Raw genomic sequence first — 42,519 nt, forward strand, 5'->3', positions numbered from 1 at the left:
ATTTATGGTTGCAAAATGCATGATGTTTACATTGAATTTACTCCAAAAAAACCAAGAGTAAATTATGGAATTTAATACTCCATATGCAATCAGTGATGCCCACAATGTTATTCTTACTTTACCATTTACATAGTTGACTGCATTTTCCATAAATACGATCCCTGCTTGTCGTGTAATGAAACAAACTTAGCCCCTGATGAAACTTAAGCGCAAAATAACAAATCTTAATACGTAATCGTATCATCAGTTTACTTCAAAATTCCGAAAGAAAAATAGATGGAATTTTAAAGAAAAGCAATGGAAATTAATGAAATTGTCTATCTGAGTTATTAAACCTTATCAATCTCAATTTTTCAAGAAATAATCAGCGCTGTGCAGAGCGCTCTTTTAAAAGGAGAAACTAACAATGACTGCCACACAGAACGGTACCAAGTTACAACCACGCATGACCAGAGAGCAGCTTATTGATGCAGCTCGCAAAGCCGTCCCTCTTCTTCCTGCCGCTTACGGCTGGATGGTTAACGAACTGGCTACACGCCTTGATGTTACCAGCGTCGCGCTTTGTGAAGCGATGGCGCAGCGGAAGGAACTGGCCGAGCAGAATGCCACCCTTCGACAGGATGTAGCGAGTTGGGCCAAAGAGTGCGACCGCATTGTGGAGCGCCACACTAAGACCCGAACCAATATGCATCTTCTGGAAGCACAGCGTGAACTGCCTCCTGTGGTGATTTCCATGAAGAACGAGGTTGCTCTCTGATGGCTAACTCATTCAAGCAAATGACCCGGGCCGGTGTAATTAAGCGCACCGATACCGGGATGTTTATCGCCCTTTCCGATATCCATGTTCGTGAAGGTTTCAACAAGCGTGAAGACGATGAACGCACCCGCCAGGCTGATGATGATCTGTTCAACTATCTGATGAACGGCGGATCAGTTCCACCACTGGAAGTTATCGCCCGTGATGAAGGTGGCGTATGGGTTGTCGAAGGTCACCGCCGTCGCCGCTGCTATGCGCGCTGTGCTGAAGCTGGAAAGCCCGTAGACCGCATCCACATCATGCCGTTCAACGGCAGCGATGTTCAGCGTCTGGCGCGGATCATGACCAGTAACAACCAGCTCCCGCTCTCCGATATGGAACAGGCTGCAGTTATTCAGGAGCTGCATAACGCCTTCAATCAGACCACCAGCGAGATCGCAAAACTGGTCAACAAGTCTGTTCCTACTGTCGAGAAGCTCCTGCTACTCAGCACAGCTAACCACGACGTTCAGAAAGAAGTTAAATCCGGGACCGTGTCCGTAGATGTTGCCGTTGATCGCGTAAAAGAGTTCGGCGAGAAGGCCGGTGAGGTTCTTCAGAAGGATAAAGCTTCTGCTGCAGCAAAGGGTAAGAAGAAAGTTACCCGCAGCGTTATAGCGCCGGAAATTAGCGTGAAGAAAGCGCGTCGCCTTGTTGAACTGATTAGCCTGGCTGGGATAAGTGACACTGGCGTTATCTCTCTCGAAGGTTTGGCTCATGCAGAAGCATCGCAAATTATTGATGAGCACAAAGCCATAGCCGCCCAGCTTCGCAAAGGAGATCACTCATGAGCAACAAAATCGTAGCGTTCCTAAAGCGTATGGAAGAGCAAGGGCGCACTCTGGAAGTGAATGGAAACTTTGTTGTGGTTACTCCAGCAGCAGGTATGTCTATCACAGACATGATGGATATGCAGAGTCTCAATAAGAAAGGTGAGTTGGCGGATTACATCACAAAATCTCACAAAGGGGCCGCCCAATGAGCAACATCGACAAACAGGCGCTGCGTGATAGCGCAGAAAGCACAATCAACATTCTGGAAAACATCGCGGGGTTCGAACCATCTGATATCGACGGCGACACCGTAGAGCTCCGCTTTGAAACTGAGGACGGCTTCGATACCGGTTGTGACGTTAGCATTGTTGACCAGTGCCAGAAAGCCGCCGATGTAGTTCTGGCGCTGCTGGATGAGCTGGAAGCCAAAGACATGATGATTGCTGAGCTAGAGGCAATGTTGGCGCGGCTCTATGCCGAGTGTGACACCGGAGAGCGTCGGGGCAACGGCAGTCAATCAGGGGTTGCGATGCCGTCGTGGGTAACAGTTGAGGCGGCGCGTTTGCTGCTGGGAGTTAAGTAATGGAATTCACCAAAGGGCGGTTACGCGCATGTGCACGCGAAAAGGTTAAGAGTCTGGAATTTTCCATCACGCAGACCGCTTTCGCTGATTCACGCGCAGAGCTTGAAGAAGAACTGGAGCTGGCGCGTATCGCGCTGGCATCGCTCGAAGCGGAGGCTGTGGCAGTCAGGGCTCGATGGAAGGATGAGGTATCTGGTCACGGCAATTGGAAGTATTACGATATTGCGCACCGATATTCTTTGATGGCTGACGAGAGTCGTGATTGTGAGCTTATCTACACCGCCCCGCCAGAGACGGTGTCTGTGCCTGATGATATCCCCGACAGCGTTTACGAGGTCCTCTGTCAGGCATGTGGTGGCGGAGAAAAGGCTTGCGATTTTGCGGATGAACTTTGGAACGCCTGCCGCGCCGCCATGCTTCAGGGTTCCGAACCTGTAACGACGGCTTACAAGTTGCCTGATGATTTCGACCTCGACCGCTTTAACGATGTCGTGTGGCTGGAGGCTGTGGCAAGCAATCCGCACATGCATTCACTCACGACATCGACCATCGCTATGGTGGCGCTGGAGCTGAACAGGAAATTAGCCGATCGTAACTCTACTGTAATTCAGGATGGTTGGGTAATGGTGCCGGTCGAGCCGACGGCAGAAATGCTCCAGTCTGGAATCTCAGCTCATTACGAGCGCAGTCAAATACAGATTCACGACAGACCTGCGCCAGGTCCAATGGAGTGCGCTTACGCGGCCATGCTAGCAGCAGCACCGCAGCAGGAGGTGAAGGCGTGAGTAAATCAGAATTCCTCCAAAAGTTAGCCTCGCTTGCTACAGAGTGTCACACACTGGCCTGTCAGTTGGAAATTGGCGATGAACGCACTGAGATGTTTGAGATGTACAACGTCCTGAGAGGTCTTGGGCGCAGCGGATATGCAAGCCAGATAAGCAAAGCTACCAACCCGCTTTTGTGGGCGGTTGACGATAACGATGATGATTGGGATGAGGATGATGAGTGATGCCTAACCCATTCGATGCAGTAATGTTCGTGCTGCTTGTCATCTGCTCACTTCAGGGTATTGGGTGGCTGCCATGGTGAGCAAACTCAAACGGCGGCGAATACGCCGCCTTAAAGCCGATATCGCATGGTGGCGCGAGGAAGCAGAGGATTGCCGCTCACGCCTGCTGGAACTGGCTTGCGAAATAGACAGGCTCAAAAAGCTGGTTATCCGCGTGCCGATGCCTATTCTCATGCCGGAGGAGATGGTCCACCAGCTTTATTACACCGAAACAAAAAGATGTCGTACCTGCAATGATGGGCTTCGTGGTGGTTGTTCATCATGCATTTTCTATAAGAGATAGCCGGGTGCAGCCGGTTGAGTGGAGAGCTATACGATGAGCGGACAAAGCCAACGTTTTCTTACCCCTGATGACCTCTATCAGCTTACTGGTTATCGTCGCCCTTCCCTTCAGTGCCGAGCACTGAAAGAAAGCGGTGTGTTTTTCGTGCCACGAAAAGACGGCAGGCCAGGCACTACATGGGATCATGTAACTAACCCTGCAGGCCTCAAGCTGGTAGTGAACAATCCAGAGGAAGAAGAACCAAACTTTAAGGACATGTAATGCCCAGAATCCGCAAAAACCCAGAAGATAACTGGATGCCGCCCCGCGTTCGTCGGGGCAAGTCAGCCTATGAATTCAGAACGCCAGACGGCAGAACGGTGAGATTGTGCAATCACGATCTTACTAAGTCTCAGGTCTGGGCAGCCTATGAAAACTTCATTAACGATATCAAGGTAGGTTCCAACTTCAACGCACTTTGCGAAGAGTTTTTTAACTCTGGTGACTTCCATGAACTGGCCACCGAAACCAGAAAGGACTACAGAAAATATGGCGCAAAAGTAAATGTTGTTTTTGGGAAGATGAAGCCAGACAACATCAAGCCTGAGCATATCAGGAAGTATATGGATAAGAGAGGTGTTAAAAGCAGGGTTCAGGCGAACCGAGAGAAAGCGTTTATATCGAGGGTTTTCAGGTGGGCATATGAGCGCGGAAAAGTGAAGATTAACCCTTGCCAGGGGGTTAAGCAATTTAAGGAAAAAGCGAGAACTCGCTATGTCACCGATAAGGAATACGAGGCTTTATTAAGCGTTGCTGGTACCCCAGTGAAAGTTGCTATGGAACTTGCTTATTTATGTTGTGCAAGGCAGGGAGATATCCTAGACCTGAAGAAAAGCCAAATCCTCAATGAAGGGATAATGATCCAGCAGAGTAAAACAGCCGTTCCTCAAATTAAGGCATGGACGGAGCGATTGGATAATGCAGTCAGACTTGCTGAATCTCTTCCTCTAAATTCAGGAATGGTGAGTATTTATCTGATCCACCAGCCATCTGGTTTGAGATATACAAGAGATGCGTTTAACGCACAGTGGATGAAGGCGAAAAAGTTAGCCGCTGAAAAATTTACTGAGCTCGAATTTAACTTCACGTTCCACGATTTAAAAGCAAAAGGGATATCAGATCTGGAAGGCACTCTTAACGAAAAGCAGGGAATCGCTGGTCACAAAAATGCGTCACAGACAGCGCGTTATGATAGAAAAATTCCTATAGTTCCGGTAGTTGGGGGGCAGTAATGCCCTCTTTTTGTGGCGAAGCTGAATGGCGAAACAATGGCGAATGGCGAAAAAAAGACAATAAAAAACCACCTTTCGGTGGTTTATACGACACTGCTTATCATTGATTTTATTCTATTTTTCCCATGGTACCCGGAGTGGGACTTGAACCCACACAGCGCGAACGCCGAGGGATTTTAAATCCCTTGTGTCTACCGATTCCACCATCCGGGCTCGGGAAGAAAGTGGAGGCGCGTTCCGGAGTCGAACCGGACTAGACGGATTTGCAATCCGCTACATAACCGCTTTGCTAACGCGCCGTAAAACTTTTCTAACTGACACCCGCTATTGCGCATGTCTTTAATCTGGAGCGGGAAACGAGACTCGAACTCGCGACCCCGACCTTGGCAAGGTCGTGCTCTACCAACTGAGCTATTCCCGCATGTTATCAAGTTAACTGCTAACCACTTGATTTCATTATCGTCCGGCTTGCTGTGCCGCCGTTCGATGCGTTGCATTCTACTGATATGACGTGATGAGTCAACGTTATTTTTTGCTTGTCTGGATTGTTTGCTGAAAATTACGGCGAAACGATCACTGATCAAGCAAATCCCCGCGCGCAGCGTTCAAATATTGCAGCATTGACCACAGCGTCAGCACTGCCGCCACCCACAGGAGGCCAATCCCCGCCCACTCAACCCAGGCGTTTGGACGCCAGAGCATCCACACCAGCGAGGCCATCTGCGCGGTGGTTTTCACTTTACCAATCCAGGATACCGCCACGCTGCTGCGTTTCCCCAGCTCCGCCATCCACTCACGCAGCGCAGAGATGATGATCTCACGGCCAATCATAGTTGCGGCGGGCAGCGTCACCCACCAGGTATGATAGTGCTCAGCCACCAGCACCATCGCGATCGCGACCATCACTTTATCCGCTACCGGATCGAGAAAGGCGCCGAAACGGGTGCTCTGGTTCCAGCGGCGCGCCAGATAGCCATCAAACCAGTCAGTTACCGCTGCGATAAGGAAGATCAATGCGCAGGCGAACGGTGCCCAGACGACCGGCAGGTAAAACGCCAGCACAAAGAACGGAATGAGTACAACACGAAAGAGAGTGAGCAACGTAGGGATATTATATTGCATAGTGACGGTAACTATTTGTTGTCAGTAAAATTTAGCTCTATGTTGCTACAGAGCCCTCAATGTTTCAACGAGTAGTAGATCTTTTCTGCCAGCCCTTGCGAAATACCCGGCACTTTTGCAATTTCCTCCATACTGGCGTTGAGTAATCCTTGCAATCCGCCCATATACTTCAGCAGCATCTGGCGGCGTTTTGGCCCAACGCCCTCAATAGTCTCAAGCGTGCTCGTGTTTTTGACCTTCGCCCGTTTTTTACGGTGACCGCTGATGGCGTGATCGTGTGATTCATCGCGAATATGCTGAATGACGTGCAGCGCCGGGGAGTCCGGCGGCAGGCTGAAGCCCTCACCTTCCGGCTCAAAAAACAGCGTTTCCAGACCGGCCTTACGATCGGCCCCTTTTGCCACGCCTAACAGCAGCGGATGGTTTTTGTCCCACTCAACGTCGAGCGACTCGAATACCGCTTTCGCCTGACCTAGCTGCCCTTTCCCACCGTCGATAAGAATCACGTCCGGGATCTTGCTCTCTTCAATCGCTTTACCGTAGCGACGGCGCAGCACCTGATTCATGGCAGCATAGTCGTCACCCGGCGTGATGCCGGTGATGTTATAGCGGCGATACTCGGCGCGCAGCGGGCCGTTGGCGTCAAATACCACGCAGGACGCCACCGTCTGCTCACCCATCGTATGGCTGATATCGAAACATTCCATTCGCTTCACTTCCGGCAACTTCAGGAGCGTCGCCAGCGCGGTTAGACGCTGGCTAACCGTCGATTGCTGGGACAGTTTAGTGGTGAGCGCCGTCGCCGCGTTGGTCCGCGCCAGCTTCAGATAGCGTGCACGGTCGCCGCGCGGTTTGGTTTGAACATTGACCCGACGCCCGGCCAGTTCGGAAAGCGAATCGGCCAGCAGGGTTTTGTCATCAAGGCTAAAATCGAGCAGGATCTCCGAGGGCAGCGTACGCATCTGGCTGCCCTGAAGATAAAACTGGCCAACAAAGGTTTCCACCACTTCACCCAGCTCAGTGCCGCCAGGCACCTTCGGGAAATAGCTGCGGCTGCCGAGCACTTTGCCCTGGCGAATAAACAGCACATGCACGCAGGCCATGCCGGCGTCGAAGGCCACGCCGATAACGTCGAGATCGTCGCCGGTATTAGAGACAAACTGTTTCTCAGTGACTCTGCGCACCGCCTGGATCTGGTCGCGGATCCGCGCAGCCTCTTCAAACTCAAGTGCGGCGCTGGCTTTTTCCATTCTGGCGATCAGCTGGGTTAAAACCTGATCGTCTTTGCCAGCTAAGAACAGGCGTACGTATTCCACCTGCTGCGCATACTCGTCTTCACTGACCAGCCCGGCAACACAGGGGCCAAGGCAACGCCCAATCTGGTACTGTAAACACGGGCGCGAGCGGTTGCGGTAGACGCTGTTTTCACACTGGCGGATCGGGAAGATTTTTTGCAGCAGCGCCAGCGTCTCTCGCACGGCATAGCCATTCGGGAAGGGGCCGAAATATTCCCCTTTCGCGTGTTTTGCGCCGCGGTGCATCGCCAGGCGCGGATGGGTGTCACCACTCAGAAAGATAAACGGATAGGATTTGTCGTCCCGCAGCAGCACGTTATAGCGCGGCTGGTAGAGCTTAATATAGTTGTGCTCAAGCAGCAGCGCTTCCGTCTCGGTATGCGTCACGGTGACATCAATATTCTGAATGAGTGAGACCAGCGCTTCGGTCTTACGGGAGGCAAGGTTGCTGCGGAAATAGCTGGAAAGACGCTTTTTAAGATCTTTGGCCTTCCCCACATAGATAACCGTACCGCCAGCGTCATACATCCGATAGACGCCTGGCTGGCTGGTTACGGTTTTCAGAAATGCTTTTGAATCGAATACATCACTCACTGACTTAACAACGTCTCCGCGTTACATAAACCGTGCCGGATGGCCAGATGAGTCAGTTCAACATCACCATGAATGTTCAGTTTACTGAACATACGATAACGATAGCTGTTGACCGTTTTCGGGCTGAGATTCAGCTGCTCTGAGATCTCATTCACTTTCTGACCCTTGGTGATCATCAGCATAATCTGCAATTCACGCTCAGACAAACTGGCAAACGGTGATTCCGTTTTCTCGGGTTCGATCTGGCTCAGCGCCATCTGCTGCGCAATGTCGGAGGCAATGTAACGCTGCCCGGCAAATACAGAACGGATAGCATTGACGACTTCCTGCGGTGCGGCGCCTTTGCTCAGGTAACCGGCTGCCCCCGCCTGCATCACCTTCGCGGGAAGCGGATTTTCAGTATGCACGGTCAGCATGATGACTTTTGTATCAACAAAGGTACGCGCGATTTTGCGTGTTGCCTCAAGGCCACCGATACCGGGCATATTCATATCCATCAGCACCACATCGGCCGAGTTTGTGCGGCACCATTTTACGGCATCTTCCCCACAGCACGCCTCACCGGCAACTTTAATACCTTTAATATCTTCAAGAATGCGTCGTATCCCTGCGCGCACCAGTTCGTGGTCATCAACAAGAAGGACGTTGATCAAAGGAAATGTCTCCAGAATAGGGATAACGCTACTGAGTGATAATTTGGCTTATATTAACGGTTTTCATCACAAGATTAAAACGTTAAAAAATCGGCTATTCGATTTTGCTCTCGTTTTTGGAAATTAGCCTGTACAGTCCATGGAAAGAGAGCCCTTGCCATCAGAGCTTTTGCGGCTATTTTTAAGCATCTGTATTCAAAAAGTTACAAAAAGCTTGCACGCTTTCCTCGCGGAAAAACTGTTCTCAATTTTTGTAACAATAATTAACGGCAAGTAAACCAGGCGCAAACAATTAATAGCCGTACCAGAGCATCAGTTTACCGGCTGGCTCTGTTTACGCAAATAAACACTGGCGTAAAAGTACGAAAAACAACCGCTGCATTTTTTGCTGCAGCTTGTGGTATACTCCGCCGCCTTGACTTTCGTCGTCGCGCTTTAGCGCCGTTTAATAATGAGGAAAATAAATGAGCACACCTGAATTTGCCACTGCGGAGAATAACCAGGAACTGGCACAGGAAGTAAACTGCCTGAAAGCGCTGCTAACGCTGATGCTGCAGGCGATGGGCCAGGCTGATGCTGGTCGTGTGATCATTAAAATGGAAAAACAAATCGCGCAGATGGAAGACCAGGCGGAATCGGCCGTATTTGCTAACACCGTTAAGCAAATCAAACAAGCGTACCGCCAGTAACAAAAAACGGCTGGATGCAGTGCATTCAGCCGTCCACTCGTCTGTCACGCAGAACGTACTCTCTAATCAGATCAGTCCCGTAGCCGCCGCATAACAGGCAATCTGCGTCTTGTTTGGCGCATTAAATTTTTTCTGCATATTCTTCTGATGGAAGTTAACCGTATTCTCTGAAATAGAGAGAATGATCGCTATTTCCGCCGACGTCTTCCCTTCCGCGGTCCATTTCAGAATTTCTCGTTCGCGTTTACTGAATTTCATCTCAGGCGGCATAACCATCTTATCTTCAAAACGCAGCAGCGCGGTTAATGCCATTTGCACCAGCATCTGCAGCCGCAGCTCTATTTCCTCGCCGGCAAACGGTCCTTCCTGCGCGCGAGTACGGGAAACTGAGAGGAAGCCGAGCGCATGATTAGGCAGCATCAGACACTGAGTTATTCCCGAACGTAGACCGAAGTCCTGCGCCCTATGCCATAATTCCTGAGCATCCGCAAATAATTCGTCCGTCCAGGGTAAATGCCCCTGAATGAAATTCTCCGGCTTTAGCACCGGATCGATGGTGAAATAGTTCTCTGATTGATATTGCGCCAGCCACTGTTGCGGATAAGTGGCATGCACAGCAATTTTAGGCCGCGTAAACGGCACCGGATGGCGCACACAGAGTGAGTAATAATCGAATTCCAGCGCCTGAGTTTGTCGCTGAAGTTCATGATATACCTCGGCAGCACAGGTCAATTCCTGAAACCGCAGGGAGCAATCCCGTCGCCAGGTGAAAAAGTCTGAATCCTTCATACTTACTAAAAGAAGCCTCTGAAAAGATAATCATTATTATGGTGAATATAACCTAACACATAAAACTTATTTCTAACTACAAAATATCGGCACTAGCACAATTAACTGTGCTATGGATAAGGATTATTCTGTGCGGGTAGAATAAAAGAACACCGTTTAAGGCGATGAGCGAGAATAATTTGCTCCAGAAGAACTTTCTGGAGCAAATGAGTACATAAATGCTACTGCATAAGGAATTTTTCCAGGAACTGACGGGTTCGCGGCTGCTGGGGGTTAGCAAATAAGCTTTTCGCCGGTCCCTGCTCCACAATCCGCCCCTGGTCCATAAAGATGGCTCTGTCCGCCACGTCGCGCGCAAAGCTCATTTCATGGGTCACGATAACCATCGTGCGTTTTTCCTGCGCCAGCTGGCGGATGGTGTTCAGCACCTCACCCACCAGTTCTGGATCGAGCGCGGAGGTCGGTTCATCAAACAGGATCACGTCAGGGCGCATCGCCAGCGCGCGCGCGATGGCCACGCGCTGCTGCTGCCCGCCCGACAGGCGGCGCGGATAGCTGGTCTCTTTCCCTGCCAACCCGACTTTGGCGAGCAACTCGCGGGCGCGTACCGTCGCTTCCTCTTTGGGCTCACCTTTTACAATGACCGGTCCTTCAATAATATTTTCCAGCACCGTGCGGTGCGGGAATAGATTGAAGCTCTGGAACACAAAGCCAACATGCTGACGCAGGCGGCGAATCAACCCTTTCTGCTGGCTGATGGATTTACCGGCATCAATCGTTATCTCCCCAACCCGAATGGTGCCCCCTTCCGGCTGCTCAAGCAGGTTGATACTACGCAGCAGCGTGGTTTTCCCCGACCCGCTCGGGCCAATAATCGCCACGACTTCGCCCTGCTCAACTTCCAGGTCGATGCCGTGGAGCACCGTTTGCCCGTGGAATTTTTTCACCAGGTTTTTGACGTCAATTGCACTCATTTTGGATCACGCTCCTGGCGGTTAAGCTGGTTTTCAAAGTAGTTTTGCAGAGCAGACAACACCGTCGCCATCACCCAGTAGATCAGCGAGGCGGCCAGATACATGGTGAAAACTTCAAGGGTGCGCGAGGTAATGAGCTGCGCCTGACGGAACAGCTCCGGCACCTGGATGGTTGCCGCCAGAGAGGTATCTTTCACCAGGCTGATGAAGCTGTTGCTCAGCGGCGGAAGCGCTACCCGCGCCGCCTGCGGCAGAATGGCGCGACGCAGCGTCTGCCACGGCGTCATCCCGATACTGGCCGCCGCTTCCCACTGGCCTTTATCAATCGACGAGATCGCCGCGCGCAGGGTTTCGGAGGTATAGGCCGCCGTGTTAAGCGACAGGCCAATCATCGCCGCCGGGATGGGATCCAGCTCGATGCCGAACTGCGGTAAACCGTAGTAGATCATAAAGAGCTGAGCGATAAGCGGCGTACCGCGAAACACGGAAATATAAAAGCGCGCCAGCCAGCGTACCGGCAGGATGGGCGACATGCGCATTAAGGCCAGTACAAAGCCCAGCACAAGACCGAAGAACATCCCGCCGATACTGAGCTGTAGCGTGAATACCGCACCTTTCAGCAGGAATGGCAGGGAATCAATAACCAGTTGAATACTTTCTTGCATTATTATTTTTCGACCTGATTTTTAGACATGAGGATGATAAGCAAACAGCGCGGGCGCCCCGCCGGTGTGCACAAATAAAATCGGCCCTTCATCCTTAAAGCGTTTCTGCGAAATACCATCGATAAGCCCGGCCATCGCTTTACCCGTATAGACCGGATCGAGCAGTATACCTTCAAGGCGCGCCAGCAGCTTAACGGCTTCCATCCCCTCTTCATTAGGCGTGCCGTAGCCCGGCGCAAAATAGTCATCCCAGAGCAAGATCTCGGCCCTGGCCTTCAGCTCCAGCTGCTCTGCCACCGCCTGTTGCAGCGCTACTACTTTTGGCTTCTGGTCCGCGACGCTGCGGGAAACCGTCACGCCAATCAGCTCGACATCCGGCAGAAGCTGTTCCAGCCCCACCGCCAGCCCGGCATGCGTGCCCGCGCTTCCGGAGGCGACAACGACCGACGAGAGGCTAACGGCACCCTCGCATTGCTGGGCGATTTCCAGCGCACTTTCCACATAGCCCAGCGCGCCCAGCGCGTTCGAACCGCCGACGGGAATAACGTAGGGGCGGAACCCCTGCGCTTCCAGACGCGTCGCCAGATCGTCGAGCTGCGCGGTCGGGTCGGTCAACGCATCCACCATCTCCACCTGCACGTTGAACAGGTCTAAAAGCAGACGGTTACCGTTGGACAGATAGTTTTCCGCCCGCGTGCCAATCGGGTTTTCCAGCAACGCCACGCAGTGAAGACCGAGTTTTGCCGCCACGGCGGCCGTCTGACGAACATGGTTGGACTGAATGGCCCCGGCAGTAATAAGCGTATCCGCGCCTTCGCGCAGCGCGTCGGCCGCCAGAAACTCCAGCTTGCGCAGCTTATTGCCCCCCATCGCCATCGGCGTCACGTCATCGCGCTTAATAAAAATATCGCGTCCCAGATAATCAGAAAATCGCGGCAGGTACTCCAGCGGCGTCGGCGCACCGATAAATTCCAGACGGGGAAAGCGCGTTAAATTCTGTAGTGACATGGACTCTCCGGTAACTCAGACAAAATGTGATATTTTTCATTATGCACGCAGACGCGTAAGAAATAAAAAAGGCGCTTTTAAAAGCGCCTTTTTTCCAGGTCAGCGACTTATTTGGTGACGTCGGCCCCGAACCACTTCTCAGACAGCGCCTTCAGGCTGCCGTCTTTCTGCATGTCAGCAATCGCGGAATCAATGGCTTTCACCAGATCCTCGTTGCCTTTACGGACGGCCACGCCGGATTCCTGACGAGAGAACGCATCACCCGCTACTGCCAGGGTATTGTTGGTTTTCTTCACCAGATCCAAAGCGGCCAGACGGTCAACCAGAATGGCGTCGATACGGCCTACGCGCAGGTCCTGATATTTCGTCGGGTCATCATCATAGGTGCGGATGTCCACGCCCTGAACGTTCTGGCGCAGCCACTCTTCGTAGTTAGTTCCCAGACCGACGCCGACTTTTTTGCCTTTCAGATCGGCAGCGGATTTAATGGAGCCTTCGTTACCTTTCTTCACCAGCGCCTGAATACCGGACACGGTGTACGGCGTGGAGAAGTCATACTTCTTCTTACGCTCGTCAGAAATGGTCACCTGGTTAATCACCACGTCAATACGTTTTGAATCCAGCGAGGCCAGCATACCGTCCCATTTGGTCGGTTTCAGGGAGGCTTTAACGCCGAGGTGCTTCGCCAGTTCTTCTGCAAATTCCACTTCAAAACCGGTCAGCTTGCCGTCATCGCCCTGGAAGCTGAAGGGAGGATAGGTTCCTTCCAGCCCGACCAGCAGCGTACCGCGCTCTTTTACTTTATTCAGCAGGTTTTCTGCGGCGAACGTTTTCACGCTCATGCCCGCAACCAGCGCGACGGCCATAACACCCATCAGCGCCTGACGACCCAGAAGTGCAAATTTCATAAATACCCCGATATAGTGGAATTTTTACGTAGTGTAGAGAAATCGCCTGCAACGTCAAAGGCGACTGCGCTACATCTTATTCTTTTTTAATATATATCAGAAGTTGTTCCGGCGAGCGCTTTCTGCTTCACGGAACCCGGCATTTGCACCTTATATTGCGCATACTTGCGCAGCGCAATACGGTAGTTGTTGGTGCTGGTTGCAGGCAGCCACGGCTCCAGATTTTCATCCAGATAACCGGTCTTCAGCAGATCGCGAGAGATATTGTTAACGCTCAGATGCTGCCCAAGACGGCGCAGGCGAACCACATATTCGCGCACGGTGCCGTGGCTCATCTCCGTTTGTTCAAACAGGAATTGTTTGAAGCCGATGATATCGAAGAAGTCGCTTTGCTCTTTGCAGTGGAGATCGCCACAGAAACGGCAAAGCGCCACCCACTCTTTTTGCTCTTCGAGCCACGCGGCTTCATCCATTAACGTGTCGAGGCGAGAGATAGCGATTTTATTCACGATCTCGCCGCGGCGAACCAGCGTGATACGATCGAGTAATTTGTTACAGTGGGCGCAATGCGTCTGGCTGTGTTTAAAGTCTTTCAGGTAGCGGCTTAAAGGCCGTCTTTTAGATTGCTGCACCGTCATGATAACTCCTGGTTGTCAATACGTTGTGCGGCATTTTTCGGGTGATTGGATCACCTATAACTTACCCAGTTTGGTTCGTAAGCGTTTAATGGCCTGGCTGTGCAGCTGGCTAACCCGCGACTCCCCCACCTCCAGAACCGCGCCAATCTCTTTGAGATTAAGCTCTTCCTGGTAATAAAGGGTCAACACCAGCTGTTCGCGCTCGGGCAGAGCTTCAATCGCTTCCATTACGCGCTGGCGTAAATTCCCTTCCATTAAATGGTGTAACGGGTTTTCCTGCTGGTGCTCGTCCGTCACCAGCTCGATGCTATCGCCATGCTCTTCGCGCCACTCGTCATAGGAGAAGAGTTGGCTATTATTGGTATCGAGCAACATCTGACGATACTCTTCAACAGCAATGCCAAGACGTTCCGCCACTTCGGTTTCCGTTGCGTTGCGTCCCAGTTCCTGTTCCAGCTGTCCCATTGCATGCGCCACTTCGCGCGCGTTGCGGCGAACGCTGCGCGGCACCCAGTCGCGGCTGCGCAGCTCGTCCAGCATCGCACCACGAATACGCTGAACTGCGTAAGTCGTAAATGCCGTTCCTTGCAGAGCGTCGTATCGGTCAACTGCATTCAATAACCCGATACCGCCCGCCTGTAGCAGATCGTCAAGTTCCACGCTCGCCGGCAAACGCACCTGGAGGCGCAATGCTTCGTGACGCACCAGCGGGACATAACGCTGCCACAGCGAGTGTTTATCCATTACACCTTCAGCGGTATAGAGTGAATTCACGATAAACAGCCCTGCGTTAGTTGAGTTATCGGCATGATTATCCGATTCTGCAGGGCGTTCAATTGGATGAAAAAGGGGGATAAAGTGAGGTTATTCTGAGGTTGCCCGCAGCAGGGGCAACTTTTCTGGCTAAATTAACAGTTGTAACAATGAAAGATCGTCGCCCAATTTGACGCTATCTATATGTTGATGAAAGAGCTTTCCTGCTTCCTGATTATGCTGGCTCAGTGAGTGGAAGCTGTAAATAACGTCAATAATATTGTCTTGTTCAATTTTCCCCGCCACGATGGCCTGACCGGCAAGCAGCGATTTGAGAAAATAGAACTCCGCAACGATTAAATAAAGATTATTCAACATGCTGCGGCCATTGCTCTGCGGGAAGCCCTGCTCCCAGAGCTTGTATTTAAAAAAGTTCTTAAAGAGGTGATCGTTTGCCGCGATGTAACCGCCCGCCACATCGCGCCAGACGGACTCGATGTTTTCCATGACCTTTTCTGCCGAAACGGTATCATCGACAGATTCAAACTGTTTATAAAGCTGATCAAAATAACGGTTTAATACGGCGCCACCGCGGGCCGTCGCTTTCTTCGTAAAGTAGCTTTGGATGAGCGAGATTAACGCGAATTTCAGGCTGTAGTTCTGATTAAACCCGCCTAACTCCGTCTTGATTTTACCGCTCACCAGCTCGTTCACCAGCGAATAATAAACCGTTTCGAGCGTACTGATATTCTCTTCCAGGTTTTCGAGCTTTTCAGCCACCATGAGGAATTTCACCACGGCATAAACTTGTTCTTCAACGCTCACCGCCTCAACGCTGAAGAGGTTCTGGCAGAAGAGATTGATGACCTTAATCTTCAAATCCATCGCTGGCGCATTATTCACGTCCTGCTGAACGCTGATGGATTCCATCATCGACATCGATGCCCGATCGTTCAACAGCAGTCGAGTGACTTCCGGACACGAGAGATTAAGTGATTTTTCAATTTCATTTTTATAGACCCGGTTTGTCCGCGGGAACGTCGAACAGGTCGGGCTTAACGCCTGAGCGCCCATGGCGCTATGAATAGAACAGAGCTTTTCCGTATCCATAAACGGGCAGTTTTTACTCTCCGTATGGAAAATCACTTCGCCCCAGTTGCCATACTGTTTTTTTGTGACTTTTATAGCCTTCTTTGCCGTGTGACGAATGGCGGCATTTTTACTGTTCAGATAGCGGTTAACGGAGGATTTATCAAACGCGATGGTCCAGCCCTGACAACAATGTTCACGGCATTCCCCACCGACACAGGAAAAATCTGCGACCAGTTTAGGCTGGGTAATAACGATCTGTTTCACGGGCGGATCCTCAAAATTCAGAGACAAAAAAACCCCGCCGAAGCGGGGTTTGATGCGTAAAATTAACGCAGCAGAGACAGAACGGTCTGTGGAACCTGGTTTGCCTGGGACAGAACAGAAGTACCAGCCTGCTGCAGGATCTGCGCGCGGGACATGTTGGAAACTTCAGTTGCGTAGTCAGCGTCCTGGATACGGGACTGAGCAGCAGACAGGTTGTTAGAGGTGTTGTTCAGGTTGTTGATTGCAGAAGTGAAGCGGTTCTGCACAGCACCCAGACCGGAACGAGCGGTATCAACTTTAGCGATAGCTTTGTCAATGGTGTCCAGATCGGTCGCAGTCATTGCTTTCAGGTCGATAGCGTTCACGCCCAGAGTCGTGGTGTCAGCTTTAGCACCGCTCAGGTCCAGATCGATGGTGTCGCCGTCGTTCACGCCAACCTGAATTTTAACCACGCCAGCAGTACCTGCAGAACCGTCCAGCAGTTTGATGCCGTTGAAGTCAGTTTTGCTGGCAACACGGTTGATTTCAGCCAGACGAGCGGTAACTTCATCCTGCAGAGAAGCCAGGTCAGACGTGCTGTTGGTGCCGTTGCTTGCCTGAACAGCCAGTTCACGAACGCGCTGCAGGTTGTTGTTGATTTCGTTCAGGGAACCTTCAGCAGTCTGCGCCATGGAGATACCGTCGTTGGCGTTACGTGCTGCCTGAGTCATGCCTTTGATCTGAGCGGTCATGCGGTTTGCAATCGCCTGGCCAGCGGCATCATCTTTCGCGCTGTTGATACGCAGACCTGAAGACAGACGCTCAATAGCAGTGCCCAGAGAAGACTGAGATTTGTTCAGGTTGTTCTGAGTAGTCAGGGACAACAGGTTAGTATTGATAACTGCCATAATTTTCTTTCCTTCAAAAATTGGGTTTTAGGTCCGGTGCCTAACACTCACAGCGTCTCTCACCGTCAACAAGGTTATCGACGGGTCCCGAAAAGACTTTAGAATCAATTTCGAAAAAATTATAACTCAATGATTATTAATGGTTTTATTTTTAAAAAATCAATTAAGGTTCATCATAAGGTTATTATTTACGGCTTTTTATTACGCGGAATATGCCAAAAAAGGCACACACTTATCTGTGTTATTGACGCACTAAAAATCGTCCCAAAGTGCAATCGTTTCATTTAACGCGCCAGGACATGCCTATTCTTTGGATTATTTTTTTCTCACCATCGTAAACTTTTACTATTCGAGGCCGATAAGAGTCCTGAACTACTTTCGTATTTAAGGAAAATATGCATGGCTACTATCAGTAACCTCGGGATAGGTTCTGCAGGACTCGGGGAATTATATAATCAGTTGGATGCAGCAGAACGAACCAAGCTGACGACGATTACTACCCAGCAATCAACGTATAACGCACAGTTAAGCGCGTACGGCAAGCTGCAGAGTGCCATGACCTCGCTGCAGACTGCGACCGCTGCGCTGGGTAAAGCGACCACATGGAACTCAACCGCCGTAAGCAGTACCAACACGGCCTTTACGGCAACCACGACCGCAGACGCATCCGTCGGCTCTTATGTGGTTAATGTCAACCAGGTGGCAAAAGCACAGGCGCTCACGACGGGCTCCTATGCCACCAACACGGAGCTGCTGGGCGATACGAGCGGCACGACGCGTAAAATTACGATTACCCAGCCGGGGACAAAAACGCCTTTAGAGGTGAACCTGGCCGATGGCGATACGTCGCTTGCCGGGATCGCGAGCGCGATTAATAAAGCGAACGGCAACGTCACCGCCAGCGTAATCAAGGCGAAAGACGGCGATTACCGCCTGATGCTCTCCTCGAAAACCACCGGTACGGATGGCGAGATGACCATCAGCGTCACCGGGGACGACAAGCTGCAAAGCGTAATCGGCTACGACTCAACCGCTAAAACCGGCACGCTGGCGGTAAATACCGCGGCCCAGAACGCGATTGTCGTTGTGAACGACATCAAGATTGAGCGTCAATCGAACACCATCTCCGATGCGCTGCCGGGGATGACCTTCACCGTGAAGGCAGAAAGTAAAGCGGATGAAATGCTGGAAGTAACGCGCGCCACGGATGCGAACCAGAAAGCCGTAACCGACTGGGTCACCGCGTATAACTCGCTGCAGTCCACTATTAATAGCCTGACCAAATATGTGCCGGTCGACGCAGGTTCTGGCAGCCAGTCCACCAGCAACGGCGCGCTGGTGGGTGATGCAAACGTGCGCGGGATCCAGTCTCAGCTGCGCGGTCTGCTGACCGAAGTTCAGGCCGGCTCCGTTCAGATCATGGCTCAGCTGGGGATTACCCAGGATCCGGTGAAAGGTGCAGACGGTACGGTCGGTAACCTCAAAGTGGATACCGATAAGCTGAAAAAAGCGCTGACCGACAATCCAACCGCCGTACAGCAGTACTTTATCGGTGACGGAAAGAAAACCGGTCTGGCGACCCAGATGAACAACACGCTGACCACCATGCTCAGCACCAGCACCGGCAGCGCGGGCGTGATCCAGAACGCGAAAGACGGTATTAACAAAACGCTGAAAACTCTGGGCGAACGTTACGATTCTATGGAAGCTACTATTGATGCCACCATGGCGCGTTACAAAGCGCAGTTCACCAGCCTGGACGTATTAGTCACCAAAATGACCAGTACGGCCAACTATCTGACCCAACAGTTCTCACAAAAATAGTCGTAGCCTTCAGGAGTGGATATGTATAAGACCTCTGGTGTTCAATCCTATCAGCAGATAGGAGTAGAAAGCGCAGTTATGAATGCCAGTCCACACCAGCTGATTGTCATGTTGTTCGACGGGGCGCATAGCGCCCTCGTCCGCGCGCGTTTGTTCATGGAAGCCGGACAAATTCGTGAAAAAGGCGAAGCTTTATCCAAAGCCATTAACATCATCGACAACGGTTTAAAAGCAGGACTGAACATGGAGGTTGAGAGCGAGCTGTCCAGTAATCTTGCCTCCTTGTACGAATATATGGTTCGACGTTTATTACTGGCGAACGTCAGTAATGACGTAGACGCAATTGTTGAAGTCGAGGGTTTATTAAACAACATTGCGGATGCGTGGAAGCAAATCGGCCCCAATGCGTCCTCTATTTCAGGATAATTTTGATGAATAATCCCAGCGCAGCGCTTAGCCACTGGCAGGCGTTACATGCTCAGAGCATTGCTATGCTAAATCTCGCACATTCTGGTCAATGGGATGCGCTTATTGAGCAGGAAATGCATTACGTTCAACTGGTGGAAAGGATTTCGCAAACGCCCATCATGTCATGCCCCCCGGCTCAGGTTGAGCAAGCGCGTGCGCTGCTGGAGATGATCCTCGACAATGAGAATACGTTAAAGGCGCTGCTGAAAGTGCGGATGGACGAACTGCGTAATCTCATCGATCAGACCGGCAAACAGCAATCCATCACATCTACCTATGGAAAGCTGTCAGGGAATATTCTTTATCCAGAAAGTGTTACCCGCGACACACAATTATGATTTCTTCATCCATACTCCAGAAGTCTGCCATATGGCTTCTGGAGCACGGACGATGAAAAACCCCACCCTGTTACAATGCTTTCACTGGTATTACCCCGCTGGCGGTGAATTGTGGCGAGAAGTCACAGCGTTAGCCCCCAATCTTAATGAAATCGGCATCAATATGATCTGGCTGCCGCCCGCGTATAAAGGGGCTTCCGGCGGGTATTCGGTTGGCTATGACTCTTACGATCTGTTTGACCTCGGCGAGTTCGATCAGAAAGGCAGCATCGCCACGAAATATGGCGATAAAGCGCAGCTGCTGGAGGCCATCGACGCCCTCAAAAGCAACGACATTGCCGTACTGCTGGACGTAGTGGTTAACCACAAAATGGGGGCGGATGAGAAAGAGCCTGTCCGCGTTCAGCGCGTGAATGAACAGGACCGCACGCAAATCGATGGCGAGATCATCGAGTGCGAAGCCTGGACACGCTATACCTTCCCCGTCCGGGCCGGGCAGTATTCGCAGTTCATCTGGGATTACAAATGCTTCAGCGGCGTCGACCATATTGAAAACCCGGATGAAGACGGGATCTTTAAAATCCTCAACGACTATACCGGCGAAGGCTGGAATGACCAGGTCGATGATGAGATGGGTAACTTCGATTACCTGATGGGCGAAAACATCGACTTTCGCAATCACGCCGTCACCGAGGAGATCAAATACTGGGCCCGCTGGGTCATGGAACAGACGCGCTGCGACGGTTTTCGTCTGGACGCCGTCAAGCATATTCCCGCCTGGTTTTACAAAGAGTGGATTGAGCACGTTCAGGAGGTCGCCGAACAGCCGTTGTTTATCGTGGCGGAATACTGGTCCCACGAGGTTGACAAACTGCAGGCCTATATTGACCAGGTCGAGGGGAAAACCATGCTGTTTGATGCCCCGCTGCAGATGAAATTCCACGAGGCGTCACGTCAGGGCCGGGATTACGACATGAGCCAGATCTTCACCGGCACGCTGGTGGAGGCCGACCCGTTCCATGCGGTCACCCTCGTCGCGAACCATGACACGCAGCCTCTGCAGGCGCTGGAAGCGCCGGTCGAAGCCTGGTTTAAACCGCTGGCGTACGCGCTGATCCTGCTGCGGGAAAACGGCGTGCCGAGCGTCTTCTATCCGGATCTGTTCGGCGCAAGCTATGACGATACGGGAGGTGACGGTGAGACCTATCACATCGACATGCCGGTGATTGAGCAGCTTCACGAGCTTATCCTCGCCCGCCAGCGCTTTGCCCACGGCGTGCAGACGCTGTTTTTTGACCATCCAAACTGCATCGCCTTCAGCCGCAGCGGCACCGAGGACGATCCCGGCTGCGTGGTGGTGATGTCGAACGGCGATGACGGCGAGAAGGTGATTTGCCTGGGGGAAAACTACGGCAACAAAACGTGGCGTGATTTCCTCGGCAATCGTGAAGAAACGGTCACCACCGCGGCGGATGGCGAAGGCACCTTTACCTGTAAAGGGGGAAGTGTCAGCGTGTGGGTGATTGAGGATGCGTTGTAGAACGGGAAACGTGCGGCCTGATGCCCTCACCCCGTCCCTCTCCCACAGGGAGAGGGCGCAAACACCAAAAACGGCAACGAGGTTGCCGTTTTGCTTTTACCCTTAGGGCAGTTTACTCTCCAGCGGATTCTTGCTCAGGTAATCCGCACATTCCACCGTTGGGCGGTCAACCTTCTGCAACTCCATCCCATCATACTCAAGCGTAGCGCCGTCGCGATCCAGCGGATAGATATCCAGCTTGCGTGTGACGTTATAATAGCTGTCTGAACGCAGCATGATCTTACCCGGTACGGCAATCACGCGCTGCCACTGGCGGCAGTCCAGCGTATCGCCCTCTTCCGTCACCACCAGTGTGGCAATCGCTTCAGGGCTGACCAGACTGCTCTGCGGCCCTTTCGACTGCCAGTATCCCGCCAGGTTCGCCGGGACGGGATGCTTGATCACGTCATTATAGTTATCGACCTGAACGCACCCGGTCAGTGCCAGCAGCGCGCCAGCAATTGCTATTTTTTTCATCATCTTTCCTGCATTCGAAGAAAAAAATATTGTGGCATTAAAGCGCTGAGGCTGCCAGCGAAGATCGAGGGGGGCTTAAACCTGCATCCCCATCACTTCCTGATACGCCGACACCAGCTTGTTACGCACCTGGATCCCCATCTGCAGGGAAACCGAGGCTTTTTGCAAATCGGTCATCACATCATTGAGCGCCACGCCCGGCTCGCCGAGGGTGAACTTCTCCGCCTGCGTACGCGCAGCGGTCTGGGTATCGCTGATACGGTCAAGAGCGGCATGCAGTTGCCCCGCAAAGCTGATGGTCGGCTGCTGTTCTGCCACATTCTGATTACGGGCCGTCATCGCCGTTGCCTGCAACTGACTGATGACCCCTTCAATGCCCTGTATAGCCATGACTCTCCCCTGGATGGTTTTTTACGCGGTCAAGACTAACAGCTTGTCAATAAGATAATGGCGGTAAATAGCGTGAAAAAACCAGGTTATTTGACGCATAGAAAATCCGGAATCGTCAAATAATGGCAGGGCCATCAATATGGAACTTTTGTCGTGTTTGCCGACCCGGGAGTCAGTTTTGTTTCTCTACACGAATAACGTAAACCACCAGGATTTAAGAGGTGCGCAATGAGTGCAACAGCATCGACAGCGCCACAAAATAAATCACTCGAGTGGATGAACCGCCTTCGCGCGAATCCTAAAATCCCGTTGATCGTGGCAGGCGCTGCCGCAATTGCGATCCTTGTAGCGATGGTTTTATGGGCGAAAAGCCCTGATTACCGCACGCTCTACAGCAACCTTTCCGATCAGGATGGCGGCGCCATCGTCACCCAGCTTACCCAGATGAACATCCCGTATCGCTTTGCCGATAATGGCGGTGCGCTTGAGGTACCGGCGGATAAAGTGCACGAGCTTCGTCTGCGCCTGGCACAGCAGGGCCTGCCAAAGGGCGGCGCGGTCGGCTTTGAGCTGCTGGACCAGGAAAAATTCGGCATCAGCCAGTTCAGCGAGCAAGTGAACTACCAGCGTGCGCTGGAAGGCGAGCTGGCCCGCACCATTGAAACGTTAGGCCCGGTAAAGAGTGCCCGCGTGCACCTGGCAATGCCTAAACCCTCTTTATTTGTTCGTGAACAGAAATCCCCTTCAGCCTCCGTTACCGTGAACCTCGAACCCGGCCGCGCGCTGGACGAAGGGCAAATCAGCGCGGTAACGCATCTCGTCTCCAGCGCCGTCGCCGGCCTGCCGCCGGGTAACGTGACGCTGGTGGATCAAAGCGGACACCTGCTGACGCAATCCAATACCGCCGGGCGTGACCTGAACGACGCGCAGCTGAAATACGCCGCCGACGTTGAAAGCCGTCTCCAGCGCCGTATCGAAGCGATCCTCGGCCCGGTGGTGGGCAACAGCAACGTGCACGCCCAGGTGACCGCGCAGATTGACTTCTCTAATAAAGAACAAACCGAAGAGCAATACAGCCCGAACGGCGATGCGGCTCAGGCGGTCATGCGTTCGCGCCAGATCAACTCCAGCGAACAGATCGGCGGGGCCTACCCTGGCGGCGTGCCGGGCGCGCTCTCTAACCAGCCAGCACCGGCAAACGCGGCGCCGATTTCCACGCCGCCTGCCAACCAGCAGAACGGTCAGCAAAATAATCAGCAGACCACCTCAACGACCAATAACGCCGGTCCGCGCTCCAGCAGCCGTAACGAAACCACGAACTATGAAGTGGACCGAACGATCCGCCACACTAAGCTGAACGTGGGCGATATTCAGCGTCTTTCCGTTGCGGTGGTGGTGAACTACAAAACCCTGCCGGACGGCAAACCGTTGCCGTTAACCGCCGAGCAGATGAAGCAGATTGAGAACCTGACCCGCGAAGCGATGGGCTACTCCGAGAAGCGCGGCGATACCCTCAACGTGGTGAACTCTCCGTTTAACTCGGTTGAAGAGACCGGCGGTGAACTGCCGTTCTGGCAACAGCAGGCGTTTATCGACCAGCTGATGTCCGCAGGCCGCTGGCTGCTGGTGCTGATTGTCGCGTGGCTGCTGTGGCGTAAGGGCGTTCGTCCTCAGATCCAGCGTCGTGCGGAAGCCGAAAAAGCGGCGCGCGAGCAGATGAATACGCGTCAGGAAACGGAAGAAGCGGTTGAAGTTCGCCTCAGCAAAGATGAACAGATGCAGCAGCGTCGTGCTAACCAGCGCATGGGCGCTGAGGTGATGAGCCAGCGCATTCGCGAAATGTCAGATAACGATCCGCGCGTCGTGGCGCTGGTCATCCGCCAGTGGATGGGTAACGAACATGAGTAATACGCTTACGGGCACCGATAAAAGCGTCATCCTGCTGATGACCATTGGCGAAGATCGCGCGGCAGAGGTGTTTAAACACCTCTCCCAGCGAGAAGTGCAAATTCTCAGTGCGGCGATGGCCAACGTGCGTCAAATCTCCAACAAACAGCTGACCGAAGTGCTGTCAGAGTTTGAACAGGAAGCCGAACAGTTTGCCGCGCTGAACGTCAACGCCAACGACTACCTGCGCTCCGTGCTGGTCAAGGCGCTGGGCGAAGAGCGTGCCGCCAGCCTGCTGGAAGACATTCTGGAAACCCGCGATACCGCCAGCGGTATCGAAACGCTCAACTTTATGGAGCCGCAGAGTGCCGCCGACCTGATTCGCGACGAGCACCCGCAGATTATCGCCACCATCCTGGTTCACCTCAAACGTGGTCAGGCGGCGGATATTCTGGCCCTGTTCGAAGAGCGCCTGCGTCACGATGTGATGCTGCGTATCGCCACCTTCGGCGGCGTTCAGCCGGCCGCGCTGGCGGAGCTGACCGAAGTGCTAAACAACCTGCTCGACGGCCAGAACCTCAAGCGCAGCAAAATGGGCGGCGTGAGAACGGCGGCGGAAATTATCAACCTGATGAAAACGCAGCAGGAAGAAGCCGTTATTTCGGCGGTTCGCGAATTCGACGGCGAGCTGGCGCAGAAAATCATCGACGAGATGTTCCTGTTCGAAAACCTCGTCGAAGTGGACGACCGCAGCATCCAGCGCCTGCTCCAGGAAGTGGATTCCGAGTCGCTGCTTATCGCCCTCAAAGGCGCCGAACAGCCGCTGCGCGAGAAGTTCCTGCGCAACATGTCCCAGCGTGCGGCCGATATCCTGCGCGACGACCTTGCCAACCGCGGCCCGGTGCGTCTGTCTCAGGTGGAAAACGAACAGAAAGCCATCCTGCTTATCGTTCGTCGTCTGGCGGAAACCGGCGAGATGGTGATTGGCAGCGGAGACGACACCTATGTCTAATGAGCTGTCGTGGAAGCGCTGGACGCCGGACGATCTGGCCCCTCCCCTTGCCGAATTCACGCCCGCGGTGGTCTCGCCCGCAGAGCCCGACGCGGACGTTGAACAGCCCGAGCTGAGCGAAGAGGAGCAGCAAGCGCAGATGCTGGCGCAGCTACAAATGCAGGCGCACGAGCAGGGCTATAACGCCGGTCTGAACGAAGGCCGCCAGAAGGGGCACGATCTGGGGTACCAGGAAGGCCTGGCGAAAGGGTTAGAGCACGGCATCGATCAGGCACGCCAGCAGCAGGCGCCGATCCATGCCCGCATGCAGCAGCTGGTCAGCGAGTTCCAGCACACGCTGGACGCGCTCGACAGCGTGATTGCCTCGCGTCTGATGCAGATGGCGCTGGAGGCGGCGCGTCAGGTTATCGGCCAGACGCCCGTGGTGGATAACACCGCGCTGATTAAACAAATTCAGGGTCTGCTTCAGCAGGAGCCGCTGTTCAGCGGCAAACCGCAGCTGCGCGTCCACCCGGACGATCTGCAGCGCGTTGAAGAGAGCCTGGGCGCAACGCTTAGCCTGCACGGCTGGCGTCTGCGCGGCGACCCATCCTTACACCACGGCGGATGCAAAGTCTCTGCCGATGAAGGCGACCTGGATGCCAGCGTCGCCACCCGCTGGCAGGAACTGTGTCGCCTGGCGGCACCGGGAGTCGTCTGATGACCGCACGCCTTACCCGCTGGCTCACCACGCTCGACAACTTTGAGACGAAGATGGCGCAACTGCCATCTGTTCGTCGTTATGGGCGACTGACGCGCGCCACCGGTCTGGTACTGGAGGCCACCGGCCTGCAGCTTCCCCTGGGTGCGACCTGCGTCATTGAGCGTCAGGATGGGCAGGAAACGCGTGAAGTGGAAAGCGAAGTGGTCGGGTTTAACGGCCAGCGCCTGTTCCTGATGCCGCTTGAAGAGGTGGAAGGCATACTGCCCGGCGCGCGCGTTTACGCGAAAAACATCAGCGGCGACGGGCTGCAAAGCGGGAAACAGCTGCCGCTTGGCCCTGCCCTGCTCGGCCGCGTGCTGGACGGCAGCGGGAAGCCGCTGGATGGCCTGCCCGCGCCGGACACCACCGAAACCGGCGCGCTGATTACCCAGCCGTTCAACCCCCTGCAGCGTACCCCTATTGAGCACGTGCTGGATACCGGCGTGCGTCCGATTAACGCCCTCCTCACCGTAGGGCGCGGACAGCGCATGGGCCTGTTCGCCGGTTCCGGCGTCGGGAAATCCGTCCTGCTCGGCATGATGGCGCGCTATACCCAGGCCGACGTGATTGTCGTGGGCCTGATCGGCGAGCGTGGTCGCGAAGTAAAAGACTTTATTGAAAACATTCTGGGTGCGGAAGGCCGCGCCCGCTCGGTGGTGATAGCCGCGCCGGCGGACGTGTCGCCGCTGCTGCGTATGCAGGGTGCCGCCTACGCAACCCGTATCGCCGAAGATTTTCGTGACCGCGGCAAGCACGTGCTTCTGATCATGGACTCCCTCACCCGCTACGCGATGGCGCAGCGTGAAATTGCGCTGGCCATCGGCGAGCCGCCGGCCACCAAAGGCTATCCGCCTTCGGTCTTCGCCAAACTTCCGGCGCTGGTAGAGCGTGCGGGTAATGGCATCAGCGGCGGCGGCTCCATCACCGCGTTCTATACGGTGCTGACCGAGGGCGACGACCAGCAGGACCCGATTGCCGACTCCGCGCGCGCGATCCTGGACGGCCATATCGTGCTGTCGCGCCGCCTGGCCGAAGCCGGGCACTACCCGGCGATTGATATTGAAGCGTCCATCAGCCGTGCGATGACGGCATTGATTACCGAGAAGCACTACGCCCGCGTGCGTAACTTCAAACAACTGCTTTCCAGCTTCCAGCGCAACCGCGATCTGGTCAGCGTGGGGGCGTATGCCAAAGGCAGCGACCCGATGCTCGACAAGGCGATTAGCCTGTGGCCGCAGCTGGAGGCGTTTTTACAACAGGGCATTTTTGAGCGTGCCGACTGGGAAGATTCAATCCAGGCGCTGGAGCTGATTTTCCCGCAGGTGTAACACAGGTGGAGGGCGAAGGTCATGGCGCAAAACAGCGCGTTATCAACGCTGAAAGATCTGGCTGAAAAAGAAGTTGATGATGCCGCATTGCAGCTTGGCGCAATGCGACGCGGGTGCCAGCAGGCTGAAGAACAGTTGAAGATGTTAATCGACTATCAGCATGAATATCGCACCAACCTCAATACCGATATGACGCAGGGCATTGGCAGCCAGCGCTGGATTAACTATCAGCAGTTTATCCAGACGCTCGAGAAGGCGATAGAGCAGCACCGCCAGCAGCTAAACCAGTGGACCCAAAAAGTCGATACCGCGCTGAATTTCTGGCGCGAGAAAAAACAGCGGCTGCAGGCCTGGCAGACCTTACAGGACCGGCAGATTGCAGCCTCGACCCTGGCGGAAAACCGCCTGGACCAGAAGAAAATGGATGAGTTTGCCCAGCGCGCATCAATGAGGAAACCGGAATGATCACACTGCAACAACTGCTGATGAGCGACAGCGACCTGTCAGGCGGGATGCAAACAGGGAAAGGCACTGAGGGTGCACAGGACTTTCTCTCCCTGCTGGCGGGCGCCCTGACGGATGCAACGGGCAAGGGCAACGATGCGCCGCTCACCCTGGCGGATCTGAAAGCCGCCGGCAGCAAGCTGTCGAAGGTCGCGCAGGAGGCCAAAGGCGATACCGCTCTGCAGGCCAAAATTGCCGACCTGCTCTCGCGTCAGCCTGCGTTGAATGGCGTTGAAACGACGGAGTCCGCGCCACTTGAAACGTTGGTCTCCGGGCTGGTACCGCTGTCAAAGGGCGACGCGCTTAAGACGCTCACTGCGGCCAACGGTAAAGATGACGCTAAAACCGAGCTGAGCGAAGAAGAGCTGGCGGGGCTAAGCGCGCTGATGGCGATGCTGCCGCACCAGCAGACGATCGCCTCTCGTGCGGCAGTCAGCGACGGCGTTCAAGCCACCTCGGCGCTGAGTTCAGCAACGCTTTCGCAAAACGGTGCGGGACAGCCGCCGTCCCTGAACGCGCCTGCGGGAAGCCATGATGAAGCGCAGCTTTCTGCGTCCTATCAGAGCCAGGCGAAGAACAACGGTCCGGATCTCGCCGCCAACGCGCCAGCCACACCGGTCGTGGCCGCAGCCGCTGAGAAACAGGACTTCGCCAGCGCCTCTTCGTCATCTTCGCCGACCGCTACCCTGGCGCCGATTATCTCCAGCCATGCGGCCAGCCAGCCTGCCGCTACCGTTGCCACCGCCCCGGTGCTAAGCCAGCCTCTGGGCACACATGAATGGCAGCAGTCCCTGAGCCAGCACATCACCCTGTTCACTAAGCAGGGCCAGCAGACGGCGGAACTGCGCCTGCACCCGGAAGATCTGGGCCAGGTGCAAATCTCGCTCAAGCTGGACGATAACCAGGCACAGCTGCAGATGGTCTCTGCGCACAGCCACGTACGCGCGGCGCTGGAAGCCGCGCTGCCGGTCCTGCGGACCTCGCTGGCGGAAAACGGCATTCAGCTTTCTCAAAGCAGCGTCAGCAGCGAGAGCTTTGCCGGGCAACAGCAGTCTTCATCCCAGCAGCACCATGCTTCACGCCCGGGCCAGCACGGCGGTTTTAATGAAGAGAGCGATGAGCTCCTGCCGACCCCTGCCGCCCTGCAATCCGCGGCGCGGGGTAACGGTGCCGTAGACATCTTCGCCTAAACGCCAGAGGTAGCGTGATTATCCTCGTCTTTTCCACGCTTTGACGACGGCAGGACACGGGATAATCACCTTATTAAGCTGTACCGAAACAGGAAGCTCGTATCAGATGACAGACTCCGCTATCACCAAAAAAAGCAAGCGTTCCATCTGGATCCCGCTGCTGGTGTTGATCACGCTCGCCGCCTGCGCTACCGCGGGCTATAGTTACTGGCGTATGCAGCAGGAACCTTCAACCGCTGCGGCCAAAGCCGAACCTGCCCCACCGCCGGCGCCGGTCTTTTTCCCTCTGGACACCTTCACCGTTAACCTCGGTGATGCGGATCGCGTGCTGTATGTCGGTATTACGCTGCGCCTGAAGGACGAAGCAACCCGCGCGCGCCTGAACGATTATCTGCCGGAAGTGCGTAGCCGCCTTCTCCTGCTGTTTTCTCGTCAGGACGCCTCCGCGCTGGCTACCGACGTGGGTAAGCAAAAGCTGGTCGACGCCATCAAGCAGACGCTGGCCACCCCGCTGGTAAACGGTCAACCTAAGCAGGAAGTCACTGACGTTCTGTACACAGCCTTTATTCTGCGGTAACGACATGGGCGACAGTATTCTTTCTCAGGCAGAAATCGACGCGTTGCTTAACGGCGACAGCGATAAGAGTGACGACCCGCAACCGGGTCTCACCGGCGACGATAATATTCGTCCTTACGATCCCAATACCCAGCGTCGCGTGGTACGTGAACGTCTGCAGGCGCTGGAGATCATTAACGAACGTTTTGCACGTCAGTTCCGTATGGGGCTGTTTAACCTGCTGCGTCGTAGCCCGGATATCACGGTCGGTGCGATCCGCATCCAGCCGTATCATGAGTTTGCCCGCAACCTGCCGGTGCCAACCAACCTTAACCTGATTCATCTGAAGCCGCTGCGCGGCACCGGTCTGGTGGTGTTTTCCCCAAGTCTGGTGTTCATTGCGGTGGATAACCTGTTCGGCGGCGACGGGCGTTTTCCGACCAAAGTGGAAGGTCGTGAATTTACCCACACCGAGCAGCGCGTCATTAACCGCATGCTGAAGCTGGCGCTGGAATCCTACAGCGACGCGTGGAAAGCGATTAACCCGCTGGAAGTGGAGTACGTCCGTTCTGAGATGCAGGTGAAATTTACCAATATCACCACCTCCCCGAACGATATCGTCGTCAATACGCCGTTCCACGTGGAGATCGGTAACCTGACCGGTGAGTTCAACATCTGCCTGCCGTTCAGCATGATTGAACCGCTGCGCGAGCTGCTGGTTAACCCGCCGCTGGAGAACTCACGCAACGAAGATCAGAACTGGCGTGAAAACCTGGTACGCCAGGTGCAGCACTCGCAGCTGGAGCTGGTGGCGAACTTTGCCGACATTTCGATGCGGTTATCCCAGATCCTGAAATTACAACCCGGCGACGTTTTGCCGATAGACAAACCCGACCGCATTATTGCCCACGTAGATGGTGTCCCCGTACTTACAAGCCAGTACGGCACGATTAACGGTCAGTATGCGTTACGCGTTGAGCACTTGATCAACCCGATTTTGAATTCGCTGAATGAGGAACAGCCCAAATGAGTGACATGAACAATCCGTCCGATGAAAACAGCGGAGCACTGGACGATCTGTGGGCTGACGCGTTAAACGAGCAAAAAACGACTCCGACAAAAAGCGCGGCGGACGCGGTATTCCAGCAGTTAGGCGGCGGCGATGTCAGCGGCACGCTGCAGGACATCGACCTGATTATGGACATCCCGGTTAAGCTGACCGTTGAACTGGGACGCACCCGGATGACCATTAAAGAGCTGCTGCGCCTCACGCAGGGTTCAGTTGTGGCCCTTGACGGCCTGGCCGGCGAGCCGCTGGATATTCTGATCAACGGTTATCTGATTGCCCAGGGTGAAGTGGTGGTGGTTGCCGATAAATACGGCGTGCGCATCACCGACATCATCACCCCGTCTGAACGCATGCGTCGTCTGAGCCGTTAAGCATGAAAACCCAGGCAACAATATCACAGCCTTCCGCCGTTCCCGGCTCCCCGCTGCTCCAGGTGAGCGGGGCGCTGTTCGGTATTATTGCCTTTATTCTTATCGCCGCCTGGCTGGCAAAGCGTTTTGGCCTGGCGGGTAAAACTGCCGGCACCCGCGGCCTGAAGGTCAGCGCCAGCACGACGCTTGGGCCGCGCGAACGCGTGGTCATCGTCGATGTGGAAGATGCGCGTCTGGTACTGGGCGTAACCGGCTCAAACATCAACGTATTACATAAACTGCCGCCCGCCCCGGTCACGGTGGACGAGCGCGCACAAGCCCCTGCGGATTTTCAGTCCGTCATGAAGAGTTTGCTTAAGCGTTCCGGGAGAACCTGATGCGCCGTTTGTTATCCCTGACGCTTGCGGGCGTTGGCCTGTTTGCTCCTGCGGTTTATGCGCAGCTGCCCGGTCTGGTCTCCACGCCGATTGCGGGTGGCGGCCAGAGCTGGTCGCTCCCGGTTCAGACGCTGGTCTTCATCACCTCGCTGACCTTTATTCCGGCCATTCTGCTGATGATGACCAGCTTTACCCGCATCATCATCGTTTTTGGTCTGCTGCGAAACGCGCTGGGCACCCCTTCGGCGCCGCCAAACCAGGTGCTTCTGGGGCTGGCGCTGTTTTTGACCTTTTTCATCATGTCGCCGGTGATCGATAAGATTTATACCGACGCCTACCAGCCGTTCAGCGAAGACAAAATTTCGATGCAGGAGGCGCTGGAAAAAGGCGCGCAGCCGCTGCGAGAATTTATGCTGCGCCAGACGCGCGAGGCGGACCTGGCGCTCTTCGCCCGCCTGTCCAACACCGGCGAGCTGCAGGGGCCGGAAGCGGTACCGATGCGCATTCTGCTGCCGGCCTATGTCACCAGCGAGCTGAAAACCGCGTTCCAGATTGGCTTTACCATCTTTATCCCGTTCCTGATTATTGACCTGGTGATCGCCAGCGTCCTGATGGCGCTCGGGATGATGATGGTACCGCCCGCCACCATTGCCCTGCCCTTTAAGATCATGCTTTTTGTGCTGGTCGACGGCTGGCAGCTGCTGGTCAGCTCGCTGGCGCAAAGTTTTTACAGTTAAGGAACGGCAATGACACCCGAATCGGTCATGATGATGGGCACGGAAGCGATGAAAATCGCGATTGCCGTTGCCGCGCCGCTGCTGCTTGTCGCGCTGGTTACCGGCCTGATTATCAGTATTCTTCAGGCTGCCACGCAGATTAACGAAATGACGCTGTCGTTTATCCCGAAAATCATCGCCGTGTTCGTGGCGATTATCGTGGCCGGACCGTGGATGCTGAACCTGCTGCTGGACTATATGCGCAACCTGTTTACCAATCTGCCGTACATCATCGGCTGACCTGACGATGCTGCACTTCACCAGCGACCAGTGGGTTCAGTGGCTCGGCGTCTATTTTTGGCCGATGCTGCGCATTCTGGCGCTGATCTCCACCGCCCCCATTCTCAGCGAGAAATCGATCCCCAAGCGCGTTAAGGTGGGGCTGGGCATTATCATCACCATTATCGTCGCCCCTTCCCTGCCACCCGTGGATATTCCCATCTTCTCGGCTAACGCGGTATGGGTCGCTTTACAGCAGGTGATGATTGGCGTCGCCGTGGGCTTTACCATGCAGCTCGCCTTCGCCGCCGTGCGCACGGCCGGCGAGTTGATTGGCCTGCAGATGGGGCTATCGTTCGCCACGTTTGTCGATCCCGGCAGCCATCTCAACATGCCGGTGCTGGCGCGCATCATCGATCTGCTCGCCATGCTGCTGTTTCTGTCGCTCAACGGTCATCTGTGGCTCATCTCCATGCTGGTGGATACTTTCCATACGCTGCCGATCGGTGATAACCCGGTCAACAGCAATGCCTTCCTCGCGCTGACCCGCGCGGCGGGGCTGATCTTCCTCAACGGTCTGATGCTGGCTCTGCCGATCATAACGCTGCTGCTCACCGTCAACCTGGCATTAGGCTTGCTGAACAGAATGGCTCCGCAGCTCTCGGTGTTTGTGATTGGTTTTCCGCTAACGTTGACGGTCGGAATTTTATTAATGTCATTACTGATGCCACTTATCGCCCCCTTCTGTGAACATTTATTCGGCGAGATATTCAATCTGTTAGCGGATATTGTCAGCGAATTGCCACGTAAATAATAGTCCTCACGATCGCTATTGTCTTTCTGAGGATATTCCTAAAATAAAACGCGAAAAACATCTTCCAGGATATATCTGACGCGGTTTAAATGTTTCTAACCACCTCACAATACTTAATATTTACTTTACTTTAAGAAGATTCCTGGCAAATTATACGTAACTTTACGGGATAGTGAGTCCGCCTGAAAGTCTTTGTCATGCTCACAGGTTTATTATTTTTTTCCATCCCGTATGGCTGTTTTGAGCTCTCAGGCAGATGGTGAATTATCGTTACGCATTGAGTGAGGGTATGCCATGTCAACGATCATTATGGATTTATGCAGCTACACCCGGCTAGGGTTAACCGGGTACCTGGCAAGCAGAGGGGTAAGAAAGAGAGACATCAACGATGCACACACCGTTGAAGAACTCGCAGCCGCTTGTGACGAACTCAAACCAGGCGTGGTGTTTATTAATGAGGACTGTTTCATTCACGATCCAGCCAACAGTCAGCACATTAAGCAAATCATTAATCAGCATCCAAAAACCCTGTTTATTGTTTTTATGGCGATCGCGAATATCCATTTCGATGAGTATTTGTTGGTCCGTAAAAATTTATTGATCAGTTCTAAGTCGATTAAACCCGAGTCGCTGGATGACATTCTGGGTGATTATTTGAATAAAGAAGTTAAAAATGTAGGAGCGGTTAACTTACCCACCCTTTCATTAAGCAGGACTGAATCAAGTATGCTGCGAATGTGGATGGCTGGACAAGGAACTATTCAGATCTCTGACCAGATGAATATTAAAGCGAAAACCGTTTCGTCACACAAAGGAAATATTAAAAGGAAAATTAAAACGCATAATAAGCAAGTGATCTATCACGTGGTACGTCTGACCGATAATGTGACGAACGGGATTTTCGTCAACATGCGTTAGTGGCTTAAACCCCTTTGCACCCTACCTTTGATCTCTGGCCTGGCCAGAGATTTTTGCTTTTGCGGACGTGGTCGGGCACGCGCAATGCCACCCGACGCCGTTCTACTCCGCTTTCTCAACAAAAATGCCGTCCGGATGCCCCAGTTCGTTAAAAAACCAGATGCCGAGCGGGTAGTCTTCCAGTGAGACCAGGTACATTGTGCCTTCACTAAACTCTTCAATTGCCAGCACCACCCCCGGGCGGCGCGGTCCACCGTCCGTTTTAACGGTTACCCGATCGTTGACCTTCATACATTCCTCCTCTGGTTTTGAGCCAGTGTAGAACAAAACGCAAAAACACACATCGCCGCACGGCGTGAATGGCGTTTTTATACGCAGTCTATACTTACCGTGGACACGGTTTAATGAGGAGCCCCGTAATGAAGACCGATAAAGAGTACAGCGACACCATCAAACGCGAGGTCGAGGTGGATGTCGATGCCCTGCTGGCCGCCATCAATGAGATCAGTGAGTCAGAAGTCCGCCGCACGAACGATGGTTCGGACCACGTCATTGTTAACGGGAGGGATTATCACACCTACCGCGAGCTGGCGGAGGCCTTCGAGCTGGATATTCATGACTTTAGCGTGTCTGAAGCAAATCGTTAGCACGAAAAAAATCCCGGTCATGGGGATGGCCGGGATCAAAACTTGCTTATGCAAGAAGCACTTGAAAATTCGTTACACCAGGAAATCTGATGTACAAACAACACTATCCCCAACGATTTTTCATGACAAGCATATATTCTTACGGCGAATATAATATTTTTAACATAATCGTTTTGGTTATGAGCAACAACATACGCCGAATGCGGGTTTGGCTGGATCGGTTCTTCTCAATCCGGTTTAAGCCCAGATATTTTTTTAGGAATATTCTTAGATTAAGGCTCATTCGTTTTCGGGAGTTACTATGCTTTCACTCCGGGGTCCCCTGCTGATTTTTTCCGATCTGGATGGATCGCTGCTGGATATTCATTCCTATGAGTGGCAGCCCGCGATGCCGTGGCTGGATAAACTGCAGGATAACCAGGTACCGGTGATTCTTTGCAGCAGCAAGAGCGCGGCAGAGATGCTGGATATTCAGCAGGATCTGGGACTGGAAGGGTTACCGTTTATCGCTGAGAACGGCGCGGTGATTCAGCCTGACGTGCGCTGGGAAATGGGTCAGCGCCACATCAACGGCATGACGCACCGGGAGATTCGTCCGCTTATTGAGCAAATCCGCCAGCAGGCGGGCTTCAAATTCACCACCTTTGACGACGTGGACGAACGCGTAATTAGCGAATGGACGGGGGTGACCCGCTACCGGGCGGCGCTTGCCCGCAAGCATGACGCCTCCGTCACGCTCATCTGGCGTGATTCCGACGAAGCCATGGCCCGGTTTGAAGCGGCGCTGGCGCAACGCGGGCTGAAATGCCTGCAGGGTGCCCGTTTCTGGCATATTCTCGATGCCGGCTGCGGTAAGGACGTTGCGGCTAACTGGCTAATCGCGCAGTACCGTGAACGGGAAAATATTGAACCCACGACCCTGGGGCTCGGCGATGGGCCGAACGACGCGCCGCTGCTGGACAGCGTGGACTTCGCGGTGGTGATTAAGGGGATAAACCGGCAGGGTATTACGTTACGGGACGATAACCCTCGCCGGGTTTATCACACCCGGCAGGCGGGACCGCTCGGCTGGCAGGAGGGGCTGGATCACTTTTTGTCATGATCGTGCCAGACAACCCGGTTACGTCCGTCCTGTTTAGCTTTATATAACCGGGCATCCGCCACGGACTGCAGCTGTTCGAAATCGTAATTTTCGTTTTCCCGGGCGCTGCTGACGCCGAGTGACGCGCTGATGCGCAGGGTCGTACTCTTCTTCACCAGAATCTCCTTGCTGTTGATTCGGCAGCGAATACGCTCCGCGACGCCTCTCGCCTCCTCAAGACCGAGCCCCGGCAGGACGATACAAAATTCTTCCCCGCCCACGCGTCCTGCCACGTCGTTTTTACGCAATGCGCTGGAAATTAGCCCTGCCGAGTGGGAAAGCACCTTATCACCGGCCTGGTGACCGAATCGATCGTTGACGCTTTTAAAATGGTCGAGGTCTAACTGAATGACCGAGAACGGCAACGACTGTTGATGACACTTCTTCGCCAGCAGTTTCGCGCGTTCGAACAGCGCGCCGCGATTATTCAGGCGGGTTAGCGGGTCGTGCCAGGCCTGCCACTTGAGCGAGTGCTGCAGCGTATACATATTGCTGACCATCCGGCGGATCACCAGCCACGAAATCAGCAGCATCGCGGTAAAGAGCGCCCACAGTAATGCCAGTACGATACTGATGCTGCCGAAGTCGCCCTGTACCCCTTCCTGCAGAGTATGGACACGCAAAACCAGGCCATCAAAATGATCGAGCCGCTGCCAGCTAATGAAACGGCTGCCGAGGCGGATGCCACCACCAGTATCGTGCTCGATCGCCTGCGCTATCTGCGCGAGTTCGCGTTCATCGAAATGGTTCACCTGTTTATCTGTCTTTTCAGAGGAGGCAATCATATTGAGCCGGGAGTCGTACAGCTGATACTCCCCCTCCGTACGGTCGTCCGTCGCCTCTGCCAGCAGGCGTTGCATCGTATTCAGCGAAAAATCCATCGCCACCACGCCATACCAGTAGCGATTGAAATAGATGGGGACGCTGGCAGTGATCGTTCGCTCGTCACCGGTCCAGGATGACGGCGTGGAGATAAACCAGCGCACCGCGCGGGAGCGATTGTTACGTTCCGACTGCTGGGTAAACCAGGACTGCGTGACCAGGTGATAATAGCGGGGGATAATATCGCTCGCCTCTGTTAGCGTGTCCGTCGAAAGATAAAACCCGGCGCGTGAAACGTAGATCACCCGCGATTCACTATGCCTGCTCGACGTCGCCAGCCTGAGCAGATAACCCACCTCAAGCGCGGCTGAAATTTCATTGCTGATGCGTTCAGCGTCCCGGTTCAGAATCGACGTTTTTTCAACAAACGCATCCGAGACGCCGTTAATCGGAAGTGTGCGATTTCTATCAACGAGGAGCTGCCAGGTGGGACGCATGCGTAATGCGTTAAAGTGCGACACTGCATCGTGCAAAACATTGAAGGCCAGCGGCGTCTGTAGCGCATCGCGCATGCTCTGACGAAATAACAGCATTTTATCCACGCTGTACTGCAGCTGCCTGTCCAGCGAGCTGGCCACGGTTTCCAGGTGGTTGCGCTGGCTGGAGATATACGCCTCTTCGAGGACCACTACTTCACGCCAGGTCAGGAGGGTTGAAAACACCAGAACAGTGATAAAACAGAGGTTAACAATCAAACCCGGATTGCTACGCTTATGCAGCCATTGCAGAAAAGATCGTCTTACAACAAAGGTATCGCGCTGCACACACACTCCCTGATTACTGCCTTACACCCGGTACTTCAGTTAAAAACGCCCGGCAAAGCCGGGCGTTATGTGATTAAGCCTGATCGTGCTTACGCTGGCCGTCACCCGGCTGAAGCTCATCTTCACGAAAGGCTTCCTGCTTAATGCTGTAGCCATCATGCCACCGACATTCCACCATTCCGCTGGAATACCCGGTGACAATCATGCGCGGGCCGCCCTTCTTAGGCTTAACTTCATCACTGACCAAAAAGACCATACCTGCCTCCTGTATCAGGGTGAAACTGTTTCAATTTAGACGAGGAATGGTCTTTTTGCACCCTGCGACGGGTAACAATTAGTGCCCCGTACCGCGCATTTTTTCGATCAGTTTCACCGCCGCCACCACGATAGCGCCAACGATAAAGCCCAGCACCAGATTAAGCAGCGTGGGCAGAATCGCTGCCCCCACGCTCCCCTGCGCCGAGGCGAAATGTTCGATGGCATGGTGCAGCGGCGCAATGCCGTGGACCACAATGCCGCCGCCCACGAGGAACATCGCCAGGGTCCCCACCACGGACAAGCTCTTCATCAGCCACGGCGCCAGCGTCAGTAAGCCTTTGCCGATGCCTTTAGCCACCGCGCTGGATTTCTCCTCCAGCCAGTAGCCGATATCATCCAGCTTCACGATCAGCCCGACCAGGCCGTAAACGCCCACCGTGACCAGAATGGCGATCCCGGAGAGGATCAACACCTGATTCAGCAGCGGCGCATCGGAGACGATGCCCAGCGTAATGGCGACAATTTCAGCCGACAGAATGAAGTCGGTGCGAATGGCGCCTTTGATTTTATCGCGCTCGAAAACTTTCGGATCCTGCGCGGCAAGCGCTTCAAGGCGCTGCTGGCGCGCCTCCGGGGTATCCTTCTGCTTGCGCGAGCTCAAAGAGTGCAGGACCTTCTCCACGCCTTCGAAGCACAAGAATGCCCCGCCAATCATCAGCAGCGGCGTGATGGCCCAGGGGATGAATGCGCTAATCAGCAGCGCCAGCGGCACCAGGATCACTTTGTTCAGAAACGAGCCTTTTGCCACGCCCCACACCACCGGCAGCTCACGGTTAGCCCGTACCCCGCTCACCTGTTGGGCGTTAAGCGAGAGATCGTCCCCCAGCACCCCTGCGGTTTTCTTCGCCGCCAGTTTCCCCATCACGGAAATATCATCCAGTAAGGTGGCAATATCATCCAGCAATGTTAATAAGCTACTTCCTGCCAAAATGGTGATCCTTCTTTTTTTGGTAATTAAGTGAATAGTATGGAGCAAAAGCGCAATCGCGGAAACAGGCAGCTTTCGTCAACAAAAAATTCACATCAACAACACAATTAAAGGGCTCGCCAGCGCGATAGTTTTCGCGTTTACTATCAGCGACCTTTTTATTTCGTCGTGAGGGATTATGCGTTTCCGGCAACTGCTTCCGCTTATCGGGGCACTTTTTTCGCTGTATATCATCTGGGGTTCCACCTATTTTGTCATTCGCATCGGCGTGGAAAGCTGGCCGCCGCTGATGATGGCGGGCATTCGCTTCCTCTCGGCGGGTGTGCTGCTGCTGGCCTTCCTGCTGCTGCGCGGGCATAAGCTTCCACCGTTCCGCCCAATGCTGAACGCCGCCCTGATAGGCCTGCTGCTGCTGGCGGTCGGTAATGGCTTTGTGACCATTGCCGAGCACCAGAACGTACCGTCAGGGATCGCCGCCGTGGTCGTTGCCACCGTACCGCTGTTTACCCTCTGCTTCAGCCGCCTTTTCGGCATCCGCACCCGCAAGCTGGAGTGGCTGGGGATTGGCATCGGCCTTGCCGGCATCATTCTGCTTAACAGCGGCGGTAACCTGAGCGGGAATCCGTGGGGCGCAGTGATTATCCTTATCGGCTCGATGAGCTGGGCGTTTGGTTCCGTATACGGTTCGCGTATCGAACTGCCGACCGGCATGATGGCGGGGGCAATAGAGATGCTTGCGGCTGGGATTGTGCTGCTGCTGGCCTCAGCCCTGACGGGAGAGGAGCTGACTACCCTGCCGCCGTTGTCGGGCTTCCTGGCGGTAGGCTATCTGGCGCTGTTTGGCTCAATCATCGCCATCAACGCCTATATGTTCCTGATCCGTAACGTCTCACCGGCGGTTGCCACCAGCTATGCCTACGTCAACCCGGTCGTGGCCGTGCTGCTCGGCACCGGGCTTGGCGGTGAAACGCTCTCTCCGGTTGAGTGGTTAGCTTTAGGGGTGATTGTTTTTGCCGTCGTGCTGGTGACCTTAGGCAAATATTTGCTGCCGGCAAAGCCCGTGGTTACGCCTTGCGAGGTGGAGAAACCGTAAGCGCGTGGATCCCCTGGGTGTCGATCTGCGCGGCCTGGCCGCCGCCGCAGATCCACTCTTCCAGCCGTTCGCTCAGATCGGCATCGTTCAGCTTTAACCGCCCTCTCAGCGCACATTCCCAGACGATCAGCACTCTCCAGCCCTGCGCGACAAGCGTGGCGAGATCGCGCGCGTCGCGCTCAACGTTCTTGCCAATCTTCTCCAGCCAGAAATCGGTGCGCGTCGCCGGAACTTTAAACAGGTAGCAGTCGTGATGATGCCAGAAACAGCCGTGGGTGAAGATAATGCACCGATACGCGTCAATGACGAAATCCGGGCGACCCGCAAGTGCGGGATCCTGCACGCGAAAGTCGAAGCCCGCCTGCGTCAGAAGCCCGGCCAGACGCTTTTCTATCGCGGTGTCACGCGTGCCGATGGCACGCATGTTTTTGCTCCGCGTGGCCTTATCGTGAACGTCCGTCATTGACGGCCTCACCCTGGCGGAGCGCCACCGCCTGTCTGATGCGCGAGGCCAGCAGTTTTGCCACCGCCGCGAACGCGGGCACCACCACCGAGTTGCCAAACTGACGGTAAGCCTGGGTGTCCGAAACCGGAATGCGAAAGCGGTAGCCCTGCGGCGTTTCAAAGCCCATCAGCCGGGCGCACTCCCGCGGCGTCAGGCGACGCGGACGGTGACGCTGGTTTTGCGGATCGTCGAAATCTTTCTCGCCCAGCGCTTTATCCCAGCCTCTGTCGATCAGGATTTCCGCGCCGTCTTTATAGTAGCGAGCGGACAGCGTGCGGGTCACGCTGTGCGGATCGTTTGGGTTCACCATGCCAAACCCGAAGCCGTTGCCTTTGGCCTGATGCTTTTTGGCATAGCGGTAGAGGTATTTCCACAGGATTGGGGTAAGGATAAATTTCGCGTCGACCACCGGCTCCAGCAGGTCGGCAATCGTTGGACGACGCTCGGGGTATAAGGAGGGAATATCCCGCAGGGTGAAATCCCCCTTCAGATTGAGATCGCGGCGGAAACCGACGAGCACAATGCGTTCGCGATGCTGGGGCAGGAAGTGTTTCCCGTCGATAATTTTCGGGTCATCCGCGCCCATGTCCTCGGAATCAGCCACGTCATAGCCCAGCTCGTCCAGCGTCTGCATGATAATGCGGAAGGTCTTTCCACCGTCATGGCTCTTTAAGTTCTTGACGTTTTCCAGCACGAATATGGCCGGGCGACGGGCGTCAATGATTCGGGCCACATCGAAAAACAGCGTTCCCTGCGTATCGCAGGCAAAACCGTGGGCGCGCCCGAGGGCATTCTTTTTGGAGACGCCGGCCAGCGAGAAAGGCTGACACGGGAAGCCCGCCAGCAGCACGTCATGCGCCGGAATCGTCTGGCGAATGTGCTCGGCGGCTTGTTCATCCGTGACGCCGCTTTTATGGCTCAGGGTAACGTCGCGGATATCGGCGTTGAAATGATGTTCATGCGGATCGCAGTACCAGTTCGCTTTATAGGTGCGTACCGCATGTTTGTTCCACTCGCTGGTAAACACGCACTGACCGCCGATAGCTTCAAAGCCGTGCCGGATGCCACCGATGCCGGCAAACAGATCGATAAAGCGGAAGGCATAGTTCGGGTGCGCGGCAGACGGCCGCGGAAGCAGATCTTGCAGAAAACGAAACTCGCTTTCGCTCAGGCGGCGCCCTGCCCGATCGCTGGTCAGCAGTCGCTTAAGGATGGCCGGGCTCCAGTGGCTCTCGCCGTGCGCCACCAGCTGGTTTGCCAGCGTTTTAGCGTCATAAATATCCAGCAGCTGGCGCAGTAATGCCTGCACCGTTGCCGTTGACTTCTCAGCCTGCTCAGGCGCGGGCTCTGTCACTGATCGATTTTCCTGCATTCTTTTAACCGGGCAATAAAGACTGGAAACAGATTACCACAGTTCACTTTCGCAAACTGCGACGGAAGCGGTGTTGAATCTGGCTATCCAGCCCGATGCAGTCGCCCTGTAATTCGGCACTGAGTTTCGCCATAAACTGAATCAGAAAATCGGCGTTGTGCTGCGCGAGCTCGCGCCCGACGTCGGTTTGCATTGTATCTGGCAAGCGCAGCAGCTTGGTCTGAAAATGATCGAGCGCAAACGCCCGGTCATCAAGCGGGCGCGCGTCGGCAAACGGATCGTCCGCGTCAAAAAGCGGTACGCCCAGCGCGCCTGACACGGCAAACACGCGCGCCAGGCCAATCGCCCCCAGCGCCTCCAGACGATCTGCATCCTGGACAATTTTAGCCTCAATCGTGTACGGCGTCAGGCCGGCGCTGAAACTGTGCGCCTCGATGGCGTGCTCCACGGCGGCATAGCGATCGGACGGGAAGTCAGGGAAATCGCGGTGCAGAATGTCCCGCGTTCTGCGCGCAGCCAGACGCGACGACTGGCTGCGTTCAGGATGATTTTTCGGCAGGCTAACTATGTCGTGAAAATAGCAGGCGGTCAGGATCGTCAGCGGGTCGACGTGGTGATGAACCATGATTTTCTGCGCCGTCAGCCAGACGCGACGGAAGTGTGAAATATCGTGCGCGGTGTCGTCGGTCGCGTGATGTTCATCAAGCCAGGATTCAAAGCGCTGCTGCCACTGTATGAGTTCCATCATCCTTTCCTGTTACGAAAATGGGCACTGAATTATAACATAGCTAAATAAAATAAATTAAAAAATAGAACCCCGAAATACTTAATAATAATTACCCGCAATACTTTCAAGCTATTAATTCATTTGAAAAATAAAGAGATCTTTGGAAATATTTTGTAATATTTTAACTGGTTTAATTA

General features: G+C 54.3%; 51 protein-coding genes, 3 tRNA genes and 1 pseudogene. 31 read left to right on the plus strand and 24 right to left on the minus strand.

Annotated features, from left to right (window positions below):
* Positions 1-406 precede the first annotated feature (406 nt).
* From IM295_RS14265 to IM295_RS14305, 9 genes are all read left to right on the plus strand, one after another.
* On the plus strand, positions 407-757 hold the full coding sequence (locus IM295_RS14265) for a hypothetical protein (protein WP_193056086.1): 351 nt from the start codon (positions 407-409) through the stop codon (positions 755-757).
* Positions 757-1,587, plus strand: a complete 831-nt coding sequence (locus tag IM295_RS14270; protein ID WP_163365145.1) for a chromosome partitioning protein ParB — start codon at positions 757-759, stop codon at positions 1,585-1,587. The genes IM295_RS14265 and IM295_RS14270 overlap by 1 nt, the downstream gene beginning before the upstream one ends.
* Positions 1,584-1,778 carry a hypothetical protein gene (locus IM295_RS14275; RefSeq protein WP_193056087.1) on the plus strand — a complete coding sequence of 65 codons (195 nt, stop codon included), beginning with the start codon at positions 1,584-1,586 and terminating at the stop codon, positions 1,776-1,778. Before IM295_RS14270 ends, IM295_RS14275 begins: the two co-directional genes overlap by 4 nt.
* Complete coding sequence (locus tag IM295_RS14280) at positions 1,775-2,152, plus strand: ead/Ea22-like family protein (protein ID WP_226858815.1); 378 nt, start codon at positions 1,775-1,777, stop codon at positions 2,150-2,152. The genes IM295_RS14275 and IM295_RS14280 overlap by 4 nt, the downstream gene beginning before the upstream one ends.
* Positions 2,152-2,937 carry a hypothetical protein gene (locus tag IM295_RS14285; RefSeq protein ID WP_193056092.1) on the plus strand — a complete coding sequence of 262 codons (786 nt, stop codon included), beginning with the start codon at positions 2,152-2,154 and terminating at the stop codon, positions 2,935-2,937. The genes IM295_RS14280 and IM295_RS14285 overlap by 1 nt, the downstream gene beginning before the upstream one ends.
* Positions 2,934-3,161: a hypothetical protein gene (locus tag IM295_RS14290; RefSeq protein ID WP_193056088.1), complete on the plus strand. Its 228-nt coding sequence runs from the start codon at positions 2,934-2,936 to the stop codon at positions 3,159-3,161. The genes IM295_RS14285 and IM295_RS14290 overlap by 4 nt, the downstream gene beginning before the upstream one ends.
* A 73-nt stretch (positions 3,162-3,234) precedes the next feature.
* A complete protein-coding gene (locus tag IM295_RS14295; RefSeq protein WP_193056091.1) occupies positions 3,235-3,504 on the plus strand; it encodes a hypothetical protein in 270 nt (89 codons plus the stop codon).
* Between the two features lie 33 nt (positions 3,505-3,537).
* Complete coding sequence (locus tag IM295_RS14300) at positions 3,538-3,765, plus strand: DUF4224 domain-containing protein (RefSeq protein ID WP_016063584.1); 228 nt, start codon at positions 3,538-3,540, stop codon at positions 3,763-3,765.
* On the plus strand, positions 3,765-4,775 hold the full coding sequence (locus tag IM295_RS14305) for a tyrosine-type recombinase/integrase (protein WP_193056089.1): 1,011 nt from the start codon (positions 3,765-3,767) through the stop codon (positions 4,773-4,775). The genes IM295_RS14300 and IM295_RS14305 overlap by 1 nt, the downstream gene beginning before the upstream one ends.
* 126 nt (positions 4,776-4,901) lie before the next feature.
* On the opposite strand, the gene IM295_RS14310 is transcribed toward IM295_RS14305, so the two are convergent.
* The 6 genes from IM295_RS14310 to uvrY form a co-directional block, all read right to left on the minus strand.
* Positions 4,902-4,988, minus strand: a tRNA-Leu gene (locus IM295_RS14310).
* Positions 4,989-5,000: 12 nt separating this feature from the next.
* Positions 5,001-5,074 (minus strand) — tRNA-Cys (locus IM295_RS14315).
* Positions 5,075-5,120: 46 nt separating this feature from the next.
* Positions 5,121-5,196: transfer RNA gene (locus IM295_RS14320), tRNA-Gly, on the minus strand.
* A 152-nt stretch (positions 5,197-5,348) separates the two neighbouring features.
* Positions 5,349-5,897 (minus strand): CDP-diacylglycerol--glycerol-3-phosphate 3-phosphatidyltransferase, encoded by a 549-nt coding sequence (gene pgsA / locus IM295_RS14325; RefSeq protein ID WP_041909393.1) that lies wholly within the window; start codon positions 5,895-5,897, stop codon positions 5,349-5,351.
* A gap of 56 nt (positions 5,898-5,953) precedes the next feature.
* Positions 5,954-7,786: an excinuclease ABC subunit UvrC gene (gene uvrC, locus IM295_RS14330; RefSeq protein WP_041909391.1), complete on the minus strand. Its 1,833-nt coding sequence runs from the start codon at positions 7,784-7,786 to the stop codon at positions 5,954-5,956.
* A complete protein-coding gene (gene uvrY / locus IM295_RS14335) occupies positions 7,783-8,439 on the minus strand; it encodes a UvrY/SirA/GacA family response regulator transcription factor (protein ID WP_013096026.1) in 657 nt (218 codons plus the stop codon). Before uvrY ends, uvrC begins: the two co-directional genes overlap by 4 nt.
* Before the next feature lie 464 nt (positions 8,440-8,903).
* Here uvrY and IM295_RS14340 point away from each other — a divergent pair, with 464 nt between their 5' ends.
* The gene (locus tag IM295_RS14340) at positions 8,904-9,128 is read left to right on the plus strand and encodes a DUF2594 family protein (RefSeq protein WP_014832453.1); all 225 of its coding nucleotides are present in this window, start codon (positions 8,904-8,906) and stop codon (positions 9,126-9,128) included.
* Positions 9,129-9,194: 66 nt separating this feature from the next.
* Here the strand turns inward: IM295_RS14340 and sdiA are convergent, their stop codons facing one another.
* The 9 genes from sdiA to IM295_RS14385 form a co-directional block, all read right to left on the minus strand.
* Positions 9,195-9,917: a transcriptional regulator SdiA gene (gene sdiA, locus IM295_RS14345; protein ID WP_028013675.1), complete on the minus strand. Its 723-nt coding sequence runs from the start codon at positions 9,915-9,917 to the stop codon at positions 9,195-9,197.
* 221 nt (positions 9,918-10,138) lie between these two features.
* Positions 10,139-10,891 (minus strand): L-cystine ABC transporter ATP-binding protein TcyN, encoded by a 753-nt coding sequence (gene tcyN / locus IM295_RS14350; RefSeq protein WP_193066856.1) that lies wholly within the window; start codon positions 10,889-10,891, stop codon positions 10,139-10,141.
* Positions 10,888-11,556 carry a cystine ABC transporter permease gene (gene tcyL / locus IM295_RS14355; RefSeq protein ID WP_028013677.1) on the minus strand — a complete coding sequence of 223 codons (669 nt, stop codon included), beginning with the start codon at positions 11,554-11,556 and terminating at the stop codon, positions 10,888-10,890. Before tcyL ends, tcyN begins: the two co-directional genes overlap by 4 nt.
* Before the next feature lie 21 nt (positions 11,557-11,577).
* A complete protein-coding gene (gene dcyD / locus IM295_RS14360; protein ID WP_193066857.1) occupies positions 11,578-12,564 on the minus strand; it encodes a D-cysteine desulfhydrase in 987 nt (328 codons plus the stop codon).
* Positions 12,565-12,671: 107 nt separating this feature from the next.
* Positions 12,672-13,472, minus strand: a complete 801-nt coding sequence (gene tcyJ, locus IM295_RS14365) for a cystine ABC transporter substrate-binding protein (RefSeq protein WP_028013679.1) — start codon at positions 13,470-13,472, stop codon at positions 12,672-12,674.
* Positions 13,473-13,558: 86 nt separating this feature from the next.
* Positions 13,559-14,110 (minus strand): flagella biosynthesis regulatory protein FliZ, encoded by a 552-nt coding sequence (gene fliZ / locus IM295_RS14370; RefSeq protein ID WP_028013680.1) that lies wholly within the window; start codon positions 14,108-14,110, stop codon positions 13,559-13,561.
* A gap of 54 nt (positions 14,111-14,164) precedes the next feature.
* Positions 14,165-14,884, minus strand: a complete 720-nt coding sequence (locus IM295_RS14375) for an RNA polymerase sigma factor FliA (protein ID WP_014170714.1) — start codon at positions 14,882-14,884, stop codon at positions 14,165-14,167.
* A 129-nt stretch (positions 14,885-15,013) separates the two neighbouring features.
* Positions 15,014-16,219, minus strand: coding sequence for a flagellin lysine-N-methylase (gene fliB, locus IM295_RS14380; protein ID WP_193066858.1), 1,206 nt, complete (start codon positions 16,217-16,219; stop codon positions 15,014-15,016).
* 62 nt (positions 16,220-16,281) lie between these two features.
* Entirely contained in the window at positions 16,282-17,106 is an 825-nt protein-coding gene (locus tag IM295_RS14385) for a flagellin (RefSeq protein WP_047362882.1), read from the minus strand.
* Between the two features lie 399 nt (positions 17,107-17,505).
* Here IM295_RS14385 and fliD point away from each other — a divergent pair, with 399 nt between their 5' ends.
* The 4 genes from fliD to amyA are packed head-to-tail and all read left to right on the plus strand — an operon-like array spanning position 17,506 to position 21,276.
* Positions 17,506-18,930 (plus strand): flagellar filament capping protein FliD, encoded by a 1,425-nt coding sequence (gene fliD, locus IM295_RS14390; RefSeq protein WP_226859490.1) that lies wholly within the window; start codon positions 17,506-17,508, stop codon positions 18,928-18,930.
* Between the two features lie 21 nt (positions 18,931-18,951).
* The gene (gene fliS, locus IM295_RS14395; protein WP_045260346.1) at positions 18,952-19,356 is read left to right on the plus strand and encodes a flagellar export chaperone FliS; all 405 of its coding nucleotides are present in this window, start codon (positions 18,952-18,954) and stop codon (positions 19,354-19,356) included.
* A 5-nt stretch (positions 19,357-19,361) separates the two neighbouring features.
* The gene (fliT, locus tag IM295_RS14400; RefSeq protein ID WP_045260347.1) at positions 19,362-19,736 is read left to right on the plus strand and encodes a flagella biosynthesis regulatory protein FliT; all 375 of its coding nucleotides are present in this window, start codon (positions 19,362-19,364) and stop codon (positions 19,734-19,736) included.
* A gap of 52 nt (positions 19,737-19,788) precedes the next feature.
* The gene (amyA, locus tag IM295_RS14405) at positions 19,789-21,276 is read left to right on the plus strand and encodes an alpha-amylase (RefSeq protein ID WP_126818450.1); all 1,488 of its coding nucleotides are present in this window, start codon (positions 19,789-19,791) and stop codon (positions 21,274-21,276) included.
* 102 nt (positions 21,277-21,378) lie between these two features.
* Here the strand turns inward: amyA and yedD are convergent, their stop codons facing one another.
* On the minus strand, positions 21,379-21,792 hold the full coding sequence (gene yedD, locus IM295_RS14410) for a lipoprotein YedD (protein WP_045260349.1): 414 nt from the start codon (positions 21,790-21,792) through the stop codon (positions 21,379-21,381).
* Between the two features lie 75 nt (positions 21,793-21,867).
* Positions 21,868-22,182 carry a flagellar hook-basal body complex protein FliE gene (fliE, locus tag IM295_RS14415; RefSeq protein WP_013097729.1) on the minus strand — a complete coding sequence of 105 codons (315 nt, stop codon included), beginning with the start codon at positions 22,180-22,182 and terminating at the stop codon, positions 21,868-21,870.
* A gap of 228 nt (positions 22,183-22,410) precedes the next feature.
* On the opposite strand from fliE, the gene fliF reads away from it, so the two are divergent.
* The 14 genes and pseudogenes from fliF to rcsA all read left to right on the plus strand — a co-directional run bounded on the left by fliF (position 22,411) and on the right by rcsA (position 33,945).
* Positions 22,411-24,090, plus strand: coding sequence for a flagellar basal-body MS-ring/collar protein FliF (gene fliF / locus IM295_RS14420; RefSeq protein ID WP_193066859.1), 1,680 nt, complete (start codon positions 22,411-22,413; stop codon positions 24,088-24,090).
* Entirely contained in the window at positions 24,083-25,081 is a 999-nt protein-coding gene (gene fliG / locus IM295_RS14425) for a flagellar motor switch protein FliG (RefSeq protein WP_014832476.1), read from the plus strand. The genes fliF and fliG overlap by 8 nt, the downstream gene beginning before the upstream one ends.
* A complete protein-coding gene (gene fliH / locus IM295_RS14430) occupies positions 25,074-25,781 on the plus strand; it encodes a flagellar assembly protein FliH (RefSeq protein ID WP_045260350.1) in 708 nt (235 codons plus the stop codon). The genes fliG and fliH overlap by 8 nt, the downstream gene beginning before the upstream one ends.
* Entirely contained in the window at positions 25,781-27,151 is a 1,371-nt protein-coding gene (gene fliI / locus IM295_RS14435) for a flagellar protein export ATPase FliI (protein WP_023330814.1), read from the plus strand. Before fliH ends, fliI begins: the two co-directional genes overlap by 1 nt.
* A gap of 21 nt (positions 27,152-27,172) precedes the next feature.
* Entirely contained in the window at positions 27,173-27,616 is a 444-nt protein-coding gene (fliJ, locus tag IM295_RS14440; RefSeq protein ID WP_006811155.1) for a flagellar export protein FliJ, read from the plus strand.
* Positions 27,613-28,845, plus strand: a complete 1,233-nt coding sequence (gene fliK, locus IM295_RS14445) for a flagellar hook length control protein FliK (RefSeq protein WP_193066860.1) — start codon at positions 27,613-27,615, stop codon at positions 28,843-28,845. Before fliJ ends, fliK begins: the two co-directional genes overlap by 4 nt.
* Positions 28,846-28,951: 106 nt before the next feature.
* Complete coding sequence (gene fliL, locus IM295_RS14450; protein ID WP_021241388.1) at positions 28,952-29,422, plus strand: flagellar basal body-associated protein FliL; 471 nt, start codon at positions 28,952-28,954, stop codon at positions 29,420-29,422.
* Positions 29,423-29,426: 4 nt separating this feature from the next.
* Entirely contained in the window at positions 29,427-30,431 is a 1,005-nt protein-coding gene (fliM, locus tag IM295_RS14455) for a flagellar motor switch protein FliM (protein ID WP_028013703.1), read from the plus strand.
* A complete protein-coding gene (fliN, locus tag IM295_RS14460; RefSeq protein WP_003859592.1) occupies positions 30,428-30,841 on the plus strand; it encodes a flagellar motor switch protein FliN in 414 nt (137 codons plus the stop codon). Before fliM ends, fliN begins: the two co-directional genes overlap by 4 nt.
* A gap of 2 nt (positions 30,842-30,843) precedes the next feature.
* Positions 30,844-31,218 (plus strand): flagellar biosynthetic protein FliO, encoded by a 375-nt coding sequence (fliO, locus tag IM295_RS14465; RefSeq protein WP_045260352.1) that lies wholly within the window; start codon positions 30,844-30,846, stop codon positions 31,216-31,218.
* On the plus strand, positions 31,218-31,955 hold the full coding sequence (fliP, locus tag IM295_RS14470; protein ID WP_028013705.1) for a flagellar type III secretion system pore protein FliP: 738 nt from the start codon (positions 31,218-31,220) through the stop codon (positions 31,953-31,955). Before fliO ends, fliP begins: the two co-directional genes overlap by 1 nt.
* A 9-nt stretch (positions 31,956-31,964) precedes the next feature.
* The gene (gene fliQ, locus IM295_RS14475) at positions 31,965-32,234 is read left to right on the plus strand and encodes a flagellar biosynthesis protein FliQ (RefSeq protein WP_008500315.1); all 270 of its coding nucleotides are present in this window, start codon (positions 31,965-31,967) and stop codon (positions 32,232-32,234) included.
* 7 nt (positions 32,235-32,241) lie between these two features.
* Positions 32,242-33,034, plus strand: a pseudogene (gene fliR / locus IM295_RS14480) (flagellar biosynthetic protein FliR); the annotation flags it as partial.
* Between the two features lie 287 nt (positions 33,035-33,321).
* Entirely contained in the window at positions 33,322-33,945 is a 624-nt protein-coding gene (rcsA, locus tag IM295_RS14485; RefSeq protein ID WP_013097740.1) for a transcriptional regulator RcsA, read from the plus strand.
* Between the two features lie 102 nt (positions 33,946-34,047).
* Here the strand turns inward: rcsA and dsrB are convergent, their stop codons facing one another.
* Positions 34,048-34,236: a protein DsrB gene (gene dsrB / locus IM295_RS14490; RefSeq protein WP_013097741.1), complete on the minus strand. Its 189-nt coding sequence runs from the start codon at positions 34,234-34,236 to the stop codon at positions 34,048-34,050.
* 128 nt (positions 34,237-34,364) lie between these two features.
* On the opposite strand from dsrB, the gene yodD reads away from it, so the two are divergent.
* Together yodD and IM295_RS14500 are read left to right on the plus strand one after the other, a co-directional pair.
* Positions 34,365-34,592 carry a YodD family peroxide/acid resistance protein gene (gene yodD / locus IM295_RS14495; protein WP_028013707.1) on the plus strand — a complete coding sequence of 76 codons (228 nt, stop codon included), beginning with the start codon at positions 34,365-34,367 and terminating at the stop codon, positions 34,590-34,592.
* Positions 34,593-34,893: 301 nt separating this feature from the next.
* Positions 34,894-35,694, plus strand: coding sequence for a mannosyl-3-phosphoglycerate phosphatase-related protein (locus tag IM295_RS14500; protein ID WP_193066861.1), 801 nt, complete (start codon positions 34,894-34,896; stop codon positions 35,692-35,694).
* Here the strand turns inward: IM295_RS14500 and dgcQ are convergent.
* The 3 genes from dgcQ to IM295_RS14515 form a co-directional block, all read right to left on the minus strand.
* On the minus strand, positions 35,679-37,379 hold the full coding sequence (gene dgcQ / locus IM295_RS14505; protein ID WP_126818444.1) for a cellulose biosynthesis regulator diguanylate cyclase DgcQ: 1,701 nt from the start codon (positions 37,377-37,379) through the stop codon (positions 35,679-35,681). The genes IM295_RS14500 and dgcQ overlap by 16 nt on opposite strands.
* A 73-nt stretch (positions 37,380-37,452) precedes the next feature.
* A complete protein-coding gene (locus tag IM295_RS14510; protein ID WP_028013710.1) occupies positions 37,453-37,635 on the minus strand; it encodes a YodC family protein in 183 nt (60 codons plus the stop codon).
* Between the two features lie 78 nt (positions 37,636-37,713).
* Positions 37,714-38,625 (minus strand): DUF808 domain-containing protein, encoded by a 912-nt coding sequence (locus tag IM295_RS14515; RefSeq protein WP_193066862.1) that lies wholly within the window; start codon positions 38,623-38,625, stop codon positions 37,714-37,716.
* A gap of 178 nt (positions 38,626-38,803) precedes the next feature.
* Here IM295_RS14515 and yedA point away from each other — a divergent pair, with 178 nt between their 5' ends.
* A complete protein-coding gene (gene yedA, locus IM295_RS14520; RefSeq protein ID WP_045260356.1) occupies positions 38,804-39,718 on the plus strand; it encodes a drug/metabolite exporter YedA in 915 nt (304 codons plus the stop codon).
* On the opposite strand, the gene IM295_RS14525 is transcribed toward yedA, so the two are convergent.
* The 3 genes from IM295_RS14525 to IM295_RS14535 all read right to left on the minus strand — a co-directional run bounded on the left by IM295_RS14525 (position 39,690) and on the right by IM295_RS14535 (position 42,340).
* Positions 39,690-40,181, minus strand: coding sequence for a very short patch repair endonuclease (locus IM295_RS14525; RefSeq protein ID WP_041909351.1), 492 nt, complete (start codon positions 40,179-40,181; stop codon positions 39,690-39,692). The genes yedA and IM295_RS14525 overlap by 29 nt on opposite strands.
* Positions 40,162-41,577 carry a DNA cytosine methyltransferase gene (locus tag IM295_RS14530; protein ID WP_367117819.1) on the minus strand — a complete coding sequence of 472 codons (1,416 nt, stop codon included), beginning with the start codon at positions 41,575-41,577 and terminating at the stop codon, positions 40,162-40,164. The genes IM295_RS14525 and IM295_RS14530 overlap by 20 nt, the downstream gene beginning before the upstream one ends.
* A 61-nt stretch (positions 41,578-41,638) precedes the next feature.
* A complete protein-coding gene (locus IM295_RS14535; protein WP_045260359.1) occupies positions 41,639-42,340 on the minus strand; it encodes a phosphohydrolase in 702 nt (233 codons plus the stop codon).
* Positions 42,341-42,519: the final 179 nt, after the last annotated feature.

This window comes from Enterobacter cloacae complex sp. P14RS (assembly GCF_014895895.1).
Classification (GTDB): Bacteria; Pseudomonadota; Gammaproteobacteria; order Enterobacterales; family Enterobacteriaceae; genus Enterobacter; species Enterobacter bugandensis.

Coding starts and splice junctions, on each gene's coding strand:
- IM295_RS14265 (WP_193056086.1), top strand. CDS start 407: ATGACTGCCACACAGAACGGTACCAAGTTACAACCACGCATGACCAGA.
- IM295_RS14270 (WP_163365145.1), top strand. CDS start 757: ATGGCTAACTCATTCAAGCAAATGACCCGGGCCGGTGTAATTAAGCGC.
- IM295_RS14275 (WP_193056087.1), top strand. CDS start 1,584: ATGAGCAACAAAATCGTAGCGTTCCTAAAGCGTATGGAAGAGCAAGGG.
- IM295_RS14280 (WP_226858815.1), top strand. CDS start 1,775: ATGAGCAACATCGACAAACAGGCGCTGCGTGATAGCGCAGAAAGCACA.
- IM295_RS14285 (WP_193056092.1), top strand. CDS start 2,152: ATGGAATTCACCAAAGGGCGGTTACGCGCATGTGCACGCGAAAAGGTT.
- IM295_RS14295 (WP_193056091.1), top strand. CDS start 3,235: ATGGTGAGCAAACTCAAACGGCGGCGAATACGCCGCCTTAAAGCCGAT.
- IM295_RS14300 (WP_016063584.1), top strand. CDS start 3,538: ATGAGCGGACAAAGCCAACGTTTTCTTACCCCTGATGACCTCTATCAG.
- IM295_RS14305 (WP_193056089.1), top strand. CDS start 3,765: ATGCCCAGAATCCGCAAAAACCCAGAAGATAACTGGATGCCGCCCCGC.
- pgsA (WP_041909393.1), bottom strand. CDS start 5,897: ATGCAATATAATATCCCTACGTTGCTCACTCTCTTTCGTGTTGTACTC.
- IM295_RS14340 (WP_014832453.1), top strand. CDS start 8,904: ATGAGCACACCTGAATTTGCCACTGCGGAGAATAACCAGGAACTGGCA.
- sdiA (WP_028013675.1), bottom strand. CDS start 9,917: ATGAAGGATTCAGACTTTTTCACCTGGCGACGGGATTGCTCCCTGCGG.
- tcyN (WP_193066856.1), bottom strand. CDS start 10,891: ATGAGTGCAATTGACGTCAAAAACCTGGTGAAAAAATTCCACGGGCAA.
- tcyL (WP_028013677.1), bottom strand. CDS start 11,556: ATGCAAGAAAGTATTCAACTGGTTATTGATTCCCTGCCATTCCTGCTG.
- dcyD (WP_193066857.1), bottom strand. CDS start 12,564: ATGTCACTACAGAATTTAACGCGCTTTCCCCGTCTGGAATTTATCGGT.
- tcyJ (WP_028013679.1), bottom strand. CDS start 13,472: ATGAAATTTGCACTTCTGGGTCGTCAGGCGCTGATGGGTGTTATGGCC.
- fliZ (WP_028013680.1), bottom strand. CDS start 14,110: ATGACGGTGCAGCAATCTAAAAGACGGCCTTTAAGCCGCTACCTGAAA.
- IM295_RS14385 (WP_047362882.1), bottom strand. CDS start 17,106: ATGGCAGTTATCAATACTAACCTGTTGTCCCTGACTACTCAGAACAAC.
- fliD (WP_226859490.1), top strand. CDS start 17,506: ATGGCTACTATCAGTAACCTCGGGATAGGTTCTGCAGGACTCGGGGAA.
- fliS (WP_045260346.1), top strand. CDS start 18,952: ATGTATAAGACCTCTGGTGTTCAATCCTATCAGCAGATAGGAGTAGAA.
- fliT (WP_045260347.1), top strand. CDS start 19,362: ATGAATAATCCCAGCGCAGCGCTTAGCCACTGGCAGGCGTTACATGCT.
- amyA (WP_126818450.1), top strand. CDS start 19,789: ATGAAAAACCCCACCCTGTTACAATGCTTTCACTGGTATTACCCCGCT.
- yedD (WP_045260349.1), bottom strand. CDS start 21,792: ATGAAAAAAATAGCAATTGCTGGCGCGCTGCTGGCACTGACCGGGTGC.
- fliE (WP_013097729.1), bottom strand. CDS start 22,182: ATGGCTATACAGGGCATTGAAGGGGTCATCAGTCAGTTGCAGGCAACG.
- fliF (WP_193066859.1), top strand. CDS start 22,411: ATGAGTGCAACAGCATCGACAGCGCCACAAAATAAATCACTCGAGTGG.
- fliG (WP_014832476.1), top strand. CDS start 24,083: ATGAGTAATACGCTTACGGGCACCGATAAAAGCGTCATCCTGCTGATG.
- fliH (WP_045260350.1), top strand. CDS start 25,074: ATGTCTAATGAGCTGTCGTGGAAGCGCTGGACGCCGGACGATCTGGCC.
- fliI (WP_023330814.1), top strand. CDS start 25,781: ATGACCGCACGCCTTACCCGCTGGCTCACCACGCTCGACAACTTTGAG.
- fliJ (WP_006811155.1), top strand. CDS start 27,173: ATGGCGCAAAACAGCGCGTTATCAACGCTGAAAGATCTGGCTGAAAAA.
- fliK (WP_193066860.1), top strand. CDS start 27,613: ATGATCACACTGCAACAACTGCTGATGAGCGACAGCGACCTGTCAGGC.
- fliL (WP_021241388.1), top strand. CDS start 28,952: ATGACAGACTCCGCTATCACCAAAAAAAGCAAGCGTTCCATCTGGATC.
- fliM (WP_028013703.1), top strand. CDS start 29,427: ATGGGCGACAGTATTCTTTCTCAGGCAGAAATCGACGCGTTGCTTAAC.
- fliN (WP_003859592.1), top strand. CDS start 30,428: ATGAGTGACATGAACAATCCGTCCGATGAAAACAGCGGAGCACTGGAC.
- fliO (WP_045260352.1), top strand. CDS start 30,844: ATGAAAACCCAGGCAACAATATCACAGCCTTCCGCCGTTCCCGGCTCC.
- fliP (WP_028013705.1), top strand. CDS start 31,218: ATGCGCCGTTTGTTATCCCTGACGCTTGCGGGCGTTGGCCTGTTTGCT.
- fliQ (WP_008500315.1), top strand. CDS start 31,965: ATGACACCCGAATCGGTCATGATGATGGGCACGGAAGCGATGAAAATC.
- rcsA (WP_013097740.1), top strand. CDS start 33,322: ATGTCAACGATCATTATGGATTTATGCAGCTACACCCGGCTAGGGTTA.
- dsrB (WP_013097741.1), bottom strand. CDS start 34,236: ATGAAGGTCAACGATCGGGTAACCGTTAAAACGGACGGTGGACCGCGC.
- yodD (WP_028013707.1), top strand. CDS start 34,365: ATGAAGACCGATAAAGAGTACAGCGACACCATCAAACGCGAGGTCGAG.
- IM295_RS14500 (WP_193066861.1), top strand. CDS start 34,894: ATGCTTTCACTCCGGGGTCCCCTGCTGATTTTTTCCGATCTGGATGGA.
- IM295_RS14510 (WP_028013710.1), bottom strand. CDS start 37,635: ATGGTCTTTTTGGTCAGTGATGAAGTTAAGCCTAAGAAGGGCGGCCCG.
- yedA (WP_045260356.1), top strand. CDS start 38,804: ATGCGTTTCCGGCAACTGCTTCCGCTTATCGGGGCACTTTTTTCGCTG.
- IM295_RS14525 (WP_041909351.1), bottom strand. CDS start 40,181: ATGACGGACGTTCACGATAAGGCCACGCGGAGCAAAAACATGCGTGCC.
- IM295_RS14535 (WP_045260359.1), bottom strand. CDS start 42,340: ATGGAACTCATACAGTGGCAGCAGCGCTTTGAATCCTGGCTTGATGAA.